Source organism: Alterirhizorhabdus solaris (assembly GCF_007785815.1).
GTDB classification, from domain to species: Bacteria; Pseudomonadota; Alphaproteobacteria; order Sphingomonadales; family Sphingomonadaceae; genus Alterirhizorhabdus; species Alterirhizorhabdus solaris.
The window spans coordinates 1-56,486 of the sequence record NZ_VNIM01000013.1 but is presented as its reverse complement, the minus strand read 5'-3'; the positions used below and the strand labels follow the sequence as shown (position 1 = coordinate 56,486).

Annotated in this window: 55 protein-coding genes, 1 tRNA gene and 1 pseudogene (1 of these 57 running past the window's edge); 39 read left to right on the top strand and 18 right to left on the bottom strand. The window is 69.0% G+C overall.

All coding sequences use genetic code 11. The features are described 5' to 3' along the window. The 5 genes from FOY91_RS05315 to FOY91_RS05295 all read left to right on the top strand — a co-directional run. Nucleotides 1-604: the final stretch of an argininosuccinate synthase gene (locus FOY91_RS05315; RefSeq protein WP_420822857.1), read on the top strand. Its footprint begins 635 nt before the window's first position; only the last 604 of its 1,239 coding nucleotides appear in the window; its start codon lies beyond the left edge, outside the window; the stop codon is at nt 602-604. A 132-nt stretch (nt 605-736) separates the two neighbouring features. Beyond that, complete coding sequence (locus FOY91_RS05310; RefSeq protein WP_145148872.1) at nt 737-1,093, top strand: DUF4440 domain-containing protein; 357 nt, start codon at nt 737-739, stop codon at nt 1,091-1,093. 65 nt (nt 1,094-1,158) lie between these two features. Beyond that, nucleotides 1,159-1,632, top strand: a complete 474-nt coding sequence (locus FOY91_RS05305; RefSeq protein ID WP_145148870.1) for a RidA family protein — start codon at nt 1,159-1,161, stop codon at nt 1,630-1,632. Next, nucleotides 1,604-2,362, top strand: coding sequence for a glycerophosphodiester phosphodiesterase family protein (locus FOY91_RS05300; RefSeq protein ID WP_145148869.1), 759 nt, complete (start codon nt 1,604-1,606; stop codon nt 2,360-2,362). Before FOY91_RS05305 ends, FOY91_RS05300 begins: the two co-directional genes overlap by 29 nt. After that, entirely contained in the window at nt 2,359-3,489 is a 1,131-nt protein-coding gene (locus FOY91_RS05295) for a GNAT family N-acetyltransferase (protein WP_145148867.1), read from the top strand. The genes FOY91_RS05300 and FOY91_RS05295 overlap by 4 nt, the downstream gene beginning before the upstream one ends. A gap of 11 nt (nt 3,490-3,500) precedes the next feature. Here FOY91_RS05295 and FOY91_RS05290 read toward each other — a convergent pair whose 3' ends face one another. Together FOY91_RS05290 and panC are read right to left on the bottom strand one after the other, a co-directional pair. Then, nucleotides 3,501-3,809, bottom strand: coding sequence for an SEL1-like repeat protein (locus FOY91_RS05290; RefSeq protein ID WP_145148865.1), 309 nt, complete (start codon nt 3,807-3,809; stop codon nt 3,501-3,503). A gap of 65 nt (nt 3,810-3,874) precedes the next feature. Next, entirely contained in the window at nt 3,875-4,732 is an 858-nt protein-coding gene (gene panC, locus FOY91_RS05285; RefSeq protein ID WP_145148863.1) for a pantoate--beta-alanine ligase, read from the bottom strand. 84 nt (nt 4,733-4,816) lie between these two features. Between panC and FOY91_RS05280 the strand changes: the two genes are divergently transcribed. The 10 genes from FOY91_RS05280 (at nt 4,817) to FOY91_RS05235 (ending at nt 13,882) form a co-directional block, all read left to right on the top strand. Next, nucleotides 4,817-5,614 (top strand): division plane positioning ATPase MipZ, encoded by a 798-nt coding sequence (locus FOY91_RS05280; protein WP_145148861.1) that lies wholly within the window; start codon nt 4,817-4,819, stop codon nt 5,612-5,614. Then, complete coding sequence (locus FOY91_RS22280; RefSeq protein WP_238995261.1) at nt 5,611-6,051, top strand: J domain-containing protein; 441 nt, start codon at nt 5,611-5,613, stop codon at nt 6,049-6,051. The genes FOY91_RS05280 and FOY91_RS22280 overlap by 4 nt, the downstream gene beginning before the upstream one ends. Before the next feature lie 54 nt (nt 6,052-6,105). Then, a complete protein-coding gene (gene pgmG, locus FOY91_RS05270; protein WP_145148859.1) occupies nt 6,106-7,488 on the top strand; it encodes a phosphoglucomutase/phosphomannomutase PgmG in 1,383 nt (460 codons plus the stop codon). A gap of 128 nt (nt 7,489-7,616) precedes the next feature. Next, nucleotides 7,617-7,955 (top strand): arsenate reductase, encoded by a 339-nt coding sequence (locus FOY91_RS05265; protein ID WP_145148892.1) that lies wholly within the window; start codon nt 7,617-7,619, stop codon nt 7,953-7,955. Next, nucleotides 7,952-8,335, top strand: a complete 384-nt coding sequence (locus tag FOY91_RS05260) for a RidA family protein (RefSeq protein ID WP_145148857.1) — start codon at nt 7,952-7,954, stop codon at nt 8,333-8,335. The genes FOY91_RS05265 and FOY91_RS05260 overlap by 4 nt, the downstream gene beginning before the upstream one ends. 154 nt (nt 8,336-8,489) lie before the next feature. After that, nucleotides 8,490-10,211: a catalase gene (locus FOY91_RS05255; protein ID WP_238995260.1), complete on the top strand. Its 1,722-nt coding sequence runs from the start codon at nt 8,490-8,492 to the stop codon at nt 10,209-10,211. 78 nt (nt 10,212-10,289) lie between these two features. Then, entirely contained in the window at nt 10,290-10,838 is a 549-nt protein-coding gene (locus tag FOY91_RS05250; RefSeq protein WP_145148855.1) for an ankyrin repeat domain-containing protein, read from the top strand. 53 nt (nt 10,839-10,891) lie between these two features. Further along, a complete protein-coding gene (gene panB / locus FOY91_RS05245) occupies nt 10,892-11,764 on the top strand; it encodes a 3-methyl-2-oxobutanoate hydroxymethyltransferase (protein ID WP_145148888.1) in 873 nt (290 codons plus the stop codon). A 78-nt stretch (nt 11,765-11,842) separates the two neighbouring features. Further along, entirely contained in the window at nt 11,843-12,559 is a 717-nt protein-coding gene (locus FOY91_RS05240; RefSeq protein WP_145148853.1) for a tetratricopeptide repeat protein, read from the top strand. 3 nt (nt 12,560-12,562) lie between these two features. Further along, nucleotides 12,563-13,882 (top strand): outer membrane protein assembly factor BamB family protein, encoded by a 1,320-nt coding sequence (locus FOY91_RS05235; protein WP_145148851.1) that lies wholly within the window; start codon nt 12,563-12,565, stop codon nt 13,880-13,882. Between the two features lie 22 nt (nt 13,883-13,904). Here FOY91_RS05235 and FOY91_RS05230 read toward each other — a convergent pair whose 3' ends face one another. Then, complete coding sequence (locus FOY91_RS05230; RefSeq protein WP_145148848.1) at nt 13,905-14,090, bottom strand: helix-turn-helix domain-containing protein; 186 nt, start codon at nt 14,088-14,090, stop codon at nt 13,905-13,907. Between the two features lie 180 nt (nt 14,091-14,270). Between FOY91_RS05230 and der the strand changes: the two genes are divergently transcribed. The 3 genes from der to FOY91_RS05215 all read left to right on the top strand — a co-directional run bounded on the left by der (nt 14,271) and on the right by FOY91_RS05215 (nt 16,394). Then, the gene (der, locus tag FOY91_RS05225) at nt 14,271-15,629 is read left to right on the top strand and encodes a ribosome biogenesis GTPase Der (RefSeq protein ID WP_145148846.1); all 1,359 of its coding nucleotides are present in this window, start codon (nt 14,271-14,273) and stop codon (nt 15,627-15,629) included. Further along, nucleotides 15,626-15,850, top strand: coding sequence for a sulfurtransferase TusA family protein (locus FOY91_RS05220; RefSeq protein ID WP_275265936.1), 225 nt, complete (start codon nt 15,626-15,628; stop codon nt 15,848-15,850). Before der ends, FOY91_RS05220 begins: the two co-directional genes overlap by 4 nt. 112 nt (nt 15,851-15,962) lie before the next feature. Further along, nucleotides 15,963-16,394: an Hpt domain-containing protein gene (locus tag FOY91_RS05215; protein ID WP_145148844.1), complete on the top strand. Its 432-nt coding sequence runs from the start codon at nt 15,963-15,965 to the stop codon at nt 16,392-16,394. Between the two features lie 55 nt (nt 16,395-16,449). Here the strand turns inward: FOY91_RS05215 and bfr are convergent, their stop codons facing one another. The 3 genes from bfr to FOY91_RS05200 all read right to left on the bottom strand — a co-directional run bounded on the left by bfr (nt 16,450) and on the right by FOY91_RS05200 (nt 18,424). After that, complete coding sequence (bfr, locus tag FOY91_RS05210; protein WP_145148842.1) at nt 16,450-16,932, bottom strand: bacterioferritin; 483 nt, start codon at nt 16,930-16,932, stop codon at nt 16,450-16,452. 96 nt (nt 16,933-17,028) lie between these two features. Continuing rightward, on the bottom strand, nt 17,029-17,199 hold the full coding sequence (locus FOY91_RS05205) for a (2Fe-2S)-binding protein (RefSeq protein WP_145148840.1): 171 nt from the start codon (nt 17,197-17,199) through the stop codon (nt 17,029-17,031). Between the two features lie 58 nt (nt 17,200-17,257). After that, entirely contained in the window at nt 17,258-18,424 is a 1,167-nt protein-coding gene (locus tag FOY91_RS05200; RefSeq protein WP_145148838.1) for a DUF418 domain-containing protein, read from the bottom strand. A gap of 178 nt (nt 18,425-18,602) precedes the next feature. On the opposite strand from FOY91_RS05200, the gene mtnP reads away from it, so the two are divergent. Further along, the gene (gene mtnP, locus FOY91_RS05195) at nt 18,603-19,472 is read left to right on the top strand and encodes an S-methyl-5'-thioadenosine phosphorylase (protein WP_145148836.1); all 870 of its coding nucleotides are present in this window, start codon (nt 18,603-18,605) and stop codon (nt 19,470-19,472) included. A gap of 309 nt (nt 19,473-19,781) precedes the next feature. Here mtnP and FOY91_RS05190 read toward each other — a convergent pair whose 3' ends face one another. Beyond that, nucleotides 19,782-20,027, bottom strand: a complete 246-nt coding sequence (locus FOY91_RS05190) for a DUF3072 domain-containing protein (RefSeq protein WP_145148834.1) — start codon at nt 20,025-20,027, stop codon at nt 19,782-19,784. 244 nt (nt 20,028-20,271) lie between these two features. On the opposite strand from FOY91_RS05190, the gene FOY91_RS05185 reads away from it, so the two are divergent. Beyond that, entirely contained in the window at nt 20,272-22,215 is a 1,944-nt protein-coding gene (locus FOY91_RS05185; RefSeq protein WP_145148833.1) for a potassium transporter Kup, read from the top strand. A 164-nt stretch (nt 22,216-22,379) separates the two neighbouring features. On the opposite strand, the gene FOY91_RS05180 is transcribed toward FOY91_RS05185, so the two are convergent. After that, nucleotides 22,380-22,652, bottom strand: a complete 273-nt coding sequence (locus FOY91_RS05180; RefSeq protein WP_145148831.1) for an acyl carrier protein — start codon at nt 22,650-22,652, stop codon at nt 22,380-22,382. 145 nt (nt 22,653-22,797) lie between these two features. Here FOY91_RS05180 and FOY91_RS05175 point away from each other — a divergent pair, with 145 nt between their 5' ends. The 15 genes from FOY91_RS05175 (at nt 22,798) to FOY91_RS05105 (ending at nt 40,744) form a co-directional block, all read left to right on the top strand. Beyond that, nucleotides 22,798-24,342, top strand: coding sequence for an acyl-CoA ligase (AMP-forming), exosortase A system-associated (locus FOY91_RS05175; RefSeq protein WP_275265935.1), 1,545 nt, complete (start codon nt 22,798-22,800; stop codon nt 24,340-24,342). After that, complete coding sequence (locus FOY91_RS05170) at nt 24,339-25,586, top strand: pyridoxal-dependent decarboxylase, exosortase A system-associated (RefSeq protein ID WP_145148827.1); 1,248 nt, start codon at nt 24,339-24,341, stop codon at nt 25,584-25,586. The genes FOY91_RS05175 and FOY91_RS05170 overlap by 4 nt, the downstream gene beginning before the upstream one ends. A gap of 103 nt (nt 25,587-25,689) precedes the next feature. Further along, nucleotides 25,690-26,331, top strand: a complete 642-nt coding sequence (locus tag FOY91_RS05165) for an XrtA/PEP-CTERM system exopolysaccharide export protein (protein WP_145148825.1) — start codon at nt 25,690-25,692, stop codon at nt 26,329-26,331. Nucleotides 26,332-26,361: 30 nt separating this feature from the next. Then, nucleotides 26,362-27,906 (top strand): XrtA system polysaccharide chain length determinant, encoded by a 1,545-nt coding sequence (locus FOY91_RS05160; RefSeq protein WP_145148823.1) that lies wholly within the window; start codon nt 26,362-26,364, stop codon nt 27,904-27,906. A 10-nt stretch (nt 27,907-27,916) separates the two neighbouring features. Continuing rightward, nucleotides 27,917-28,810, top strand: coding sequence for a P-loop NTPase (locus tag FOY91_RS05155; RefSeq protein ID WP_145148821.1), 894 nt, complete (start codon nt 27,917-27,919; stop codon nt 28,808-28,810). Between the two features lie 17 nt (nt 28,811-28,827). After that, a complete protein-coding gene (locus FOY91_RS05150) occupies nt 28,828-30,531 on the top strand; it encodes a hypothetical protein (RefSeq protein ID WP_145148819.1) in 1,704 nt (567 codons plus the stop codon). Between the two features lie 36 nt (nt 30,532-30,567). After that, the gene (locus FOY91_RS05145; protein WP_145148817.1) at nt 30,568-31,566 is read left to right on the top strand and encodes an XrtA/PEP-CTERM system-associated ATPase; all 999 of its coding nucleotides are present in this window, start codon (nt 30,568-30,570) and stop codon (nt 31,564-31,566) included. 14 nt (nt 31,567-31,580) lie between these two features. Continuing rightward, nucleotides 31,581-32,423, top strand: a complete 843-nt coding sequence (locus FOY91_RS05140) for an XrtA system polysaccharide deacetylase (protein WP_145148815.1) — start codon at nt 31,581-31,583, stop codon at nt 32,421-32,423. A gap of 5 nt (nt 32,424-32,428) precedes the next feature. Continuing rightward, complete coding sequence (locus FOY91_RS05135) at nt 32,429-33,505, top strand: FemAB family XrtA/PEP-CTERM system-associated protein (protein ID WP_145148884.1); 1,077 nt, start codon at nt 32,429-32,431, stop codon at nt 33,503-33,505. Further along, the gene (locus FOY91_RS05130) at nt 33,502-34,713 is read left to right on the top strand and encodes a TIGR03087 family PEP-CTERM/XrtA system glycosyltransferase (protein WP_420822858.1); all 1,212 of its coding nucleotides are present in this window, start codon (nt 33,502-33,504) and stop codon (nt 34,711-34,713) included. Before FOY91_RS05135 ends, FOY91_RS05130 begins: the two co-directional genes overlap by 4 nt. Continuing rightward, nucleotides 34,710-36,251, top strand: a complete 1,542-nt coding sequence (xrtA, locus tag FOY91_RS05125) for an exosortase A (protein ID WP_420822856.1) — start codon at nt 34,710-34,712, stop codon at nt 36,249-36,251. The genes FOY91_RS05130 and xrtA overlap by 4 nt, the downstream gene beginning before the upstream one ends. A 3-nt stretch (nt 36,252-36,254) precedes the next feature. Then, nucleotides 36,255-38,168, top strand: coding sequence for an XrtA/PEP-CTERM system amidotransferase (locus FOY91_RS05120; RefSeq protein WP_145148811.1), 1,914 nt, complete (start codon nt 36,255-36,257; stop codon nt 38,166-38,168). An 81-nt stretch (nt 38,169-38,249) separates the two neighbouring features. Then, complete coding sequence (locus FOY91_RS05115; protein WP_145148809.1) at nt 38,250-39,329, top strand: branched-chain amino acid aminotransferase; 1,080 nt, start codon at nt 38,250-38,252, stop codon at nt 39,327-39,329. Nucleotides 39,330-39,389: 60 nt separating this feature from the next. Further along, nucleotides 39,390-40,094: a CoA transferase subunit A gene (locus FOY91_RS05110; protein WP_145148807.1), complete on the top strand. Its 705-nt coding sequence runs from the start codon at nt 39,390-39,392 to the stop codon at nt 40,092-40,094. After that, entirely contained in the window at nt 40,094-40,744 is a 651-nt protein-coding gene (locus FOY91_RS05105) for a 3-oxoacid CoA-transferase subunit B (RefSeq protein WP_145148805.1), read from the top strand. The genes FOY91_RS05110 and FOY91_RS05105 overlap by 1 nt, the downstream gene beginning before the upstream one ends. Before the next feature lie 5 nt (nt 40,745-40,749). Here the strand turns inward: FOY91_RS05105 and FOY91_RS05100 are convergent, their stop codons facing one another. From FOY91_RS05100 to FOY91_RS05060, 9 genes and pseudogenes are all read right to left on the bottom strand, one after another. Then, entirely contained in the window at nt 40,750-41,703 is a 954-nt protein-coding gene (locus FOY91_RS05100) for an alpha/beta hydrolase (RefSeq protein WP_238995258.1), read from the bottom strand. Then, nucleotides 41,682-44,627 carry an adenylate/guanylate cyclase domain-containing protein gene (locus FOY91_RS05095; protein WP_145148803.1) on the bottom strand — a complete coding sequence of 982 codons (2,946 nt, stop codon included), beginning with the start codon at nt 44,625-44,627 and terminating at the stop codon, nt 41,682-41,684. The genes FOY91_RS05100 and FOY91_RS05095 overlap by 22 nt, the downstream gene beginning before the upstream one ends. 95 nt (nt 44,628-44,722) lie before the next feature. Then, nucleotides 44,723-47,248, bottom strand: a complete 2,526-nt coding sequence (locus FOY91_RS05090) for a TonB-dependent receptor (protein WP_145148801.1) — start codon at nt 47,246-47,248, stop codon at nt 44,723-44,725. Between the two features lie 65 nt (nt 47,249-47,313). Next, nucleotides 47,314-48,183 (bottom strand): annotated as a pseudogene (gene rfbA, locus FOY91_RS05085) (glucose-1-phosphate thymidylyltransferase RfbA). Then, complete coding sequence (rfbB, locus tag FOY91_RS05080; RefSeq protein ID WP_145148799.1) at nt 48,180-49,247, bottom strand: dTDP-glucose 4,6-dehydratase; 1,068 nt, start codon at nt 49,245-49,247, stop codon at nt 48,180-48,182. The pseudogene rfbA and the gene rfbB overlap by 4 nt, the downstream one beginning before the upstream one ends. Nucleotides 49,248-49,279: 32 nt before the next feature. Further along, the gene (gene rfbC, locus FOY91_RS05075; protein WP_145148797.1) at nt 49,280-49,843 is read right to left on the bottom strand and encodes a dTDP-4-dehydrorhamnose 3,5-epimerase; all 564 of its coding nucleotides are present in this window, start codon (nt 49,841-49,843) and stop codon (nt 49,280-49,282) included. A gap of 112 nt (nt 49,844-49,955) precedes the next feature. Then, nucleotides 49,956-50,031, bottom strand: a tRNA-Val gene (locus FOY91_RS05070). A 70-nt stretch (nt 50,032-50,101) separates the two neighbouring features. After that, the gene (locus FOY91_RS05065; RefSeq protein ID WP_145148795.1) at nt 50,102-51,031 is read right to left on the bottom strand and encodes a helix-turn-helix domain-containing protein; all 930 of its coding nucleotides are present in this window, start codon (nt 51,029-51,031) and stop codon (nt 50,102-50,104) included. A 66-nt stretch (nt 51,032-51,097) separates the two neighbouring features. Then, nucleotides 51,098-51,289, bottom strand: coding sequence for a hypothetical protein (locus FOY91_RS05060; RefSeq protein WP_145148793.1), 192 nt, complete (start codon nt 51,287-51,289; stop codon nt 51,098-51,100). A gap of 429 nt (nt 51,290-51,718) precedes the next feature. Here FOY91_RS05060 and FOY91_RS05055 point away from each other — a divergent pair, with 429 nt between their 5' ends. Together FOY91_RS05055 and FOY91_RS05050 are read left to right on the top strand one after the other, a co-directional pair. Beyond that, nucleotides 51,719-53,818, top strand: coding sequence for a malate synthase G (locus FOY91_RS05055; RefSeq protein ID WP_145148791.1), 2,100 nt, complete (start codon nt 51,719-51,721; stop codon nt 53,816-53,818). After that, a complete protein-coding gene (locus tag FOY91_RS05050; RefSeq protein WP_145148789.1) occupies nt 53,818-54,348 on the top strand; it encodes a gamma carbonic anhydrase family protein in 531 nt (176 codons plus the stop codon). Before FOY91_RS05055 ends, FOY91_RS05050 begins: the two co-directional genes overlap by 1 nt. Before the next feature lie 50 nt (nt 54,349-54,398). Here the strand turns inward: FOY91_RS05050 and FOY91_RS05045 are convergent, their stop codons facing one another. After that, entirely contained in the window at nt 54,399-54,902 is a 504-nt protein-coding gene (locus FOY91_RS05045; protein ID WP_145148787.1) for an XRE family transcriptional regulator, read from the bottom strand. Between the two features lie 69 nt (nt 54,903-54,971). Between FOY91_RS05045 and FOY91_RS05040 the strand changes: the two genes are divergently transcribed. Both FOY91_RS05040 and FOY91_RS05035 read left to right on the top strand, forming a co-directional pair. Then, a complete protein-coding gene (locus tag FOY91_RS05040; RefSeq protein WP_238995257.1) occupies nt 54,972-55,472 on the top strand; it encodes a DUF2793 domain-containing protein in 501 nt (166 codons plus the stop codon). A 198-nt stretch (nt 55,473-55,670) separates the two neighbouring features. Beyond that, a partial coding sequence (locus FOY91_RS05035) for an outer membrane protein (RefSeq protein WP_145148784.1) occupies nt 55,671-56,486 on the top strand: 816 nt, incomplete at its 3' end.

Below are 56,486 nucleotides of genomic sequence, written 5' to 3'. Positions count from 1 at the left end.
CTACGTCTTCTCGCGCACCAACAGCCCGGAAGATGCGCCCGACGCGCCGGAGATCATCACCATCGACTTCGAGCGCGGCGATGCGGTGGCGGTGAACGGGGAGGGCATGAGCCCCGCCACGCTGCTGGCCAAGCTGAACGATCTCGGCCGCACCCACGGCATCGGCCGGCTCGATCTGGTCGAGAACCGCTACGTCGGGATGAAGTCGCGCGGGATGTACGAGACGCCGGGCGGCACCATCCTGCATCTGGCGCATCGCGGGATCGAGCAGATCACGCTCGATCGCGGCGCGGCGCATTTGAAGGACGAACTGGCGCCCCGCTATGCCGAGCTGATCTACAACGGCTTCTGGTTCAGCCCGGAGCGCGAAATGCTGCAGGCCGCGATCGACCATTCGCAGACCAAGGTTTCCGGCACCGTGCGGCTGAAGCTGTACAAGGGTGCGGCGCACATCATCGGTCGCCGCTCGCCCAACAGCCTGTATTCGGAAAAGGTCGTCACGTTCGAGGACGACGCCGGCGCCTACGACCAGCGCGACGCCGAGGGCTTCATCAAGCTCAACGCGCTGCGGCTGCGGTTGCTCGGGCGGCGCGACGGGCGGTAATCGCGGCGATGACCGGCGCGGCGGGTTGATCGAGATTATCCGGCCTCGATAAACCCCGCCGCGCGGTCGCCCGCCCGGAACGAACCCCTGCCAGCTTCGCTCCTTGGCCTGAAAAGCCGAGAGGAACGAAGCATGGAAGACAATCGCGTCTGGGAATTCGAGTCGAGCCTGTGGACCGCGGATGCCGATCATTACCGCGAGTCGATCGACCCGGCGGTGGTGATGGTCGTGCCGCAGCCGCCCTATGCGCTGACCGGCGAGCAGGCGGTGGAAGCCGTCATCGCGACGCCGCGCTGGACGAAGGTGGACCTGACCGAACGCCGCGTGTCGCGCCCGCAGGAGGGGCTGATCGCGGTCGGCTACCACGTCCGCGCCGAGCGCGACGGGGTGGAGCCGTATGAGGCATGGTGCACCTCCACCTATCGCTGGCTGTCGCACGACAACTGGAAGGTGGTGCAGCATCAGCAGACGCCGGTGGTGAGCGGCTGATCCCCGCTGGGGCAGGGCGCGGAGAGGTCTTGACGCTTCCGCCTTCCGCCCCGCAGAGAGATGGCATGAGCGATCTTCCCACCACCCGCCTCGCCGAACTCGGCATCACGCTGCCCGCACCCGCCGCGCCAGTGGCTTCCTATGTGCCGACCGTCGAGGTGGCGGGGATGCTGTATGTTTCCGGCCAGCTGCCGTTCCGCGAGGACGGGTCGCTGGTGACCGGGCGGCTGGGCGTGGACGTCGACGTCGAGCATGGCCGGCAGGCGGCCGAGCGTTGCGGTGTCATGCTGATCGCGCAGATCAGGGCAGCGCTGGGCGGCGATCTCGGTCGGGTTGAGCGGATCGTGAAGCTGGGGGCGTTCGTCGCCTCCGATCCGCATTTCACCGAGCAGCCCAAGGTGGCGAACGGTGCCTCCGAACTGATGGTGGCGGTGTTCGGTGAGGCCGGGCGCCATGCCCGCAGCGCAGTGGGTGTGCCGGTGCTGCCGTTGGGCGCGGCGGTGGAAGTGGATGCGATCGTCGCCATTCGCCCTGCCTGACCGGCTGATCGCCACGCCCGCCGAGAAGCGGGTGGCCTTCCTGCGCGGGCGGTCCTTCGCGCACCGGGGCCTGCACGGCGCCGGTGTCATTGAAAACAGTCGTGCCGCGTTCCGTGCCGCGATCGCGGTTGGCCATGGCATCGAATGTGACGTGCAGGCGGCACAGGGCGGCGAGGCGTTCGTCTTCCACGACGATACACTCGACCGGCTGACCGGCGAGAGCGGCGCGCTGGCGGATCGGGCGGCCGCGACGCTCGATACCGTCGCGCTGTCCGGAACCGACGAGATGCTGCCGCGTCTGACCGAGATGCTGGCTCTGGTATCCGGGCGTGTGCCCCTGCTGATCGAGGTAAAGGCCGGCCACGGCGGCATCGGCCCGCTGTGCGTGTCGGTGCGGCGCGCGCTGGAGGGGTATCGCGGGCCGGTGGCGGTGATGTCGTTCAACCCGGAGGTCGGGCGCTGGTTCGCCGACCATGCCCCCCGCCTGACGCGTGGGCTGGTGGTGAGCGAACAGGGCAAGCCGCGCCTGCGCGGGACCGCGGAGCGGTGGCTGTCGCTATGGCGCGCACGCCCCGATTTCCTCGCCTACGACGTGCGCGACCTGCCCTCGCGCTTTGCCGCCCGCGCGCGACGGCGGGACATGCCGGTGCTGACGTGGACGGTGCGCGATGCCGCCGCCGAGGCGCGCGCCACCGCTCACGCCGACGCGCCGATCTACGAGCGACCATGAGCGATATCGTCGCACGCATGGCCGACGGGGTCGCCTCGATCGATGCCGCCGCATGGGATGCGTGCGCCGGTACGGGCAATCCGTTCGTCAGCCACGCCTTCCTGTCCGCGCTGGAGGACTCCGGGAGCGCCACCGCCCGACGCGGCTGGCAGCCGGTGCCGATCGCGATCGATGGCGCCGACGGCTGCCTCGCCGCGGTGTTACCGGCCTATGTCAAGTCGCACAGCCAGGGCGAATATGTATTCGACCATGCGTGGGCCGATGCGTGGGAGCGGGCGGGTGGCAGCTACTACCCCAAATTGCAGATCGCGGTGCCGTTCAGCCCGGTGCCCGGGCCGCGCCTGCTCGCCCGCGATCCGGCCTATGCCCCGGCGCTGATCGCGGCGGCCGAGGCGCTGGTGCGCCAGCACGACCTGTCTTCCGCCCACGCCACCTTCGTGGACCACGCGCAGATCCCGCTGTTCGAGGCAGCGGGCTGGCTGATCCGCGAGGACCGCCAGTTCCACTGGGCCAACGACGGCTATGCCAGCTTCGATGATTTTCTCGACGTGCTCGCCAGCCGCAAGCGCAAGGCCATCCGCAAGGAGCGCGCGGCGGCGGTGGAGGGGCTGGAGATCGTCCACCTGACGGGCGACGCGCTGACCGAGGCCGACTGGGACGCCTTCTGGACCTTCTATCAGGATACCGGCCGGCGGAAGTGGGGCCAGCCCTACCTCACCCGCCCCTTCTTCTCGCTGCTGGGCGAGCGGATGGCCGACCGCGTGCTGCTGATGCTGGCGAAGCGCAACGGGCGCCCGATCGCCGGCGCGCTCAATCTGATCGGCGCGGACACGCTGTATGGTCGGTACTGGGGGGCGACCGAGGAGGTGCCGTTCCTTCATTTCGAACTATGTTACTATCAGGCGATCGACGCCGCCATCGCGCGCGGGTTGCAGCGCGTGGAGGCGGGCGCGCAAGGGTCGCACAAGCTGGCGCGCGGCTATGTGCCGGTGCCGACCTGGTCCGCGCATTTCCTGCCCGATCCCGGCTTCCGTCGGGCGGTGGCCGATTACCTCGTCGCCGAGCGGCGGGCGGTGGAGCAGGACATTGCCGTGCTGGCCGAAATGGGGCCGTTCAGGCGCGGCTGAAGGAACGGCGCTCAGGCGTGGGCGTGGACGCCGGCGTTTGCCCCGCCACGAAGCCACGTCCGGGCCTGCCGCTGGGCCTCGGCGATCTGCCGCGTGCTCATCTCATGTGCGATCTCGGCGCGGCAGACCTGCCCGGCGCTGTTGCCGCCGACCGCGGCGAGGTTGAACCACTTGTGCGCCTCGACCAGATCGACATCGACGCCGTCGCTGCCCGAGGAGAAGGCGATGCCGAGATCGTAATAGGCCTCGATATCGCCGCGAACCGCATCGGCCAGCCGACTGGCGATGACCATGCTCGTATTTCGCAGTGCCTGACCCATCGTTCGTCTCCAAATCCACATGCTGTTTCTGCAAGGAATTTGGCGTTGTTAAGCAAAACAACCAGTTAACGCGGGGCAACCTTCAGATTATCAATTAGTCTAACTCCGCCCAGTTTCGCAGCGGCGAGCAGGCGGGCCTCGTGGCCGGTCGCGTCGTCGAGTCGGTCGATCGGCGCGAGCGTGACGGCATCGCACAGCAGCACGTAGTCGATCGGGCCGAACCCCGCCTCGCCGAGCCGGCGATGCGCCAGCGCCAGTGCGGCGGCGACCGGCTCGCCACGCTCGATCGCACTCGCCGCCTCGCCGAGCGCGCGTGGCAAAGCGCGGGCGGCGGTGCGCTGCGCGGGATCGAGATAGGCGTTGCGCGAGGAGAGGGCGAGGCCGTCGTCGTCGCGCTCGGTCGCCACCCCGACGATCTCGACCGGCAGATCCAGATCGGCCACCAGCCGGCGGATCACCGCGAGTTGCTGGAAGTCCTTCTCGCCGAACAGCGCGATATCGGGCGCGACCTGATTGAGCAGCTTGGTGACGACGGTGGCGACCCCGTTGAAGTGGCCGGGGCGGGCGGCGCCGTCCAGCCCCTCGGTCACGCCACCGACCGAGACGGTGGTGGCGAAGCCGGCCGGATACATCGTCGCCACGTCGGGCGCCCACAACAGGTCGCAGCCCGCCTCCTCGAGCATCGCGGCATCGGTCGCCTCGCGGCGCGGGTAGGCGGCAAGATCCTCGTTCGGGCCGAACTGCGTGGGGTTGACGAAGATTGAGGCCACGACGGCCCGCGCGCGCCGCTTCCCCTCGGCGATCAGCGCCATGTGGCCGGCGTGCAGCGCGCCCATCGTGGGCACCAGCGCGACCCGTCCGCCCGCTTCGCGCAGGGCGGCCACCGCGTTGCGCAGGGTGTCGCGGTCACGAATGATTTGCACGGAACTGGCACCTCCGATAGACGCTCGGGGCGTTCTTTGGGGGGCGCCGCACGCGGAATCAAGAGGGCAGGGGGCGCTCGCACGATGGCCGAAGGTCACACGCATTTCATTGTTTTCGCCAACGAAAAGGGCGGGTCGGGCAAGTCGACCAGCGCCGTGCACATCGCCGTGGCGCTCGCGGCCGCCGGCCGCCGGGTGGCCGCGCTGGACATGGACACGCGGCAGCGCACGCTGGCCCGCTATCTGGAAAACCGGCTGGCGACGACGCGCCGGCTGAACGTCGAGCTGCCGATGCCGCTGTTCGACACGTTCGATCCGGCCAAGGGCGTGCCGATCGAGGCGCGGCTGGCCGAACTGGCGGCGGAGGCCGAGATCGTGGTGATCGACACTCCCGGGCGCGACGACCCGGATGCGCGCGCCGCGATCAGCCGCGCCGATACGCTCGTCACCCCGATCAACGACAGCTTCATCGACCTCGACCTGATCGGACAGGTGGATGCCGAAACGTACAAGGTGCGCCGCCCCAGTTTCTATGCCGAACTGGTGTGGGACGCGCGCAAGGCGCGCGGCAAGCGCGACGGCGCCACGGTGGACTGGGTGGTGCTGCGCAACCGCCTCCAGCATATCGAGGCGCGCAACATGAAGCGCGTGGCGCAGGCGATGGGCGAGCTTTCCAAGCGCGTCGGCTTCCGCATCGTGCCCGGCCTGTCCGAGCGCGTGATCTTCCGCGAGCTGTTCCCCAAGGGGCTGACGCTGCTCGATCTGGCGGCGATCGGCGAGCCGGGCATCGCCCACATCGCCGCGCGGCAGGAACTGCGCGAGATGGTATCCAGCCTCGCCCTGCCGGACTGGCCCGCCCGCCGGATCGCCGCCGCCGGATGAGCTGGCTGCTGCCGATCGCCTTCCTGATCGGCACGTGGGCCTGGGCCACCGGCCGCTGGCGGCGCATCCGCTTCGCCGATCTGCTTGCCATCGCGGCCGGGCTCTTGGCGGTGCGGCTGGCGATCCGGGCGGAATGGCTGCCCGCGCTGGTGGGGTTCGGCTGGGCCGGCGGGTGGCTGTGGCATCGGCGCCGGGGGCGGCTGTCGCCGCGCGCCCGGCCCCAGGGGACGCCGCCGGCCATGCCGGTGGCCGAAGCGCTCGGCCTGCTCGGCCTGCCCGCCGCCGCCGATGCCGGCATGGTGCGCGCGGCACACCGACGGCTGATCCGCCGCGTCCACCCCGATGCCGGCGGCTCGGCCGATCTGGCCCGGCGGGTGAATGCGGCGCGCGACACGCTGCTCGCGGAGTTGAACCGAAACGCTCCCCGTGCGTCGTGATGCGCAACCGTAACAATCACGATCACCCGACGAGCCCCAAGGAGTCCGCCCCTCATGACCCATCGTTTCGACCCGACGTCGCTGCGCGAATATGACATCCGGGGCATCGTCGGCAAAACCCTGGGGCCGGCGGACGCCAACGCGATCGGTCGCGGTTTCGCCACGCACGTGCGGCGCGCCGGCGGCACCCGCGTGGCGGTGGGCTATGACGGCCGCATCTCCTCGCCGGTGCTGGAGGCGGCGCTGATCGAGGGACTGACGGCGGGCGGCGTCGATGTCGTGCGGATTGGCCTCGGCCCCACGCCGATGCTGGATTACGCCGAGGCGACGCTGGAGGTGGACGGCGGCATCCAGATTACCGGCAGTCACAACCCGGCAGACTATAACGGCTTCAAGATGGTGCTGCAGCACCGCCCGTTCTTCGGCGAGGATATCCAGTCGCTCGGCAAGCTGGCCGAGACCGGCGACTGGGAGGAAGGCGAGGGCACCGTCTCCTCCGCAGACGTGATCGACCTGTACGTCGACCGGCTGATGCAGGGCTATGCCGGCGGGGAGTTCCGCATCGGCTGGGGTGCGGGCAACGGCGCGGCGGGCGAGGTGATCGAGAAGCTGGTGAAGCTGCTGCCGGGCGAGCATCACACGATCTTCACCGACATCGACGGCACCTTCCCCAACCATCATCCCGACCCGACGGAGGAGAAGAACCTCGAGGATCTGAAACGGCTGGTGGCCGAGAAGAACCTCGACTTCGGCCTCGCCTTCGATGGCGACGGCGACCGGCTGGGCGCCATCGACGGACAGGGCCGGGTGGTGTGGGGCGACCAGCTCCTCTCGATCCTTGCCGAGCCGGTGTTGCGCGCGGAGCCGGGCGCGACCATCATCGCCGACGTGAAGGCCAGCCAGATGCTGTACGACCGCATCGCCGAGCTGGGTGGCACGCCGCTGATGTGGAAGACCGGGCACAGCCTCATCAAGACCAAGATGAAGGAGACCAACTCGCCGCTGGCCGGCGAGATGAGCGGCCACATCTTCTTCGCGCACGATTATTACGGGTTCGACGACGCGCAATATGCCGCCGTCCGCCTGATCCGGGCGGTGCGCGTGCTGGGCGGCTCGCTGACCGCACTGAAGGACGCGATGCCGCACATGGTCAACACGCCGGAGATGCGTTTCCAGTCGTCCGAAGCGCGCAAGTTCGCGGTGGTGCAGGAAGTGCTCGACCGGCTGGAGGCATCGGGCGCCGACGTGAACCGCACCGACGGCGCGCGGGTGAACACCGCAGACGGCTGGTGGCTGCTGCGCGCATCGAACACGCAGGACGTGCTGGTGGCGCGCGCCGAGGCAAAGGATCAGTCCGGGCTGGACCGACTGATGGCGACGATCAACGAGCAGCTGGCGCAGAGCGGGGTCGAGCCGGTGTTGTCCGCCGGGCATTGATGCGGATAGGCGCGGCGGGCCGATGCCTGCCGCGCCGGCCCGGCCACCGGGCGGTTTGACGACGCCGTCGCCGTCGCTATGAAGCGCGCCGGTTCGGCAGACAGGAGCGGTGCGTGGCGGATGTGACGATGTACGGGATCCGCAACTGCGACACCGTGAAGAAGGCGCGCGCGTGGCTCGACGCGGCGGGCGTCGCCTGTGACTTCCACGACTACAAGACGGCCGGGATCGAACGCGATCGCCTTGAGGCGTGGGCCGATGCGCTGGGTTGGGAGACGGTGCTGAACCGCGCCGGCACCACCTTCCGCAAGCTGCCCGAGGCGGACCGGACCGGGCTGGACCGCGATCGCGCGATCACGCTGATGCTCGCCCAGCCCTCGATGATAAAGCGACCGCTGCTCGACAGGGGCGGCATGTTCACCGCCGGTTTCAGGCCGGCCACCTACGAAGGATTGTTCGGTCGATGACACGCAAGCTGATCTCCAGCGGTTCTCCCTTCGAGAAGCAGGCCGGCTATTCGCGCGCCGTGGTGGAGGGGGACTGGTGCTTCGTCGCCGGCACCACCGGCTACGACCCCGAAACTAGGGTGATGCCGGACGCCGCGGCCGATCAGGCGCGCAATGCCCTGAAGGTGATCGGCGCCGCGCTGGCCGAGGCGGGCTTCACCCTCGCGGATGTGGTCCGCGCGACCTATTATTTCACCGATGCCCCCTATTGGGACGAAGTCGGCCCGGTGCTGGGCGCGGCGTTCGAGGGTGTTCGGCCGGCGGCCAGCGCGATCGTGGTGGGGCTGGTGAAGCCCGAGATGAAGGTGGAGATCGAGGTAACCGCGCTTCGCCGCCGCTGAGATACACCCCTCACTGATCGACCCGCTCGCTTTGAGTGAGCCAGTAAGATCGTTTCTCACGTTGAACCGAATGGCTTACCGCTCATTTTATCAGGCGGGTAACGACCCGCCCGCGCCGGGGGCTTCCGTGGCGCGGTTCAACGGAGGGACGACAATGTTCAATCGAATTTCGCACGCGCGCGGCGTTTCCGTCGTCGCGCTCGTCGCCGCGACGGTGGCGGCCGTGCCGGTGCTGGCGCAGTCCGCCGATCCGGCCTCGACGCAGGCTGAGACGCGGATGACCACCGCCGCCGCTCCGGTGAGCGCGGGCAAGCCGCCGCTCGCACAGGCGGGCGTTGCCGGCACGGTGGACGCCAAGGGCGATACCGGCAGTGCCGTCGCGCCGCAGTTCACCCGCGACAACGGCGCGCCGGTGGGTGAGAACCGCAATTCCAAGACGGCGGGCGGCGATCTCGGCCCCGTGTTGCTGGAAGACAACCACCTGATCGAGAAGCTCGCCCGCTTCGATCGTGAGCGGGTGCCCGAGCGCGTCGTCCACGCGCGCGGCACGGGTGCCGGCGGCGTCTTCACCGCCACCGCCGACATCAGTGACATCACCAAGGCCTCGCTGTTCCAATCGGGCAAGCAGACTCCGGTGTTCGTTCGCTTCTCCACCGTGATCCATCCGTCGGGCAGCCCTGAGGGGATGCGCGATCCGCGTGGCTTCGCCACGAAGTTCTACACCGATCAGGGCAATTGGGATCTGGTGGGCAACAACCTGCCGATCTTCTTCATTCGCGACGCGATCCAGTTCCCGGACATGATCCACTCGCTCAAGCCCTCGCCCGTCACGAACAAGCAGGATCCGAACCGCTTCTTCGACTTCTTCTCGGCCACGCCCGAGGCGACGAACATGCTCACGCATGTTTATTCCAATCTCGGCACGCCGGCCTCGTACCGCACGATGGACGGCAACGGCGTCCACGCCTTCAAGCTGGTGAACGCCAAGGGTGAGCCGATCTTCGCCAAGTTCCGCTGGATCAGCCGGCAGGGCGTGAAGAACCTGAATGGCGCGCAGGTGGCGACCGCGACGTGGAACTACCTGACCGACGATCTCTACGGCGAGATCGCCAAGGGCAATTACCCGACGTGGGACCTGATGGTGCAGACCATGCCCGCCAGCGAGTTCGCCAAGCTGGACTACAATCCGTTTGACGATACGAAGGAATGGCTGAACGTGCCGTTCAAGAAGATCGGCGAGATGACGCTTAACAAGGTGCCGGACAACTTCTTCGAGTACACCGAGCAGTCCGCGTTCGCGCCGTCGAACATGGTGCCGGGGATCGAGCCGTCGCCGGACCGGATGCTGCAGGGCCGCTTGTTCTCCTATGCCGATACGCAGCGGTACCGGGTGGGCGCCAACGTGCAGCAACTGCCGGTCAACCGGCCGCGCGTGGCGGTGGTGAACAACAACCAGATGGGCCAGCTCGACCAGTCCGAAACGAAGACCGACGTCAACTATTTCCCGGCGGCGACCGGCGCCAAGACGACGGGCGACCAGTATCGCCAGTCCACCTACGAGGTGGCCGGCATGGCCGACGCCAAGGCGATCGCGAAGACGAACAACTTCGCGCAGGCGGGTGCCTTCTATCGGGCGCTGAAGCCGGCGGACAAGGCGGATCTGGTGAAGAACCTGGCGGGTGACCTCAACGTCGTGACCTCGGCGCGGACCAAGACGATCATGGTCAGCTACTTCACCCAGGCCGACAAGGATTTCGGCACGCGGCTCGCCAAGGCGACGAACGTGCCGATGGCCGACGTGAACCGGGCGGTGGCCCAGTATAACGCCACCAACCCCGATCAGGTGGCGCCGGGCGCGATGGCGCGCGCCAACTGATCCAGACCGATCCCGCAAGGGCCGCACCGGCCCCGGCGCGCTATCGTGCGCCGGGGCCACTTTTTCGGAGGACGAGCGATGTTCGCATCCCTGATCGCAGCCGTCATGGCCGCCACGACCCCGCCGCCCGCCGCCGCCACGCTGCCACCGCCCGTGCGCCGGCAGGAGCTATTGTTCGAGGCGGCCCGGCTCGGCCGCACCGATCTGATCGCGCCGCTGGTGACATCCGGCGTGGACGTGAACGCGCGTGATCCGCGCGGCTTCACCCCACTGAGCCTCGCGGCGTACAACGATCATCTCGATACGGTGAATGCGCTGATCGCGGCGAAGGCCGATGCGTGCCTGCCCGATCGCGATCAGGGCAATACCGCGCAGATGGGCGTGGCGTTCAAGGGTTATGACCCGATCGCGGCACGGCTGCTGAAGGCCGGCTGCGATGTGAACGCGCGCAACAAGGCGGGGCAGACGGCGCTGATGATGGCCGCGCTGTTCGGCCGCACGACGCAGATCGACATGCTGGTGGCAGCCGGTGCGGACCGCGCCGTGCTGGATGCGGCGGGCAATTCCGCCGCCTCGGTGGCGGCGGGGCAGGGCAACGACAAGGTGGTGAAGCAGCTCGGCCGGTAAGCGGCCCCGTGGCGGAGATTGGCGGCGCGCGCCCTCTCCGCTACACCGTTGCCATGTCCACCACCTTCACCATCGACACCGCCACCAGCCGCGCCACCCCCACGCCCGCGCCGATGAAGCGGATGACCGTGCCCGCCATCCGCGCGCGCAAGAAGGAGGGCGTCACGGCAGAGCCGCTGGTGATGCTGACGGCCTACACCGTGCGGATGGCGCAACTGCTCGATCCGCACTGCGACATGCTGCTGGTGGGTGATTCGCTGGGGCAGGTGATCTACGGCCTGCCCTCCACCGTGCCGGTCAGCCTCGACATGATGTGCGCCCACGGCGCCGCCGTCACGCGCGGCAGCTGGCACAGCCTTGTGATCGTCGACATGCCGTTCGGCAGTTACGAAGGATCGCCCGAACAGGCGTTCCACAGCGCCGCGCGTATCCTGAAGGAGACGGGGGCGGCGGCGGTGAAGCTGGAGGGGGGAGAGGCGATGGCGCCGACGATCGCCTTCCTCGCGGCGCGCGGCATCCCGGTGATGGCGCATATCGGCCTTACCCCGCAGGCGGTGAACGTGCTCGGCGGCTATGGCGCGCGCGGCCGCAGCGAGGCGGAGGCGGCCAAGATCATGGCCGATGCCACGGCGGTGGCGGATGCCGGCTGCTTCGCCATGGTGCTGGAAGGCGTGCTCGAGCCGATCGCGATCGCCATCACCGAAGCGGTGGCGGTGCCGATCATCGGCATCGGTGCCTCGGCACGATGCGACGGGCAGGTATTGGTGGTGGACGACATGCTCGGCATGTTCGAGCGGGTGCCGCGTTTCGTGAAAAAATATGACGACCTCGGCACGCGCATCGCCGAGACGGCCGGGCGGTATGCCGCCGACGTCCGCGCACGCACCTTTCCCACGGTGGAGCAGACGTACCAGCCCAAAGCCTGATACCAGCTTTCGTTCAGGTCGCGCCGCGTCTAAGGGGGGCGAGCGCGGTCGCGCGGATATTCCTTGTGGAGAGACTGCGTGGCCCTCACGCCCCAGAATGAAGAGACCTTCTTCCGCGAAGTGGACGAGGAACTGCGGCGCGACCAGCTCGGCAGTTTCTGGCGGCGCTATGGCAAGCTGCTGGTGGCCGGCATCGTGGTGGCGCTGCTGCTGTTCGCCGGTTACCTGTTCTGGCAGCACCGGCGCGAGCAGGCGGCGGGTGTCGCCGGCGAGCAATTGAGCAGCGCGTTGCGCGACGTGAGCGACAACAAGCCGGCGGCGGCTGCGCCGGTGCTGGCGAAGCTCGCCGACAGCGATGTCGCCGGCTATCGCGCCACCGCCCGCCTCACCAGTGCCGCGCTGGCGCTGGACAAAGGTGACGACAAGGCGGCGATCGCCCAATATGGCGCGATCGCGGCGGATGACTCGCTCGCCCAGCCATTCCGCGATCTCGCGCTGATCCGTCAGACGGCGGTGCAGTATGACACGCTGCCGCCCGCGCAGATCATCGCCCGGCTGAAGCCGCTGGCGGTGGCGGGCAACCCGTGGTTCGGCAGCGCCGGCGAACTGGTCGGTCTGGCCTATCGCAAGATGGGCAAGAACGATCTGGCCGGGCCACTGTTCGCGGCGATGGCGAAAGACAAGGACGTGCCCGAGACGATCCGCGCCCGCGCGATGCGGCTGGCGGGTCTGCTCGGCGCGGATACGGCGGGGCAGGCGGCCGGCACGGCCGCCACCGGCCCGGTTGGGGAATAAGCGATGAAGCGTTTCGTGATCGGGCTGGCGCTGCTCGCCACGCTCAGCGGCTGCGGCGTGTTCGGCGGCGGCGAGAAGAAGACCAAGACGGCGCTGCTGGGCGAGCGCATTCCCATCCTCACCGCCGAGAACAGCGCGGAGATCGATCCGGCGCTGGCCGACGCGCCGGTGGTGCTGCCCGAGGCCGTGGTCAACGGCGAATGGACCCAGCCGGGCGGCAATGCCGCGAAATCGATGGGGGCGCTGGCGCTCGGCCAGAATATCGCCCCGGCATGGTCGGTGCGGATCGCCGGCAGCAGCACCAAGGCACGGCTGGCGGCAGCGCCGGTGGTGGCGGACGGCAAGGTCTTCGCGATCGATACCGACGGGGTCGTCCATGCCTTTGCCACGACCGATGGCAAGGTGCTGTGGACCGCCGCCACTGCCACGGGCAAGAAGAGCGAGAGCTCGCGTTTCGGCGGCGGGGTCAGCTACGAGAACGGGCGGCTCTATGCCACCAACGGGCTGGGCGACGTAGTGGCGCTGGATGCGACCAACGGCAGCCAGCTGTGGAAGGTGCACCCCGGCGGCCCGCTGCGCGGATCGCCCACCATCGCCAACGACACGCTGTACGTCGTCAGCCAGGACAACCAGCTGTTCGCGCTGAAGACGACCGATGGCAGCACCGTGTGGAACGAGGCGGGCACGCTGGAGCTGGCCGGCGTATTCGGCGTGGCCGCCCCCGCCGCCGCGCAGGGCACCGTGGTGGCCGGTTTCTCCTCGGGCGAGTTGAACGCCTATCGCTACGAGAACGGGCGCGGCGTGTGGCAGGATGCGCTGTCGCGCACCAGCATCTCCACCGCCGTCGCCAGCCTGTCCGATATCGACGCCGATCCGGTGATCGATGGCGGCCGGGTGTATGCGGTGGGACAGGGCGGTCGCATGGTCGCGCTGGAACTCACCACCGGGCAACGGCTGTGGGAGGTCAACGTCGCCGGCATCTCCACCCCGTGGGTGGTCGGCGACTGGCTGTACGTGGTGACGGACGAGTCCAAGCTGATGTGCATCGCGCGCACCACCGGCAAGGTGAAATGGCTGACGCAGCTGCCGCGCTACCGCGACGACAAGCCCAAGAAAGGCACGATCACCTGGACCGGCCCGGTGCTTGCAGGCGACCGGCTGATCCTCGCCAGCTCCGAGGGGCAACTCGCCAACGTCTCCCCGGCGGACGGGCGGCTGCTTTCCACCGGCAAGGCGGGTGCGCCCGTGTTCCTGCCGCCGGTGGTGGCAAACCAGACCCTGTTCCTGCTCGACAACCAGGGCCACCTAACCGCCTGGCGCTGAGGCGCCGGGCGGGAAGCGGCGGTCAGCGCGCCGTCGCCTCCAGCACTTTCTCGATCGCCGAGGTAACCCGCTGGTTCGGGCGGCCGCGCAGCACGTCGCTGACCGACTTGCGCGGCAACTGGTGCAGCCGCTCGAACTCGAAGACCGAGCCATAGGTCTTGCGCAGCGCCGCCTTCACGTCTTCCCGATGCATCGAACCGATCGTCATCGTCTCTTTCTCCGCCGTTTCCCCGATCGATTAGCGCGTCGCCAGCCGCCGTATCGGACAAGCTGGTCGGGATCGGTGCGAAGTTGGAGGTGCGGCCTCGGCGTGGCCCGCCGGACCTCCACCAAGGTTTCGGCACGGCAGGTGATTACACCCGGAGCCAAACTGCTCTAAGGCGGCGCGATGCATCGTCTTCCCATCGTCGCCATCGTCGGTCGTCCGAACGTCGGCAAATCCACCCTGTTCAACCGCCTCGTCGGCAAGCGCCTGGCGCTGGTCGACGATCGCCCCGGCGTGACGCGCGATCGGCGGGAGGGGGATGCCGAACTGCTCGGCCTCGATTTCCGCATCGTCGATACCGCCGGTTTCGAGGATGAAGACCCCGATACGCTGCCCGGCCGGATGCGCCAGCAGACGCAGGCCGCGGTCAGCGGCGCGGACGTGGCGCTGTTCATGATCGATTCGCGTGCGGGTATCCTGCCGCTGGACGAGGAGATCGCGCGCTGGCTGCGGTCCGGTGACACGCCGGTGATCGTGCTGGCCAACAAGGCCGAGGGCAAGGCGGGCGAGGCCGGGGTCAACGAGGCGTTCGCGCTGGGTTTCGCCGAGCCGGTGCCGTTCAGCGCCGAGCATGGCGAGGGCATCGTCGATCTGTTCGAGGCGCTGCGCCCGCACATCGAGCATGAGGATTTTGAGGCCGCCGAGGAGGAACCCGAGGAGGGCGGCCCGCTGAAGCTGGCGATCGTCGGCCGGCCGAACGCGGGCAAGTCCACGCTGGTCAACCGCATCCTCGGCGAGGAGCGGATGATTACAGGCCCGGAGGCCGGGATCACCCGCGACTCGATCGCGATCGACTGGGAATGGACCGCGCCCGACGGCGAGGTGAAGCCCGTCCGCCTGATCGACACCGCCGGCCTGCGGAAAAAGGCCAAGGTGCAGGACAAGCTCGAGAAGCTGTCCGTCGCCGACGCGCTGCACGCGGTCGATTTCGCCGAGGTGGTGGTGCTGCTGCTCGATGCCACGCTGGGGCTGGAGGCGCAGGACCTGCGGATCGCCGACAAGGTGTTGCAGGAAGGCCGCGCGCTCATCATCGCGCTGAACAAATGGGATGTCGCCGAGCATCCGCCGAGCCTGTTCCAGGGTGTGCGCACCGCGCTGGACGAGGGGCTGGCGCAGGTGAAGGGCGTGCCGCTGCTCACCGTATCCGCCGCCACCGGGCGCGGGATCGACCAGCTGCTCGCCGCCGCATTCGAGACGCGCGACGCATGGTCCAAGCGCGTCTCCACCGGCCAGCTCAACCGCTGGTTCGAGAAGGCGCTGACCGCCAACCCGCCGCCCGCGCCGGGGGGCAAGCGCATCAAGCTGCGTTATCTGACCCAGGCCAAGACGCGGCCGCCCGGTTTCATCCTGTTCGGCACGCGGGTGGATCAGCTGCCCGAAAGCTACCGCCGCTATCTGGTCAACGGCATCCGCAAGGAACTGGGCTTCGGTGCGGTGCCGGTGCGGTTGACGGTGCGCGCGCCGAAGAACCCGTTCGCTTGAGCGGGCCACCGTATGCGGTGGTCGTCGTCGATACGCGCGGGATGCGGTGCCCCTGGCCGGCGTTGCGGCTGGCGAAGGCGATGCGCGCGCTGCCGCCCGGTGCCACGGCGCGACTTCTGGCGGATGATCCCGCCGCCCCGCGCGAGGTGGCAGCCCTGGCGGCCGAACATGGTTGGCAGGTGCATGATGACGGTACCGGGGAATTGCTCGTAAACGGCTGAATTGCGCCGAAACGGCGCGGTTCGCGGGCAGGTGTAAACCCGTTGTTTACGAGAATCCCGGCATAGCCCGATCCGGGGATCCCCGAACGGATCGTGTCAGGGAAGCGGGTCGATGAGCGAAACAGACGGTCGTATCGTCGACAGGCAGACGTTCTCGCGCGCGCGGACGGAACTTGGTGCCGGATTCGTGCGGATCCTCAGCTACTTCCGCGAAGACGGGACGAAATCGGTCGCGGCGATCGAGCAGGCGATGCGGCGGCTGGATGCGGCGGCGCTGATCCTGCCTGCCCACACGCTGAAAGGCGAATCGCTGCAGTTCGGGGCGGAGCCGCTGGGCGCGCTGGCCGAGCAGATCGAGCAGGGTGCGCGGCGCTGTGTGGAGGCGCGGCAGACGCCGGAGGAACTGCTGGGGGCGGTGGTACGGCTGCGGCCGCTGTTCGACCAGACGCTCGCCATCTTCGACCGGGAAACCAACCCGCTGGTCGACCGCCGGCCCACCTTCGGGCGCAAGGCGGCGGTGCAGCCGAGTTTCGACCGGGCCTGACTTCGATCGCGCGCCGGCCGGTCGGCGGCGCCGGTTCGCACCGGCGCCGCTCCGGTTACATCGCTTCGGCCGGTTTCGACTGAAGCTGGACGTAGTTCTGGATGCCCATCCGCTCGATCATGTCGAACTGACGCTCGAGATAATCGACATGCTCTTCCTCGTTGTCGAGGATCTGGAGCAGCAGGTCGCGGCTGACGTAATCGCGCACGGTCTCGCAATGGGCGATGCCGTCGCGCAGCACCGGGATGGCCTCGTTTTCAAGCGCTAGGTCGGCGCGAAGCACCTCCTCCACCGTCTCGCCGATCTTGAGGCGGCCGAGCAGCTGGAAGTTCGGCAGCCCGTCGAGAAACAGGATGCGCGCGGACAGTTTGTCGGCGTGCTTCATCTCGTCGATCGACTCGCCATATTCAAACTTCGCAAGACGCTCGATACCCCAATGGTCGAGCAAGCGATAATGCAGGAAATACTGGTTGATCGCCGTGAGCTCGTTCTTGAGCGCGACGTTCAGATACTCGATGGTTTGGGCGTCGCCCTTCATGATGACCTCCTTGGCTATGTCTCTCCTATAACGCGGAGACGACCTGAAAGGCACCTGAAAACGGCGGAAAACCGCGGAAAAGTCTAGTTGAAAGCGTCAGGCAGTAGCGTGCTCCGCCGCGATGATCTGACGTGCGAACGGGACGCATTGACCGCACCTCGGGCGCATGCCCATCGATGCATAGGCGCTGCAGGGGCTGGCGTGGCCCGCCCGTGCTGCCTGCCGGACATCCTTCTCGCGGATAGCATTGCAAACGCAAACGACCATCGACGACTCTCCTCTCGTAACGCCGATGCTATCTATGATGAGAGTAAGTCGCAATAGCCTACATGCTTCGAAAGCGGGGCCGGACGCCTCGGCTCGTCGCACGCCATACCCATTCCAGCGGCCCGTAAGCGAATCGGGTCAGCCATGCGGGGGACCACAGCAGCATCATCGCCCAGATCGCCGCCACCACGAGATAAAGCTCGGCGCGATCGAGCCGACCGTACAGACCGGCGCCATAGCCATAGAACAATGTCGTCGCGACCAGCGAGGTGGCGATGTAGTTTGACAGCGCCATCCGTCCGGCCGCCGCCAGCCGCGCGATCGCGCCCCTCAGCCTGCCGGCACGCACGACCAGCACGATCGCGGCAACGTAGCCGAGCGCCAGCCACGGCCGCAGCACGAAAGATAGCGCGTCGGCCAGCGGGATCGTCGCCGGATCGAAGCGCGCCGCCACAAGCATCTGTGATACCGGCACCTCCAGCGCCGCCGCCGCCACGCCTGCGCCGACAAGCAGGCGATACACGCCGAGCCGCCACGCCCCGCCAAAGCAGCCGAGCCGGTACAGCGCCATACCGAGCGCGACATAACCCAGCGTTTCGGGAAACGAGAGCGCCAGCAGCCGTGTCTGGAACATCAGGGTGGTGGGTGCGCGCGCCGCCATCACATGGGCGAAGCCGCCGCGATAGAGTGCGATCTCGCGGGCGATCATGCTCGGCTGCGGGGTGGCCGCGGCCAGCACCGACTGCCATGCCTCGACCACGCCGGGCATTGCGCCGGGGGCCAGCGCCGCCGCCCTCAGCGCGGCGAGTTGCTGCCACGCGAGCAGATCGTCGGCCAGCGCGAAGGCGAAGCACAGCGCCGCGACGGACAGCAGCGCCGCCGGCCGCCAGCGCCACCCGATGAAGGCGACTGCCCCGACCAGTGCATATTCGACGAGGATATCACCGAACCACAGCAGCCACGCGTGCGCCATGCCGAACAGGAGCAACACGCCCATGCGCCGGTAGTGCAGCCAGGCCGGGCGCTCGGCGCGATCTGCGATCAGCAGCAGCGAGGCGCCGAACAACATCGTGAACAGCGCGCGCATCTTGCCGTCCGCGAACACGTAGGCAAGCGCCCATGCGGCCAGGTCGGCGCCCGTCGCCCCGCCATAATAGAAGGGGTCGACATAGGCATAGACCGGCATCCCCATCGCCACGATGTTCATCACGAGGATGCCCAGCACGGCGAAGCCCCGGATCGCATCGATGGTGACGAGGCGCGGCGCGCCCTCGGGCGGGGGATCGGCGAAGGTCAGGGCGGTGCTTCCAGGCCAGGGGCCGACAGACTTAATCCGGCCCGCGCGCTTGTCACCGGCAAAAGCGCCGGCCTATTCCGGCGCGGGCGGCAAAGGCGGGCGAACCATGACGGACGGCTGGACGATCGGGATCATCGGGGGATCGGGGCTGTATGCCATCGACTCGCTGGAGGAGGCGACGTGGCGGACGATCGACACGCCGTGGGGTGCGCCCTCCGACGATATCCTGTTCGGGCGGATCGGCGGGGTCGAGGTTCGCTTCCTGCCGCGTCACGCGCGCGGCCACCGCATTCCGCCCTCCGAGGTGAACGCGCGCGCCAATATCGCCGCGCTCAAGCTGGCGGGCTGCACCGATGTGGTGGCGATCTCCTCGATCGGGTCGCTGCGCGAGGAACTGCCGCCCGGCCATTTCGTCGTGGTCGATCAGTTCATCGATCGCACGGTGGCGCGGCCGTCCAGCTTCTTCTCTACCGGGCTGGTGGCGCATGTCTCCATGGCGGAGCCGGTGTGCCCGCGCCTTTCGGCCCTTGCCGAGGCGGCGGTGGCAGTGGCCGGCGGGGCGGTGACGCGGGGGGCGACGTATCTGGCGATGGAGGGTCCGCAATTCTCCACCCGCGCCGAAAGCCTGATGTACCGCCAATGGGGGGCGGACGTGATCGGCATGACGGCGATGCCCGAGGCCAAGCTCGCCCGCGAGGCGGAGCTGCCCTACGCGCTGGTCGGCATGGTGACCGATTACGATTGCTGGCGGCAGGAAGCGGCGTTCGTGGAGGTGGCGGAGGTGATCGCGCAGATGGGGGCGAACGGCGCCGTCGCCCGCCGCTTCGTCGAGTCGTTCGTGAACGCGCTGCCCGGAGCACGCACGTCGTCACCGCTCGACAGGGTGCTGGAACATGCGCTCATCACTGCGCCGACTATGCGCGATCCGGCGATGATAGCCCGGATCGAGATATTGAGCGGGCGGCTGGTAGAGTAGATCGGGTAGTGGCCGTTCGCCGCCTTGTTGTGGCTTATCGGGTGGGCGTTACGCAAAAATGCGGATGCCGGCTGATAGAAAGCTGAACTGCGGTTTTTCCCACGCCGATACGCACTGTCCAGCGGAAGCATTATCCGAACAGGCTAGCGCCAATGCCAATGTACAGCGGTGATCTGCCGGTGTGACGGCTTGCGCCGGTACAGCAATCGCGCAGGCGCCGCACACTATGTCCGCCCAATCTCACCTACACTTACTCAAGCCCGCGTTCCCAACTCGGGGGGGCGGCGGAGCAACCGCCGCCCCTCCGGGTCATTTTCCCCGGCCGGTCTTTTCCTGCAGGGCGTCGATCTGCTTGGAGGCATCGGCCTTCGTCAGCGACGGGTCGAACTCGACGCCCGCCTCCTCGCTCAGGGTCTTGAGGTAGGAAGCCTGCGCGCCAGTCATTTCCTCGTCGCCCGTCGTCCAGTCGTCCGGGTCCTTCTGGGCATTCGACGTGGGATGGGTCTTCGGGTTTTCCGCGTCGTGATCCTCGGCGGCCTGATCCTTGGTGGTCATCGCATTCTCCTTCCCGCGCCGAACGCTTCGTGTTCATGCCTTGTTCCAGCCCGGCGACAGGGTTATATCGCGCCTGCCAGCCCCCGGCGTGCGGGGCGGGACCGGCCCTGTTTTCAGCCCGTTGCAGGTGGCTGGGGGGCATGCTAGGCGCCGCCACAGTCGGCCCGGCTCTCCGGGCGAGGCAGGATCGGCGGGCAAACGATGCGTAGTGCAAGGTCCATCCGTCGATGAACGCCGTTCGTCGATGAGTGATGGTGGAGCAGTCACCGCCGACATGCCGCTCGCACAGGGCGGCCATGACGGCCAGGGGCATGATGGCCACGGCCACGGCAAATCCAGGCTGACGACGCTCGCGCTCGGCGCGGTCGGCGTGGTCTATGGCGATATCGGCACCAGCCCGCTGTATTCGATGAAGGAGATCTTCGTCGGCCATCACCCGCTGGCGGTCGATCCGCTGCATATCTACGGCGTGCTCAGCCTGATCTTCTGGTCGCTGATCGTCATCGTGACGCTGAAGTACGTGCTGCTCATCCTGCGCGCGGACAACAAGGGCGAGGGTGGCAGCCTCGCGCTGCTCGCGCTGATCCAGCGGCGCACCGGCGGCGGGCGCTGGTCCGCCGGGCTGGTCATGCTGGGGGTGCTGGCGACGGCGCTGTTCTTCGGCGACTGCATGATCACGCCGGCCATCTCGGTGCTGTCGGCGATCGAGGGTCTCACGATCGTCGAGCCGAGCTTCACGCCGTTCGTCCTGCCGATCTCGGTGGCGATCCTGATCGGCCTGTTCATCCTGCAATCGCGCGGCACCGCGCTGATCGGGCAGTTCTTCGGCCCGATCATGCTGACCTATTTCATCGCCATCGGCGTGCTGGGGGTGATGAGCATCATCGCCAACCCCGAAGTGCTGATCGCGCTGAATCCGATCTGGGCGGTGCGTTTCTTCGCGCACGATCATGTCCTCGCCTTCCTCGCGCTCGGCTCGGTGGTGCTGGCGGTGACGGGGGCGGAGGCGCTGTACGCCGACATGGGCCATTTCGGCCGGCGGCCGATCCAGGCGGCGTGGCTGTACCTCGTCTTCCCGATGCTGATGCTGAACTACCTCGGGCAGGGCGCGCTGCTGCTGCGCCAGCCGGGTGCGGCGGAAAACCCGTTCTTCCTGATGGCGCCGGATGCGTGGCGGCTGCCGCTGGTGATCCTGGCGACGCTGGCGACGGTGATCGCTAGTCAGGCCGTCATCACCGGCGCCTTCTCGGTGGTGCAGCAGGCGGTGCAGCTGGGGCTGATGCCGCGCGTGCGGATCGAGCATACCAGCGCGTCCGCCGCCGGGCAGATCTACGTACCGAGCGTCAACTGGGCGCTGATGGTGATGGTGATCCTGCTGGTGCTGATGTTCGGCCAGTCGTCCAATCTGGCGGCGGCGTACGGCATCGCGGTGACGGGCACGATGTTCATCAGCACGTGCATGCTGGCGGTACTCGTGTTCCGCGTGTGGAACTGGCCCAAGCTGCTGGGCGGGCTGTTCATCCTGCTGTTCCTGGCCGTGGACGGGGTGTATTTCGCCTCCAACCTCACCAAGGTGCCCGATGGCGGCTGGTTCCCGCTGCTCGTCGGCCTGTTCGCCTTCACCATGCTGACGACGTGGGCACGCGGCCGCCAGCTGATGATCGCGCGGATGAAGGAGGCGGCGATGCCGGTGAAGGTCTTCGTCAAGTCGGCGGTCAATTCGGCCGTGCGCGTCTCCGGCACCGCCGTGTTCATGACGTCCGCGTCTGACGGCGTGCCGCACGCGCTGCTGCACAACCTGAAGCACAACAAGGTGCTGCACGAGCGGGTGCTGCTGCTGACCGTGAAGATCGAGGACGTGCCCTATGTCGACCAGAAGGTGCGGACGTCCTCGCTGGAGGATCTCGGGCAGGGCTTCTACCGGCTGATCCTGCGCTACGGCTTCATGCAGGATCCCGACGTGCCGGCGGCGCTGGCGGCGACGACCGAGTGCGGCCCGCAGTTCAAGATGATGGACACCAGCTTCTTCCTGTCGCGGCAGACGCTGCTGTCGTCGGAGCGGCCGGGCATGGCGATCTGGCGCGAGAAGCTGTTCTCGTGGATGCTGCGCAACGCGGAAAGCGCGATGGAGTTCTTCCGCTTGCCCACCAATCGCGTGGTGGAGCTGGGCAGCCAGGTGGAGATCTAGCGCAGGCTGACGTCGGGCGGATGCACGGCCGCCGATGCCGATGTCGTCAGGCCTGTGGAATTGCCTCCGGGTGGAAGGTGCGGCACCTGCCCTTCGAGACGAGTCCCCGCCGGCTCTTATTTTTCAGAGGGTGCGAATGGATCGGCCCCTGCACCGGCGACGGATCAGCCGCGCGTCTTGCCCTCGGCGAAGGTGACGAGCGCGCCGAAGCTTTCCAGCATCTCGCCATCCACCTCGTCATCCTCGATCACGATGTCGAGGCGGTCTTCCAGTTCGGTCAGCAGACCGGCGACAGCCATTGAATCGAGTTCCGGCAGCGACCCGAACAGCAAGGTATCGGCGGTGATCGCATCGGCGCGCGCCCCCAGGCCCAGCACGTCGCGCAGGACGGATCGTACCGTGGCTTCCACCGTCTTGCCCTCGTCCAGCGTCGCCATGCCGTTTCCCCCTCACTGCGTGGTTTCAGCAATTAGCCGCCGTGCGGGCGATCGACAAGCCGCGGCCCGCTGCGGGCACGGCGTTTACCTTGTGGTTTCACCGCGCGTGGCAAGGGGCTATCGCCGATCGGGCAGGAGCAACCGCGTGAAGACCACCAGACCCCCCAGTGTAGCGGCGGACCCGACGCCCCGGCCGCTCGACCATCTCGCGCTGATGGGCGCGCGCGATGCGCCGGCGCTGGTCGACAAGCTCGGCACGCTGGATCACGCCGGGCTGGACGAGGCGGTCGGCCGGCTGGCGGCGACCCTGCGGGGGCAGGGCGCGCAGCCGGGCGATCGTGTCGCCTCGTGGCTGGCCAAGACGCGGCTGGCGTGCCTTCTGCCGCTCGCCTGCGCGCGGGCGGGGCTGGTGCATGTGCCGGTCAACCCGCTGCTCAGGCGCGCACAGGTGGCGCATATCCTGGCCGACAGCGGCGCGGTGTTGCTGATCGCCGGGGCGGGGCGCGCCGCCACGCTGGAGCCGGGGGACCGGCCGGTGGCGACGCGGCTGCTGATCGAGGAGGAGGCCGGGCTGCTGGAAGGCGGCGCCGCGCCGCTGCCCCCGTCCGCCGCCGCGCCCGACGATCTGGCGGCGATCCTCTACACCTCCGGCTCCACCGGCCGGCCCAAGGGGGTGATGCTGAGCCACGCAAACCTGTGGCTCGGTGCAATCTCGGTGGCGCATTACCTGCGGCTGGAAGCCGACGACCGGACATTGTGCGTGCTGCCGCTGAGTTTCGATTACGGCCAGAACCAGCTGTTCTCCATATGGGCGGCGGGTGGCTGCGCGGTGCCGCTCGACTATCTTACCCCGCGCGACGTGATACGCGCGGTGGAACGGCACGGCATCACCACGCTGGCGGGCGTGCCGCCGCTGTGGCTGCAACTGGCCGAGGCGGCGTGGCCGGGGGAGACGGCGGCAGGCCTGCGGCGGCTGACCAATTCGGGTGGGCGGCTGCCGGTGCCGCTGGTGCGGACCTTGCGGGCGCTGTTCCCGGCGGCGGACCTCTATTCGATGTACGGGCTGACCGAGGCGTTCCGATCGACCTACCTGCCGCCCGACCTGATCGACGCGCACCCCGAATCGATCGGCGACGCGATCCCGTTTGCCGAGATCATGGTGCTTCGGCCCGATGGCAGCGCGGCGGCGGCGGGCGAGCCGGGGGAGCTGGTCCACGCCGGGCCGCTGGTGGCGCGGGGCTACTGGAATGATCCGGAACGGACCACGTATCGCTTCCGCCCCGCGCCTGCGTCTGCGCGATCGGGCGGGCAGGCGGTATGGTCGGGCGATACGGTGGTGCGCGGGAACGACGGATTGTTGCGGTTCGTGGGGCGGGACGACGAGATGATAAAGACTGCCGGCAACCGCGTTTCCCCCAGCGACGTCGAGGAAGCGGCGGTGGCGAGCGGCGCGACCGGCGAGGCGGTGGCGCTGGGCGTGGCCGACGCGCGGCTCGGCCAGGCGATCCTGCTGGTGGCGCGCGGCGACGGGTCTGCCGAGGCGGCGCTGGCGGCGCATCTCAAGGCCGATCTGCCCGGCTTCATGCAGCCGCGCCGGATCGTGTGGCGGGTTGATCTGCCGCGCAACGCCAACGGCAAGCTGGATCGCGCCGCGCTGCGCGACGCCTTCGCGCAAGGAGAGACGGCATGAAGCCGATGGGTTCGATCCCGCCCGCCTACGCCGATGGGCAGGCGTTGACGATCGGCGGTCGCACGGTGGCCTCGCTGATCGGCGAGGCGGGCGATACGCCGATGTTCGCCTATGACCTGGCCGCGATCGAGCGCCGCATCGCCACCTTCCGCGCCGCCTTTCCGGGCGTGGGGCTGCATTATGCCATCAAGGCCAACCCTTTCGCGCCGCTTGCCGCTGCGATGGCGTCGCGGGTGGACGGGATCGACGTGGCCTCGGCGGGCGAGATGGTCCGTGCGATCGGGGCGGGCATGGCGGCGGCGGACATCTCGTTCGCCGGGCCGGGCAAGCGCGACCGCGAGATCGAGGAAGCGATCCTGCTCGGCGTGACGCTGAATCTCGAGTCGGAGGCGGAGGGCGACCGTGCCATTGCCATCGGCGACCGCATCGGCGTCCGCCCGCGGCTGGCGGTGCGGGTAAACCCCGATTTCGAGATCCGCGGATCAGGAATGCGGATGGGCGGCGGGGCCAAGCCGTTCGGCGTGGACGCGGCGCGCGCGGCGGCGCTGGTGCGGACGATCCGGCAGGCGGGGGCGGAGTGGCGCGGCTTCCACATCTTCGCCGGATCGCAGGCGCTGGATGCCGCCGCGATCGCCGAGACGCAGGCCGCCACGGTGGCGCTGGCCGCCGAACTGGCGGGGGGGGCGGCCGGTGCGCCGCCGCCGCTGGTGAACCTGGGTGGCGGCTTCGGCATTCCTTATTTTCCCGGCGATAGCGCGCTGGACGTGGGCGCGGTGGGCGCGGCGCTGGTCGCCACGCTGGCCGCGCGGCCCCGTGTACTGGGCGACACGAACTTCGCGATCGAGCTGGGGCGCTGGCTGGTGGGGGAGGCGGGCGTCTATCTCACCCGCGTGGTGGACCGGAAGGTGAGCCACGGCGAGGTCTTCCTCGTGACGGACGGGGGAATGCACCATCAGCTTGCCGCCAGCGGCAATTTCGGCACGGTGGTGAAGCGCAACTATCCGGTCGCCGTCGCGCATCGGCTGAACGACCCGGCGGAGGAGACCGCCAGCGTCGTCGGCTGCCTGTGCACCCCGCTCGACCGGCTGGCCGACCGGGTGTCGCTGCCGCGCGCGGGGGTGGGGGATGTGATCGCGGTGTTCATGGCCGGGGCCTATGGCGCCACCGCCAGCCCGCAGGCCTTTCTCGGCCATCCGCCGCCGCGCGAACTGCTTGTCGGCGGGCCACTCGTCGGCGAACGCTGATTGGGGTATTCTAACTTGATTTTTACCTCTCCTGTCCACTGCGGAGCCTGAACGGCGCCGTCGGCACGACAGGGGCGGGCAGGCACGTTCAGGGGGTTTTGCGATGACGAAGACGGGGAACAGGGCAAGGCTGATGCTGGTGTTGGCGGGCGTCGCCCCGCTGGCCGGATGCGCCACGGGCAACGCCACGCAACTGCCGCCGGCGCCGTTCGTGGAAAGCGCGGAGGCGCCGGGCGAGGATTACCTGATCGGCCCGCTCGATCAATTGACCGTGTTCGTGTGGCGCAATCCGGAGTTGGGCGCCAAGGTGCAGGTGCGCCCGGACGGTCGCATCACCACGCCGCTGATCTCCGAGATGCCGGCGGTGGGCAAGACGCCGGCGCAGCTTTCCAACGACATCAAGGCGGCGCTTTCCACCTACATCAAGGATCCGCTCGTCTCGGTGATCGTCGAGAATTTTTCCGGCACGTACTCGCAGCAGGTCCGCATCGTGGGGGCGACGGAGAAGCCGGCCTCGGTGCCGTACCGCGCGAACATGACGCTGCTCGACGCGATGATCGCGGTGGGCGGGCTGAACGACTATGCCGCCGGCAATCGCGCGCGGCTGGTGCGGTTCGACAAGGCGAGCGGCAAGCAGCAGGAATACGGCCTGCGGATCGACAGGCTGCTCAAGCGCGGCGACGCCTCGGCCAACGTGAAGTTGCAGCCGGGCGACGTCATCATCATCCCCGAGAGCCTGTTCTAGGGGTCGGACGGGCAAGCGGCGGGAACCGGGATGAACGGCATCTACGACGAGATCAGGATCGCGGTCCACCAGGTGTGGCATCGCCGCTGGCTGGCGCTGGCGGTGATGTGGGGCATCTGCCTGGCCGGCTGGCTGGTGATCGCGCTCATCCCGAACAGCTACGAGAGCGGGGCGCGGCTGTTCGTCCAGATGCAGTCGATCCTGCCGGAGAAGATGGGGATCAGCACCGGCGAGCGGATGGCCGACATCGACCGCGTCCGCCAGACGCTGACCTCGGCCGAAAATCTCGAGCGGGTGGTGCGGTCGACCGATCTGGTGGTGCAGGCGGGCAACGCTGGCGATGTCGACGAGATGGTCGCCCGGCTCCAGCGCAACATCACGGTGAAGTCCCCGCAGGACAACATGTTCGAGATCGGCGTGCGGACCAGCGGCGGCGGGCTGACCGATGCGCAGAACGCCCGGCTGGCCAAGACCGTGACGGAGAAGCTGCTCGACCTGTTCGTCGCCGAGAACCTGGCCGGCGACCGGGCCGAGACCGGCGACACGATCCGCTTCCTCGACGGCGAGCTGGCGCGGCGCGAGAAGGCGTTGCAGGTGGCCGAACAGGCGCGCGCCGCGTTCGAGCAGAAATATGTCGGGCTGTTGCCGGGCGTCGGCTCGATCGCGCAACGTATGGAGGCGGCGCGGTCCGAATCGCAGGATGTCGAGGCGAACCTGATGGCGGCGCAGAGCGCGCTGTCGGCGTTGAACGGTCAGCTCGGCAGTACCCCGGCGACGGTGGCGGCGCCCAGCTTCGGCGGCGGCAGCGTGGGCGGCGCGCGCGGGCGGATCGCCGCGCTGGAGGCGCAGATCTCCGACGATCAGGCCAAGGGCTGGACCGAGGCGCATCCGGACGTGATCGCCGCGCGCCAGCAGATCAACCGCCTGCGCGGGGCCGCCGCCAGCGAGGGGCGCGGCGGCAGCACCGTGGGCACCACGCCCAACCCGATGTACATGACGCTGCGATCGATGCAGGCCGAGAAGCAGGCGACGGTGGCGGCACTGACCGCGCGCCGCGCGCAGATCGGTTCGGACATGTCGCAGTTCGCCGCCAAGCAGGCAGCCGAGCCGGGCGTCGTCGCCGAACAGTCACGCCTCAACCGCGACTATGACGTGCTGAAGGCGCAATATGACAAGCTGCTGAGCGATCGCGAGGACGTGCGCCTGCGCAGCGACGTGGCGACGAAGACCGATTCGATCAGTTTCCGCGTGATCGACCCGCCCTATCTGCCGCGCGTGCCCGTCTCCCCCAACCGCCCGCTGCTGCTGGCGCTCGTGCTGGTGCTGGGGATCGCGGGCGGGGTCGGCGCCGCCTTCGCCAAGGCGCAGCTGCAGACGACCTACGCCACCGCCGAGCGGCTGGCGCGGGCGAGCGGGCTGCCGGTGCTGGGTGCGGTCGGCGAGGTGCTGACGCCGGCCAACATCGTCGATCGCCGCAAGCGGCTGGTGTGGTTCGCCGGCGGGGCGGGGGCGCTGGGTGCCTGTTTCGCGCTGCTGCTGCTGGTCGAGTTCGTCCAGCGCGGGATGATGGCCTGAGGATGACCCGATGAACAATCCGAAACGCGCATCGCTGCTGGAACGCGCCGCCAGGGTCTACGACTTCAACGCGGCGCTGCGGGCGCGGCCGGGGGGCGAGCCGGGGCCGTCGCCGGACGACGCGCCCATCGCCGAGCCGCTGCGTGCCGAACTCGCGCGGTTCGAGATGCCGCCGGCCATGCCGGGCCGCTTCGGCACGATCGACCGTGAGGAGCTGCGCGAGGCCGGTTTCATCCTGCCCGACGCGCCGGTGAGCGCGCTCGCCGAGGAGTTCCGGATCGTCAAGCGGCAGCTGCTGCTGGCGGCGATGGAGGGCGGCGATCCGCGCAGCCGGCGCATCCTCGTCGCCTCTGCGCTGCCGGGCGAGGGCAAGAGCTTCTGCGCGGTCAATCTGGCGCTCTCGATCGCCAACGAGCGCGATCTGGAGGTGCTGCTGGTCGATGCCGACGTCGCCAAGCCGTCGATCCTCTCGATGCTGGGGCTGGAGGCCGGGCCGGGGCTGATGGACGCGATCGCCGACCCCGCGGTCGACCCCGAGGCATGCGTGATCCGCACCGATCTGGGCCATTTGTCGGTGCTGCCCGCGGGCCGGCAGAGCAACGAGGCGACCGAACTGATCGCTTCGGATCGGACGCGCGTGGTGGTGGAGGCGCTGGGCCGGGTGCCGAACCGCATCACCATCTTCGATTCGCCCCCGGCACTGGCCGCCTCGCCCGCCTCCGTCCTGGCGCTGCATGTGGGCCAGACAATGATGGTGGTGCGGGCCGACCGCACCGGCGAGGGCGACCTGAAGGATGCGCTGAAACTGCTGGCGGGGTGCGACGACATCCGCCTGCTGCTCAACGCCACCTCGGCGGGCCTCGGCCGGCGGCGGTTCGGCACCTATTACGGCTACGGCGCGTGAGGGGGATGCGCCCGCTTATGGTGAACACGGCGTTCACCGCGATTGTTCTGGCCATGCCGGCGTCACCTGCGGCGGCACAGGCGGTGCCGGTCTCGTCCGGCTCGTCCACGTCGTCCGACACCGCACGGTCCGATTCGACGGCGGCCGACGACAGGCCGGCCAAAAGCGGGACGACCAGACCGCGACGCTCGATCACGCCGTATCTCGAAGTGCAGCAGGTGATCGATTTCGATCTGGCGGGCAACGATCCGCGCGGCACCAACACCTATACCGCGGTGGCGGCAGGCGTGCAGGCGTCGGTGGATACGCGCAACCTCTCCGGCACGATCGACTATCGTTACGAGCACCGCTTCGGCTGGGGCGACGGGCTGGCCGATCAGGATATCCACACCGGGCTGGCGCGCGGCCGGGTCGGGCTGGTGCCCGATCTCGTCTCGCTGGAGGGTGGGCTGCTCGCCACCCGCGCGCGCACCGACATCCGGGGGGATGCGCCGACGCTGCTGATCGGCGACCAGTCCAACCTGTCGCAGGTGTACGGCCTGTACGCCGGCCCCGCGCTCGCCACGCGGGTGGGCGATCTGGATGTCGCCGCCAGCTACCGCTTCGGCTATGTGAAGGTGAAGACGAGCACCGATTTCGCGCTCGCCGCCGGGCAGCCCCGGCTCGATGGTTATGACAGCTCGACCAATCATGCCGCCGCCGCCAGCGTAGGCATGCGGCCGGGGGTGCTCGGGGTCGGCTGGAAGCTTTCGGCCGGCTACGAGCGGGAGGATACCGCGCAGCTCGACCAGCGGTACGACGGCAAGTTCGTCCGCGCCGAGGTGACGGTGCCGGTGTCCCGCACGCTCGCGCTGGTGGGCAGCGTGGGGTACGAGAAGATCGAGGCGAGCCAGCGCGCGCCGCTGATCGATGCCGCCGGCCAGCCGGTGGTGAACAGCAACGGCCGCTACGTCACCGATCCGGCCAGCCCGCGCTTGCTGGCCTACGATACCGACGGGCTCATCTACGACGGCGGCGTGATCTGGCGACCGAACCGGCGGACCACGCTGGAGGCGCGGCTGGGGCACCGCTATGGCGGCACCATCTTCAATGGCTCGTTTGACTGGCAGATCGACAGCCGTTCCGGCCTGCGGATCGGCGTGTACGACCAGATCGACAGCTTCGGGCGCGGGCTGACGCGGGGCATCTCCTCGCTGCCCACGCAGTTCACGCTGGCGCGCAATCCGTTCGGCAACGCCTTCACCGGCTGCGTGTTCGGCGCCACGCCCGGCACCGGCGGCTGCCTGAACAACGTGTTCCAGTCGATCAGCACCGCCAACTTCCGCAGCCGTGGCGTGTATGCGCTGTATTCCGGGCGCAACGGGCGGTGGACCTACGGGCTGGGCGGCGGCTATTCGCAGCGCCGCTTCCTCGCGCCGGAAATCCCCGGCCTGTTCACGCTGAACGGGGTGGAGGACGAAAGCTGGTCGGTGCAGGGCAACCTGGGGCGCCGCATCACCACGGACTCGGGCGTCGATTTCGCGGTGTACGGCGATCTCTACCGCAGCGGCATCGCCGGCGCGGGCGACGTGAAGAGCGGCGCTGCGACGGCGAATTATTACCGCACGCTGGGCGATCACCTCACTGCCAATGCGGCGGTGGGGCTGTTCGCCTTCGATACGGAAGGGTTTGAAACGGACGTTTCAGGAACGCTACTTCTCGGCATGCGCTACGCTTTCTAAACGGATGTCGCGCATTACCGGCGGCGGAGACGCTTGATGTACACAGATCATTACGGGCTGACCGGCCGCCCCTTCCAGCTGACGCCGGACCCGGTGTTCTACTTCGACAGCGGCACGCACAAGAAGGCGATGGCGTATCTCGGCTACGGGCTGGCGCAGGGCGAGGGCTTCATCGTCATCACCGGCGATATCGGCGCGGGCAAGACGACGCTGGTCGGCCACCTGATGGCGACGATCGACCGCGCGCGCCTCACCGTGGTGCGCCTCGTCTCCACGCAGGTGGACGGGGACGATATCCTGCGGCTGACGGCGCAGGGGCTGGGCGTGGCGACCGAGGGTATGGCCAAGGCGCAACTGCTCGATCGGGTGGAGCGCACCCTGCACGCACAGACGCGCGAGGGGCGGCGGACACTGCTGATCGTCGACGAGGCGCAGAACCTGCCCGTCGCCGCGCTGGAGGAGCTGCGGATGCTCTCCAATTTCCAGGCGGGCGGGCAATCGCTGTTGCAGATCGTGCTGCTCGGCCAGCCCGAGTTCCGCGACAAGCTGCAGAAGGACGACAATCTCGAACAGCTGCGCCAGCGGGTGATCGCCACGCATCACCTCGACCCGATGGAGCCGGAGGAAGTCGGCCCGTATCTGGTGCATCGCCTGACGATGGTCGGCTGGAGCGGAACGCCGACCTTTACCGAGGATGCCTGCATCGCGCTGCACACGCTGTCGCGCGGGGTGCCGCGCACGCTCAACACGCTGGCGACGCGGCTGCTGCTGCACGGCGCGATCGAGAACCTGTCGGTTATCGACGCCGATGCGGTGGCGGTGGTGGCCGAGGACATGGGGCAGGACAGCGAGAGAGCGGACGCGCCCGCCGACCTGTCGGGGCATCCTTTGCTCGATCGGGTCGCGGCGCTCGAGGCGCAGGTGGAGGAACAGGATATCGTGCTGCGGCAGGTGCTGACGCTGCTGATCGACTGGGCCAAGGATGACGGCAAGCCGCAGCGGCCCGGCTCGCCTCGCCGCGCCGCCAGACGCTGAAACGTCGCCCGCCGATGCGCAACGCGCTTTCCGTCGATGTCGAGGACTGGTTTCAGGTCGGCGCGTTCGAGACGGTGATCGACCGGGCCGACTGGGACGGGCTGACCGGCCGGGTGGAACGCAACAGTGACGTGGTGCTGCGGCTGTTCGCCGAGGAGGGGGTGAAGGCGACCTTCTTCACGCTCGGCTGGGTGGCGCATCGACATCCCGCGCTGATCCGCCGGATCGTGGACGCCGGGCACGAGATCGCCAGCCACGGCTGGGATCATGCGCGCGTATTCAGCCTGACGCCCGACCAGTTCCGCGCCGACCTTGCCCGCGCGAAGGCCGCGATCGAGGATGCGGGCGGCGTGGGCGTGACGGGCTATCGCGCGCCGAGCTTCTCGATCGACACGCGCACGCCCTGGGCACACGAAATACTGGCGGACGAGGGCTATGCCTATTCGTCCAGCGTGGCGCCGGTGAAGCACGATCATTACGGCTGGCCGGAGGCGCCGCGTTTCGCCTTTCGCCCGGTGGCGGGGTCCGCACTGGTGGAGCTGCCGGTGACGACGGTGCGCGTGGCCGGACGTACGCTGGCGGCGGGCGGCGGCGGCTTCTTCCGGATGCTGCCCTATGGCTTTTCGCGCTGGGCGATCGACCGGGTGAACCGTGCCGAGCAGCGCCCGGCGATCTTCTACTTCCATCCGTGGGAAATCGACCCGGGCCAGCCGCGCGTGGCGAACGCGCCGCTCCGTTCGCGGGTGCGGCACTACAGCCGGCTGGCGGCGATGGAGGGCAAGCTACGCCGGCTGATCCGCCGCTTCGAATGGGGGCGGGTGGATCATGTGGTCGCGGGGCAGGCATCCCGGCTGTGACCGCTATGGCGCCGATGCGGGCGGGGGTGCGGGCCGATGGCGTGACGATCGCGGCGGTCGACCCGGTGCGGGACGGCGGTGCGGTCGAGGCGTGGGTACGCGCACGGGCGGATGCCACGCCGTTCCACCTGCCGGCGTGGAGCGCGGCGGTGGCGCGCGGGTGCGGCCAGCCGGCGCATTATCTGGTGGCGCGATCGGGCGGAGCGATCGCCGGCGTGCTGCCGCTGAGTGCGATCCACTCGCCGTTGTTCGGCCGCGCGCTGGTCTCGAGCGGGTTCGCGGTGGGCGGCGGCATCCTCGCCGGGGACGACGGCGTGGCGGCGGCGCTGGCGGAGGCGGCGTGGGCGCTGGCGGGGCGGCTGAGCACGCCCTCGCTGGAACTGCGCGGCGGCTGGCTGCCCGAGGGCGACGGCTGGCACATCTCGCGCGAGTCCTATGCCGGCTTCACCCGCCCGCTGGCGGCGGACGACGACGCCGAACTGCTGGCCATCCCGCGCAAGCAGCGTGCCGAGGTGCGCCGCGCGCTGGGTTTTCCGCTGACGGTGGAGATCGGCCGGGGCGAGCGCGACCGGGCGGCGCATTACGCGGTCTATGCCGCCAGCGTGCGAAACCTCGGCACGCCGGTGTTTCCGCGCGCGCTGTTCGAGGCGATGCTCGATGCACTGGGCGACGAGGCGGATATCCTCACGATCCGGCACGAGGGGCGGCCGGTCGCGAGCGTGCTGAGCCTGTATTTCGGCGGGTGCGTGATGCCTTACTGGGGCGGCGGCACGACGGAGGCCCGGACGTGGCGGGCCAACGACCTGATGTATTTCGCGCTGATGCGCCATGCCCGTGCGCGCGGCTGCACGACGTTCGATTTCGGCCGGTCGAAACCCGGCACCGGCGCGTTCGCGTTCAAGCGAAACTGGGGCTTCGTGCCCGCACCGCTGGCCTACGCCACACGTACTGCCGATGGCGTGGCGCCGCGCGTGGTGAACCCGCTCGACCCGAAGTACAGCTTGCAGGTGGCGGCGTGGCGCAGGCTGCCGCTGTGGCTGGCGAACCGTCTGGGGCCGATGATCGCGCGTGGTCTGGGGTGATGGGTGACATCCTGTTCCTCGCCCACCGCGTGCCCTATCCGCCCGACCGCGGCGACAAGATCCGGTCGTTCCATCTGCTCAAGGCGCTGGCAAAGCTGGGCCGCGTCCATCTCGCCGCCTTCGCCGACGATGCAGCGGACGAGGGACATGCCGCCGCGCTCGATCCGTATGTCGCCACGCGCCATGTCGAGCGGCGGACGCGATCGCAGGTCGCGGCGGGGCTGGCGGCGTTGCGGACCGGGCGGCCGGTGTCGCTGGCGTTGTTCGAGAGCGCGGGGATCGCCGGTTTCGTGGCGCAGACGCTGCGGGAGCGGCCGATCGAGACGATCTTCGTCTTTTCCGGCCAGATGGCGCAGTTCGTCCCCGCCGATCGCGGCGCCGCGCGCTTCGTCATGGATTTCGTCGACGTGGACTCGGCCAAGTTCGCCGCCTATGCCGACACTGCGAGGCAGCCCATGCGCCGGATCCACGCGCGCGAGGCGCGGTTGTTGGGGGCGTATGAGATCGCCACCGCCGCCCGCGCCGATGCCAGCCTGTTCGTCAGCGAGGCGGAGGTGGCGCTGTTCCGAAGGCATAGCGGGCTGGGGGCGGAAAAGGTGCAGGCGCTGGGCAACGGCGTCGATCTGGCATTCTTCGATCCGGCGGTTGCGGTGGAGCGCCCGAATGTGCCGACGCCGCTGATCGTGTTCACCGGCCAGATGGACTATCCGCCGAACATGGCCGCCGTGATCCGCTTCGCCCGAGAGAGCCTGCCCGCGATCCGCGCGACCGTGCCCGGTGCCACCTTCGCCATCGTCGGCCGCAATCCCGCCCCGGCCGTGCGCGCGCTGGCCGCGCTGCCGGGGGTGATCGTGACGGGGGCGGTGGCGGACGTGCGCGGCTGGCTGGCGGCGGCGGCCGTGGTGGTCGCGCCGCTCGATCTGGCGCGCGGCATCCAGAACAAGGTGCTGGAAGCGATGGCGATGGGCCGCCCGGTCGTCGCCTCGCCGGCCGCGTTCGAGGGGATCGAGGCGGTGGCGGGCGCCGAATTGATCGTGGCCGATGCAGCGGGCGAAGCGGTGGCGGTGATCGGCCTGCTCACCCGGCCCGATGCCGCCGCGCGGCTGGGCCTGGCGGCGCGCGCGCGGCTGGTGGCGGATTATTCGTGGGAGAGCCGGCTCGCGCCGCTGGCCGGGCTGGTCACCGCACCCCGCGCCGTGGCGGTGTGAGCGTGGCGACGATCGGTGCACGCGTGGCCCGTGTGCAGGCGACGCCGTGGCGGCTGGCGCTCGGCTGGCTGGGCGGCGTGACGGCGGCGGTCGTGGCGCTGTTCCACCGCGACGCGCTGGCGATGGCCGACATCTGGTGGAACAGCTCCACCTACGGGCATTGCCTGTTCATTCTCCCGATCGTCGGCTGGCTGGTGTGGCAGCGCGCGCCCGAACTGGCCCGGCTGGTGCCGCAGGCGTGGTGGCCGGGGCTGGTGATCGTGGCGGCGGGCGCGGGCGGATGGTTGCTCGGCCAGGCTGCCGGCGTGGGGTTCGCGCGGCATCTGGGGCTGGTGCTGATGCTGCAGGGGGCGGTCGTCGCCTGCCTCGGCCCGGCGGTGGCGCGCGGGCTGCTGTTTCCGCTGGCCTACCTGCTGCTCCTGGTGCCGGTGGGCGATATGCTGGTGCCGCCGTTGCAGACGATCACGGCGAAGATGTGCATGGTGCTGCTCGGCGTTGTCGGCGTGCCGGCGCGGATCGAGGGCGTGTTCATCACCATCCCCAACGGCTATTATGAAGTGGCCGAGGCGTGTTCCGGCGTGAAGTTCCTCGTCGCGATGATCGCCTATGGCGCGTTGGTCGCCAACGTATGCTTTCGCAGCCGGGCCAAGCGCGCGGGGTTCATGGCGGTGGCGATCGCGGTGCCGGTGCTGGCCAACGGGCTGCGTGCGTTCGGCACGATCTATGTGGGCCACCTGACCGACGGCACGGTGGCGGGCGAGTTCGATCATGTCGTCTATGGCTGGGTCTTCTTCGCCGCCGTGATGGTGGCGGTGATGGCGGTGAGCTGGCGCTTCTTCGATCGCGGGCCGAACGACCGCTGGCTCGATGCCGCGGCACTCCAGCCGGTGAGGCCGGTGGCGGACCGGCCGGGGCGGATCGCCGGTTTGGCGGGGGCGGTGCTGCTGCTGGCGATGGCGCCGCTCGCGTGGGGCAGTGCCATCGCGGCGGGGGGCGGGGCGCAACTGCCGGCCCATATCGCCCCGCCCGATGTGCCGGGGTGGACGCGCGCGGCGGAGGTGTCGCACTATCCGTGGCGGCCGCGCTTCGACGGGGCGGATCATCGCGTGATCGGCCATTATCGCGATGCCGCCGGGCGCGCGGTGGATCTTGCGATCGTCGTCTATGGCCATCAGGCGGAGGGCCGCGAGATCGTCGGTTACGGGCAGGGCGCGGTCGATCCGACGAGCGACTGGGCGTGGACCGACGATACGCGCGCCCCGCCGCAGGGCCGCGCGTTCCGCATCTCCGCGCCGGGGCCGGTGGTGCGCGAGGTGGTGACATTCTACCGCGTCGGCCGCACGACCACCGGCAGCGACACGCGGGTGAAGCTGGAGACGCTGCGTGCGCGCCTGCTCGGCGGGCCGCAGCGGGCGGTGGCGATCCTCGTGTCGGCCGAGCAACCGGGAGCAGCGGGCAGCGCACGGCCGGCGATCGACGCCTTCCTGACTGCGCTGGGCGATCCCGGCGCGCTGGCCGACCGCATGGCGGGGCTGTAGGCCATGTGCGGCATCGCCGGTATCTTCCACCTGAGCATGGCCAAGCCGGTCGATCCGCAGCGCGTGCGCGCGATGACGCAGGTGCAGGCGCATCGCGGGCCGGACGGCGAGGGGGTGTGGACCGCACCGGGCGTCGGCCTGGGCCATCGCCGGCTCGCGATCATCGACGTGGCCGGCAGCCCGCAGCCGATGGTGACGGAGGATGGGCGCTACGCCCTCACCTTCAACGGCGAGGTGTATAATTTCACCGAGGTGCGGGCCGAGCTTGAGGCGCTGGGCCACGTCTTCACCACGCATGGCGATACCGAGGTGATCCTGCGTGGCTGGCGGCAGTGGGGGCCGGACGTGCTGCCCCGGCTGAACGGCATGTTCGCCTTCGCCATCCACGACGCGGTGGACGGCACGCTGTTCTTGGCGCGCGACCGGCTGGGGGTGAAGCCGCTGCATTATGCCGAACTGGCGGACGGCGCGCTGATCTTCGCGTCCGAACTCAAGGGGCTGCTCGCCCACCCGATGCTGCGCCGCACGCCTGATTTCACCGCCGTCGATGATTACCTCGGGCTGGGCTACGTGCCGGACGATGCGTGCATCGTGGCGGGCGTGAAGAAGCTCGCGGCCGGGCACTGGCTGGCGGCGCGCCGGGGGATGCCGCTGGGGCGGCCGGTGCAGTGGTGGGACGTGAGCTTCGCCGATCGCGCACGCGGATCAGTGGCGGCGCGCGAGGCGAAACTGCTCCACCACCTGCGCGAGGGCGTGCGATCGCGCATGGTGGCAGACGTGCCGCTGGGGGCGTTCCTGTCCGGCGGGGTCGATTCCTCGGCGGTGGTGGCGATGATGGCCGAGGTTTCGGATCACGCGGTCGAGACCTGCTCGATCGGCTTCGACGAGGCGAGCCACGACGAGACGCGGTTCGCCAGGATCGTGGCGGATCGCTTCGCCACGCGCCATCGCACCCGGATGGTGGCGGCGGGCGATTTCGGGCTGATCGACACGCTGGCCGCCGCCTTCGACGAGCCGTTCGCCGATGCCTCCGCGCTGCCCACCTACCGGGTGTGCGAACTGGCGCGCGAGCGGGTGACGGTGGCGCTTTCGGGTGACGGCGCGGACGAGGCGTTCGCCGGCTACCGCCGCCACGCCTTTCACTTGGCCGAGGAGCGCGCGCGGGCGCTGCTGCCGGGGCGTGCGCGATCGGCGATCGGGGCGCTTGGCGATCGCTTCCCCAAGCTGGACTGGGCGCCGCAGCGGCTGCGCGCCAAGACGACGCTGCAGGCGCTGGGGCGATCGGGCGAGGAGGCCTATGCGCGTTCGGTGGGCGTCACCCCGCCCGAACTGCGCGCGCGCCTGTATGCGCCGGAGGCCGCACGCCTGCTGGGCGGGCACCGCGCCGAGGATCGCTACGTCGCGGCGATGCGTGCCGCCCCCGCGCGTGATGCGCTGGATCGCGCGCAATATGCCGACATCAAGATCTGGCTGCCCGGCGACATCCTGACCAAGGTGGACCGCACGAGCATGGCGGTGGGGCTGGAGGCGCGCGAGCCGTTGCTCGACCACCGGCTGGTGGAATACGCTGCAACGCTGCCCGTCTCGATGCGGGTGCGCGGCGGATCGGGCAAGTGGCTGATGAAGCGCGCGCTGGCCGGCCATCTGCCCGACGAGATCCTGCATCGGCGCAAGATGGGCTTCGTCACCCCGATCGGCGCATGGTTCCGCGGGCCGCTGGCGGGGGCGGCGGAGGCGATCGCGCACGGATCGGCGCTGGCCGAAACCGGCTGGTTCGATGCCGCCACGATCGCCTCGCTCACGGCCGACCACCGCGCCGGGCGCAGCGACCATGGCCGGCTGCTGTGGCAGTTGCTGATGCTCGACAAGTCGCTGGGCCGCCTGTTCGGGCTGGGGCGAGCCGCCGTCGCGGAATAGCCCGGCACCGATTTTTCTGGCATCGGCGGCGGCATCTGTCCAAGGCGGAAGGCCGCCTGATGAGCCGTCGAGAGAGAGACGATGTCCGAGTTCCAGATCAGCCCCAACGCCAAGCCGATCGCCGCCGATTTGCGCGCCGCGATGTTGCAGGATCCGGGCTTCGGACGGGTATTCACCGATCACATGGTGGTGATCGAGTGGAACGAGGCGAAGGGCTGGCACGATGCCCGCGTGGAGGCGCGCGGCCCGTTGTCGATCGACCCGGCCTGCGCGGTGCTGCATTATGCGCAGGAGATTTTCGAGGGGCTGAAGGCCTATCGCGTGCCGAGCGGTGACGTGGTGCTGTTTCGCCCCGATGCCAACGCCCGCCGCTTCAACGAATCCGCCGAGCGTATGGCGATGCCGTCGCTGCCGGAAGACACCTTTGTCGAAGCGCTGGAACAGTTGATCCGCATCGACCGCGACTGGATCCCGGAAGGGGAGGGCAGCCTTTACCTGCGGCCCTTCATGTTCGGCAGTGAGACGTTCCTCGGGGTGAAGCCCTCGGCGGAATACAAGTTCATCGTGATCGCCTCGTCGGTCGGCGCCTATTTCAAGGGCGGCAAGCCCGGCATCAGCGTGTGGTTGTCCGAGCATTACACCCGCGCCGCGCGGGGCGGCACCGGGGCGGCCAAGTGCGGCGGCAACTATGCCAGCAGCCTGATCGCGCAGAAGGAGGCGATCGGCCACGGCTGCGATCAGGTGGTGTTCCTCGACGCGGTGGAGCAGCGCTGGGTGGAGGAGCTCGGCGGCATGAACACCTTCTTCGTGATGGATGACGGTTCGCTCGTCACGCCGCCGCTGGGCGGCACCATCCTGCCCGGCATCACCCGCGATTCGCTGCTCACGCTGGCGCGCGCCGGGGGGATCACGGTGCGTGAGGAACGCTATGCGATCGACCAGTGGCTGGAGGATGCCCGCTCGGGTCGACTGCGCGAGGCGTTCGCCTGCGGCACGGCGGCGGTCATCACCCCGATCGTGGAGGTGCGTGGACAGACGCATAATTTCACCATCGGCAACGGCGGCCCGGGGATCGAGACGATGCGGCTGCGCGATGCGCTGACCGCGATCCAGCGCGGCACGGCGCCGGATCCGCACGGCTGGGTCCGCCCGGTCCGCTGATCGGGCGGCGACACGACGCGGCGCCTTGACGTGCCGCAGTGCAGCGGAGACAAAGACGCCATGAACAAAGTCCACGCCGATGCCGACGCCGCCCTCGATGGCCTGCTGTTCGATGGCATGACCATCGCCGCCGGTGGTTTCGGCATCTGCGGTATCCCCGAGAACCTCATCAACGCGATCCGCGACAGCGGGGTGCGCGACCTGACCATCGTATCGAACAATTGCGGGATCGACGGCTTCGGGCTGGGCGTGCTGCTGGACACGCGCCAGATCCGCAAGATGATCTCCTCCTACGTGGGCGAGAACAAGGAGTTCGCCCGGCAATATCTGGCCGGCGAGTTGGAGATCGAGTTCAACCCGCAGGGCACGCTGGCCGAACGGCTGCGCGCGGGCGGCGCGGGGATCGCCGGTTTCTACACTCGCACCGGCGTGGGCACGCTGGTGGCCGAGGGCAAGCCACATGCCGAGTTCGACGGCGAAACCTATATCCTGGAGCGCGGGATCGTGGCCGATCTGGCGATCGTGAAGGCGTGGAAGGGTGATCGCAGCGGCAACCTGATCTACCGAAAGACGAGCCGCAACTTCAATCCGAACGTCGCCACCGCCGGCCGCGTGACCGTGGCCGAGGTGGAGGAGATCGTTGAGGAAGGCGCATTCGACGGCGATGCGGTGCACACCCCCGGCGTCTACGTGCAGCGGCTGGTGACCGGCACGTTCGAGAGGCGGATCGAGCAACGCACCGTCCGTGCCGAGGGAGCGAACTGATGCCGATGGACCGCAACCAGATGGCCGCCCGCGCCGCACGCGAGCTGGGCGACGGCTATTATGTGAACCTCGGCATCGGCATCCCGACCTTGGTGGCCAACCACATCGCGCCGGGCATCGACGTGACGTTGCAGAGCGAGAACGGGATGCTGGGCGTCGGCCCGTTCCCGACCGAGGCGGAGGTGGACGCCGACCTCATCAACGCCGGCAAGCAGACCGTGACGGAAGTGGCGCGCACCGCTTATTTTTCCTCCGCGGACAGCTTCGCGATGATCCGTGGCGGGCACATGGACCTTTCCGTGCTGGGCGCGATGGAAGTGGCCGAGAATGGCGACATCGCCAACTGGATGATCCCGGGCAAGATGGTGAAGGGCATGGGCGGGGCGATGGACCTCGTCGCCGGGTGCCGCCGCATCATCGTCATCATGGATCACGTCTCCAAGGACGGCTCGGCCAAGTTCCGCAAGGCCTGCACGCTGCCGCTGACCGGCGCGGGGGTGGTGGACCTCATCATCACCGACCTCGCCGTGTTCGAGCGGACCGACCGCACCGGCCCGTTCCGCCTGATCGAACTGGCCGACGGCGTGACGGCGGACGAGGTGCGCGCCAAGACCGAGGCGGACTACGTCGAGGCGCTGCCCGCCGCCTGACCGCCCTATCGAACGGGGGCGGTGTTCGCCCGGAGAAAGGCGGCGCTGTCGTCCAGCACGGGGGCCAGCCGGCGGAACGGGCGGGACAGCGCCATCACGATGCCGGGATGGCCGAGACCCGGATAGACGCGCAGCACCGTCGTGCGACTGCCCAGCGCCTGCTGGCGGGCGGCGAGCGCACGGCTGTTGCGCGGCCTCACCTCATCGTCCGCATCCCCGGTGGCGAGCCACAACGGCGGCGCATCGCGGCGGGCGAAACGGATCGGCTGGGTGTCGCGCGGGTTGGCTGCGTTGCCGAGTGCGTCGCGCGCCGCCTGCCAGCGGAACGGGGAGAAATCATATGGCCCCGCCAGCCCGACGACCGCGCGGACAACGTCGGGGCGCACCCCGGCGGCGGCGAGCCAGCGGCGATCGAGCGCCAGCATCGTGGCGATCCACGCGCCCGCCGAATGACCGGCGAGCGCGAGACGCCGGGGATCGCCGCCGAAGCGGGCGGCGTTGCGTTCCGCCCAGCCGACCGCCGCCGCACCGTCCCGAAGAAAGGCGGGGAAGCGCGCGGCCGGCACCTTGCGATAATCGGGCACCACCACGACGAAGCCGCGTTCGGCATAGGCCCGGGCGGCGAAGCCGTAATCCTGCCGCCGACCGTTCACCCACGAGCCGCCGTAGAAGAACACCAGCACTGGATGCGGCCCGGCCACTTCGCGCGGCGGCACCCACACATCGAGTGCGAGACCGGGCGCGAACGGCACGCCCTCGGCCACGCGGATGGCCGGTGCGTCGCCGCCCAGCAGCCTATCGGCGGTGTCGAGCGCCTGCACCGGCGAATGAAGATAGAGGCCGCCCAGCACGACGCCCAGCCCCGCGACCGGCACGAGAATGGCCACCGCCAGACCCCACGCCAGCCGCCTGAGCATCGTCGGCCGGGCGCGCGGGGTTATTTGGCGGCGGCGTGCCATACGCCGTTCCAGTCGGCCGCCGGCGGATCGGTGGCGAGCGCCTCGGCGCGGGCGAGCATCAGTTGTGCGGGGCGATCGGCGGGATCGCGCACCAGCGCGGCGCGGAAGGCGGTGGCGGCCCCCGTCCAGTCGCGCGCGGCCAGCCGGTCGCGGCCACGCTGGTAGTGATCGAGCAACGCCTCGTCCGCCGGCTCGATCAGCACCTGGAAGATCTTGGCCGGGCGCTGGCGGCCGCGCACGAGGATGAGATCGAGTTCGCGTAAAGGGTGGCGGCCGGCGACGGCGGCTGCGGTCGTCTCGCATACCAGCACCTCCACGCCGTAGCCCTTGGTCAGATCCTGGAGGCGGGAGGACAGGTTCACGCTGTCGCCGATCACGGTGTAATCCATGCGCTTGGGGCTGCCGATCGTGCCCGCCACCACCTCGCCGGTAGCGATGCCCACGCCCAGCCGCAGCGGTGGCAGCGCCCGGCCGCCGCGCCGTTCGTTCAGCAGATGGAGCGCGCGCAGCATCTGCACCGCGCTCTCCACCGCATTCTCGGGATCGCGGCCGGTGGGCAGCGGCGCGCCGTACACCGCCATGATCGCATCGCCGATGAACTTGTCGAGCACGCCGTCGTTGGCCGCCACCGCCTCGAAGAATTCGGTGAACGCCTCGTTGAGCATGTCCACCGTCTCGCGCGGGGTGAGCGCCTCGGCCATCGTCGTGAAGTTGCGGATATCGGCAAACAGGACGCTGGCGTTGCAGGCGGTGCCGAACAGCAGTTCGTCGCCGCGCTGGAGCACCTGATCGACCACCTTCTGCGTCATGAAGCGGCGCATCGCGCTCTGCATCCGCTTGCCCTCGCTGATGTCCTCGATCAGCAGCAGCAGGCCGGCGGGGCCGTTCTCCCCGATCAGCGGCACGATGGTGATGTTGGTGGCGATCACCCGCTCGCCCACCGTGACGAGATCGACGTCGATCAGCAGCTTGCGCTCGCCGGTGGCGGCGACGGCTTCGATCTCGGTGAGCAGCCACGGGTTCGTGCTGGCGAGCAGGGCGCGTGCATCGACGCCTTCGAGCTGGTCTGCGGGCACGCCCAGGATGGCGCTGGCGGCGGCGTTCAGCTTGGCGATGCCGGCATCGCGATCGAGCGTGACGACGCCCGACGACATCGAGCGCAGGATGCTCTCGTTATAATTGCGCGAGGTGACGACCTCGGCGAACAGCGTGGCGTTGTCGATCGCGATCGCGGCCTGTGCTGCGAAGGCGACCATGCGGGTCACGTCGTCCTCGCCGAACGGACGCCCGTCGCGGCGGTTGAGCGTCTGCATCACGCCCAGCCGGCGGCCGTCGCGCGCGGTGACGGGCATCGTGAGGATGCTGCCGGTGCGGTAATCGGTGGCGATGTCGATCGCGCGGTTGAAGCGCGGGTCGGCATAGGCGTCGGCGATGTTCAGCACCTCGCCGTGGGTGAAGGCGTGGCCGGCCAGCCCCTCGCTTGCGTCCATACGGATCTCGCGCGTGGTGAGGCCTTCCGCCACGAGTGACCAGAGTTCGCCGGTGCGCTCGTCGTGGAGCAGCAGCGTGCTGCGGTCGGCGTTGAGGATGCGGCTCGTCACCTCCACGATGCGCGCGAGCAACGTGTCGAGCTGCATTTCCGACGTGATGGCGGAGGTGACCTCGATCAGCTCGCGCAGATCGGCGTTGATCCGTTCGGCGGCGACGATGGCGAGCGTCCACCGTTCCGCCACGACGACGAAGTGCGAGAACAGCAGCATCAGCATGCCCAGCGGCAGCGAGGCGGTGCCGAGCAGATAGCGGTCCGGCACGATATCCGACCAGACAAGCGCCGCGTTGACCGAGAAGATCGTAAAGATCGCGATGCCGAGCAGGAACACCAGCGCGCCATCCCGCCCGCGCAGCACCGCGCGCAGCACGATGCCGATCACGCCGAGCAGGGTGAAGCCCAGCACCGCCGGCCACGCAACCGCGATGTGCGAGGCGAGCAATGTATCACCGCGCGAAAAGGCGAGGCACTGCGCGAGGAAGAAGGCGCCGACGAGCGCGAGCAGGACGCGGAACAACCACCGCGGCGTCTCGCGCGGGAACAGCGCGCGCGAGTATGCGAGGAAGAAGCCGATCGAGGCGGCCGTGGGGATATATTGCAGCGCCAGCACGGCGGTGAAATTGAGGAACGGCAGCGCCAGCAGCAGGATGTTGTCGTAGCTGAGGATCGCCGTGCCCGGGATCGCGCATAGCGCCGCCAGCGCCAGATACAGCGAGGCGCGATCCTGCCGCCGGAAAAGGTAGGCGACCAGCGCGTTGAGCGCGAGCAGCAGCAGCGCGCTGTGGAACAGCAGGTCCTTCATCCATTCCAGCGCGATCCAGCGACGCATCGGCTGCGCCTCGCCGAAGATCAGCGCGTCGACGAAGCCGTTGTCGCGGTGGAGGAAGGCGGCGAGATCGATCCGCAGCGCGACCGGTGCGCCGTTCGTCTCGAACGATATTTCGTGGCTGCGCAGGTCGTATCGCGTGCCGGCGGCGTTGGTGGCGATCCGTCCCGCGCCGGCGACGGGCCGCCCGTCGATATAGATGCGCTCGGCGGCGAAGGTGATCGGGATGTGGAGGGTGTAATGGCCGGCCGCCAGATCGCGCAGGATCAGGCGGTAGCTGACCAGCCCGGATGGTGGCAGGCGCTGCCCGTCGGGCATGGCGAGGCCACTCCACTGGCCCGGGACTAGCGCAGGCGTGGTGGCGCCAGGCGGGATGGCCGAACCGTCGTGGCCGAGCCACACCAGCCGCCATTGCCCGCTAAGTTCGACCGGGGCGGTGAGCCGTCCCCAGCCGCGATAGGAGATCACGCCCGCTTCGGCGCGCGGGGCATCGTGGCAGACGAGATCGACGAACATCGGCGCGCAGAGCAGCAGCATCAGCCCGAGCACGAGGATGCCGAACAGGCTGCGTCGCCGCGCTGATATTTCGCGGAGGCGCGTGGCGCGGGGCCGGGCGGCGGGCGGCGGGATCGCGGCGGCGTCGGTCAGCGCACGTCGCCGAAGCGGATGGTCGCGCTCAGGCCGTAGAAGCGGGGATCGCCCGCGACGAAGGTGGCGAGGCCGATCGCATCGCCGGTGTTGCCGGCGTCGCGGATGTAATGGCGATCGAACAGGTTCTCGACGTAGCCCTCGATCTTCCACCGCCCGCCGTCCGGTTCGTAGCCGAGGCGCGCGTTGGCGAGCGCGTAGCCGCCCTGCGTCTCATCGCGGAGCAGATCGGCGACGAGGCTGGCGGGCGGGCGCTGGAGATCGGCGCGGTCGTTGTCGTCGTCGAAATAGATCCGGCTCTGATAGGTCAGGTTCGGCGAGAAGGAGACGCGGCCTGCCGCAACCGGCGCGGAGAGGGTAGCGCCGACCGAGCCCATGTGATCGGGCGAGAGGCGAAAGCGGTTACCGTCGCGAAGGCCCGAGCGGAAGCGGCTGTGGTTGTACGCATAGCTGGCGAACAGCGAGACGGCGCGGCTCGGCACGAAGCGGGCCTGCCCCTCGAACCCGTAGCTGCGCGCACGCCCGGCGTTGGTGGTGACGAGCTGGATGCCCTGCTGCACGATCGTCTGGAAATTGGCGTAATCGTAGAGGAACACCGCGCCGTCGAGGAACAGGGTGCGGTTCGCCAGTGCCGTCTTGATGCCGGCCTCGTAGCTGTCCACCCGCTCGTTGGGCAACACGGCGAAGGTGGCGCGGCCGAACGGCTCTGCCGGGCTGGTGCCGGACAGCACCCGTGGCCGGCGCCCGCGCGCGTAGGTGAGGTACAGGCTGGCGGCGCGGCTTGCCTCATAGCGCGCGGTGAGCCTCCACGAGAAGCCGCCGTTGGTGAGCCGCGCCTCGTCCACGGTGCCGTTGCCGGCGGTGGGCTGGGTGCTGAGGCCGAACAGCGGCACGGGGTAGGCGGCGGACGGCGGGATGGTGGCGGCGCCCGGCACGGCCAGCGCCCCGAGCAGCGCATCGCGCACCGCCGGTGGCTGTGCGAATGCGGCGATCAGCCCGCCGGCGATCGACCGGCCGTTGAGCACGCTGGCGCTGTAGCGGGTACGCTTCGAGTCGTGGCTGTAGCGCAGGCCGCCGCCCAGCTCGATGCGGTCGGTCAGCGCGTAGGTGACGTCGCCGAACACGTCGTACGCATTGGTACGGGCGAAGTTGGTGCTTTGCTCCGAATGATCCGCCTTCAGGTTCGCGCCGATCGCCATGGCCTGTGCCGGCGACAGCGCGACGCCCGAGGCGGCGGCGATGCCCTGCACCAGCGCGCCGGTGAAGGCCGGGTTGGCGAACAGGCCGAGCGGCGCGGGATCGGTGGCGGGGCGGCCGGGCAGCCCGCCGTTCAGCGCGCCCGCCAGCCGGGCGACCAGCGCGCGCTCGTCGAAGGTGGCGGGCGTTCGCTGCGATCCGTTTTCGTGGAAGTAGCTGGCGCCGACGAAGGCGGTGAGGCGATCGGCGGTGTAGGTGAGGCGCAGGTCCTGGCTGGCCTGTTTGCCCGTCACATCGTCGGCGGCGGTGAGGATCGGCAGCGAGAGGCCGTCCGCATCGAAAATGCCGAACGCGTCGAACCGGCGATAGGCCGTGACCGAATCGAGTTTCAGCGAATCGGAGAGTTCATAGCTGGCCAGCGCGCTGACGCCCCACACCTCGCGCCGGGTGCCGAGCGGGCGGCCCCCCTCGAACCCGGCGGCGGGCGCGAGCGCGGCGCCGCTGTTGCGCCCCGCATCACCGATCACCGCGCCGGTGGCGGGGTCTGTCGGGCGGAAGGTGGTGGACTTGAACGGTGTGCCGGCCTGCCGGTCCAGTTCGTAATTGCCGATCAGGTCTACCGTCAGTCCGCCGGTTTGCGCGTGGAGCGAGCCACGCCCGGCGCGGGTATCGACCGAGTTGAAGTCACGCCCACCGAGCAGCGACGGGATATAGCCGTCGCGCTTGCGGATGCGGCCAGCGAAGCGGACGGCGACATCGGCGGCGAGCGGCAGGTTGACCATGGCCTCGGCCAGCTTGCTGTCTTGATTGCCGTAATCGGCCCGCGCCAGCGCGCCGAACCCGCGTGGATCGGCCTTCTTCTGAATCAGGTTGACCGCGCCGATCAGCGCGCCGCGCCCGTAGAGTGTCGATTGCGGCCCCTTGGCGACTTCGACCCGGTCGATGTCGAACAACTCGACATAGGAGCCGCGCGACTTGGAGATAGAGACGCCATCCTGAAAGATCGAGACGCGCGGCTCGTTGAACGACGCGCCGCTGTCCGAGGTGATACCGCGCAGGACGAAGCCGGGGTTGTTGGGCGATTCGTTCTGGACGAGGAAGCCCGGCACGAAGCGCGAGAACGCCTCCAGATCCTCGATCCCCAGCCGCGCCAGATCCGCACCGGTGACGACGCTGAGCGCGATCGGCACGTCGATGGGGTTCTGCGCGCGCAACTGCGCGGTGACGACGATCTCGGGCTCGTCGCCGGTCGTTTGCGCCGATAGCGGCGCGGCGGCCAGCGCGGCGAACGCGAAACCGGCGAAAGTAAAACGGACGATCGGCATGAGGCCCCCCTCGAACGCCGCACTATGCTTGCGGCGCCGGGGGGAAGTCGAGCGTAATCGAGTCTTCAGCCGTCGGCAGCGAGATCCAGCAGATAACGGCCATAGGCGGTCTTGGCGAACATCTCGCCACGCCGGCGCAACTGATCGCGGTCGATGAAGCCGTTGAGATAGGCGATCTCTTCGAGGCAGGCGACCTGCGTATTCTGCCGTTTCTGGATCACCCGGACGAATTCGGACGCCTCGACCAGACTGTCGTGCGTGCCGGTATCGAGCCAGGCATAGCCGCGCCCCATCTTCTCGACGTAGAGTGCGTCGCGTTCCATGTAGAGGCGGTTGAGATCGGTGATCTCATATTACCCGCGCGCCGACGGGCGGACCTGGGCTGCGAGTTCGGTGACGTGGCGGTCGTAGAAATAAAGGCCGGTGACGGCGTAGTTCGATTTGGGCTGCGCGGGCTTCTCCTCAATGCTGATCGCGCGGCCTTCGCCGTTCAGCTCCACCACGCCGTAGGCCTCCGGGTGATCGACGTGATAGGCGAACACGGTCGCGCCCTCGGTGCGGTCGCGCGCGCTTTGCAGCAGTTCGCGCATCCCGGCGCCGAAGAAGATGTTGTCGCCCAGCACCAGCGATGCCGCCTCGCCGGCAAGAAACTCCGCACCGATGACGAAGGCCTGCGCCAGCCCGTCGGGCTTGGGCTGTTCGGCATAGGAGATGGCGAGGCCGAACTCCTCGCCGGTGCCGAACAGGCGACGGTAGTTGTCGATATACTCGGGCGACGAGATGATGAGGATCTCGCGGATGCCGGCCAGCATCAGGATCGAGATCGGGTAATAGATCATCGGCTTGTCGTAGATCGGCAGCAGCTGCTTGTTGATCGCCAGCGTCGCCGGATGCAGCCGCGTGCCGGAGCCGCCGGCCAGAACGATGCCCTTCATGCCGATACCCCCAGTCGCTCGCCGGCATAGGCGCCGGAAAGGATGTCCTGCCACCAGCCCTCGTTGTCGAGATACCAGCGGATCGTCTTCTCGATGCCGCTCTCGAACGTCTCGCGCGGGGTCCAGCCGAGTTCGTTCTTCAGCTTGGAGGCATCGATCGCATAGCGGAAATCATGCCCCGGCCGATCGGTGACGTAGCTGATCTGGCTGGCGTAGGAGGCGCCGTCCGCGCGGGGGCGGATGCGGTCCAGCGTCTCGCAGATGGTGTTGACGACGGTGAGGTTGGTCCGTTCCGAATTGCCGCCGACCATGTAGCTTTCGCCCGGCCGCCCGCCCTCGAAAACCGCGCGCAGGGCACGCACGTGATCGTCCACATACAGCCAGTCGCGCACGTTGGCGCCGGCGCCGTATACCGGCAGCGGCTCGCCTGCGAGGCACTTGATGATCATCAGCGGGATCAGCTTCTCGGGGAAGTGATACGGCCCGTAGTTGTTCGAGCAGTTGGTGGTGACGACCGGCAGCCCGTAGGTGTGGTGCCACGCACTGACCAGATGATCGGATCCGGCCTTCGACGCCGAATAGGGCGAGCGCGGATCGTAGGCCGTCTGCTCGGTGAAGAAGCCTTCGTCGCCCAGCGCGCCGAACACCTCGTCGGTGGAGATGTGGTGGAAGCGGAAGGCGGCCTGTTCGTCCGGCGCCAGCCCGCGCCAGTAGTCGAGCGTGGCGGCGAGCAGGGTGAAGGTGCCGACGACGTTCGTCTCGATGAAGGCGGCGGGGCCGTCGATCGAGCGGTCGACGTGGCTTTCGGCTGCCAGATGGGTGACGACGTGCGGGCGGAAATCGGCCAGCAGCCGGGCCATCGCGACGGCATCGCGGATATCGGCCCGCTCGAAGCGGTAGCGCGGATCGGCGGCGACGGGGGCGAGCGAACTTTCGTTGCCGGCGTAGGTCAGCGCATCGACGTTGAGCACCTCGTAATCGGTCTCCGCGATCAGGAGACGGACGAGCGCCGAGCCGATGAAGCCGGCGCCGCCGGTGACGAGGATGCGTTTAGGTTCGGTCATGGTCGCTCCGGGGAAGGCGGGGGCGGCGGCGGTCAGGCCGGGAGCGGCGCGAGCGGCACGCCGTCGTAGGCGAACGGGCTGGTCCACTCGGCGAGGCGGGGCAGCTTGCGATCCTTGTCGGACAGCACCGGGCCACCGGCCGACAGCGGCCACGGGAGCGCGATATCGGGATCGTCCCACGCGATACCGCCGTCGCAATCCGGCGCGTAATAGTCGTCCACCTTGTAGATGACCTCGCTATCGGGTTCGAGCGTGACGAAGCCGTGGGCGAAGCCGGCGGGGATGAACAGCTGATCGCCATTTTCCGCCGACAGCGTGGCGCCGACCCACTGGCCGTAGGTGGGCGACCCTGCGCGGACATCGACCGCGACATCCCAGATGCTGCCGCGCACGCAGCGCACCAGCTTGGACTGGGCGTGCGGGGGCGCCTGGAAATGCAGGCCACGGAGCGTGCCGACCGGGCGCGACAGCGAGTGGTTGTCCTGACAGAAAGGAACGGTGATGCCCTGATCGACAAGGCGCTGCTGGTGCCAGGTTTCGGAGAACCAGCCGCGATCATCCGAGAAGCGCTTGGGACGTATCAGTTGGACGGGCAAGGCATCGATCCGTTCTGGTTACGTGGTCTGCACGCCAGCCCGAACACCACAGCCGGCAGAAACCGTAAAAGACGCCACGACGACGTCCGGCGACGGGGCCGGGCGACGATCATGGTAGTGGCTGACGGGCTCGAACCGCCGACCCTCTCGGTGTAAACGAGATGCTCTACCAACTGAGCTAAGCCACCATGCCCCGCCCGTAGCAGCGGGGCGGGGCATGGATCAACCATGATCGCGCCGGGGCCGGCCGCGCGCATGTCAGGGGGTGATCGTGGCGAGCCGCTGGGCGGCGGCGAGATAGCTCATCATGCCCTCGGCCGCCGCATCCGACAGTTCGATGAAGACGCGGCGGCCGTCCGTCGGATCGGCGATGCGGATCAGGATGCCCTGTTCGGTGAGCAGCTTGATCCAGCGCAGCGCGGTGGTCGGCGGCACGGCGGCGGCGATGCACAGGCTGGAGACGGCGACCTGCCGCCGTTCCAGCCGGGCGGCCATCAGGTCGAGCAGCATGTCCCATGCCGGATCGGCGAACAGATCGGAGGCGAAGAACAGCTCGCGCAGCCGGCGGGCGCGGATCATCGCGCGGACCTGGATCGCATCGACGATGGTTTCCCCGCGCCGGGATGCCGGCACCGGATCGGGCCGGGGCGGGACGACGACGCCGGCATGCTCCTCTCCGCTCATCGTGGCGAGTACGCGGGCGATCCGCCCGATCTCCTCGCTGAGCTGGCGCAGGCGGGGGGTGGCGTTATCGGAATTCACGTCGTGCAGGCGGATGCGGGGTTCGGCGATCGCCTCCGCCACGGCGGCGGTGCGCTCGAACTCGCTGGGCGCGCACAGGAGGGCGACCCCCGGGTGCGGGGCGAAAGCGGCGGCGTGATCGATCAGATCGGGGGGAATGACGATGACGCTGCGATAGCTGCCGGCTGCGGCGGCATGATCCAGCCGGGCGGCCAGCGCTTCGAAATCGGCGGATGTCTCGTCGGCATCGACGATCACCGCATCGAGCGAGATACGCGCATCGAGCCGGGCCAGCGACCCCGCGATGGGCGCCACCTCGACCACGCGGCCGCCGAGCGATTCGATGACGGTCCGCATCTCCAGGCGGCGCGAGGGCCGGTCGGCGAACAGCAGCACACTCCGCGAGTCGTCATAAAGTGCCGGATTCGGCCGGACAGTCGACTCCATATTCGTCTCCATCATCGTCCGCCAAAACGGACCGAGTCGCTGCAATGCCGACGAAACGCGTTCAGGTCAGCCAATCATTGCTCCGATCCGGGGGCAATCGTTCGCATCGACCATGCCGGCATCGGTGGAAAGGTTGCGCAGGAACGCGATCACGGCGGTGACGGGCGGCAGGATATGCGGCGCGCGGGGGTGGGCAGCATTGATGCCGACATCGGTCGAACCCTCGAAATCGGACGGGATGCGGACGAGCCGGCCCACGGCGAGATCCCGGCCGACATCCCGCGGCGAACGCGGCGCGACGCTCTCCCCGATCGATGCCAGTTCCCGCACCGCCTTGCGGGGGGGGGGGGTGCGGATCGAGCTTATCTCCCGTGTGCTTCCGCCCCGGTCGCGGCGGGCAGGGCAACGACATCGGCGTAACGGCGCGCGCCCGATGCGGTGGGATCGAGCCGGCAGGTGGCGCCATGGACAAGGCCGCGCCGAGCCGCTGCGTCATCCGGGAGAGCCGCTTGGACGTCATCGGGCTTGAGGATAGCGCCGCGCGCCCGGCGGCGGCCGATAGCGCATGGCTGCCGCCACCGATCGTTCGCTCGCGTGGCGAAACCGTCGCAGCTGCCGATTCGCTACCGTGTCCCAGCCGGGCTGGTCTATGATCGCCGGCGACGACGGGCAGAACAGGCGAACGGCATGACGATGATCGCGAAGAACGGGCTGGAGGTCGCGGCATCGCTGGTGCGCTTCATCGAGGAGGAGGCGCTGCCCTGCAGCGGCATCGCCGCCGACGCCTTCTGGGCCGGGCTGGCCGACATCTACGCCCGATTCGCGCCGGACAATGCCGCGCTGCTGGAAACCCGCGACGTGATGCAGGCGAAGATCGACGGCTGGCACACGGCGCATGTTGGCGGCCCGATCGACGGGGCGGCGTATCAGGCGTTCCTGCACGAGATCGGCTACCTGGTGGCGGAGCCGGCGCCGTTCATGATCGGCTCGGAAAACGTGGATGCCGAGGTGGCGACGATGGCCGGGCCGCAGCTGGTGGTGCCGATCCTGAACGCGCGCTTCGTGCTGAACGCCGCCAACGCCCGCTGGGGCAGCCTGTACGATGCGCTGTACGGCACCGATGCGCTGCCGGGGTCGCCCGCTGGCAAGGGCTATGATCCGGCACGGGGCGCGCAGGTGATCGCTTGGGCGAAGGGCTTTCTCGATCGGACGGTGCCGCTGTTGTCGGCTTCGTGGGCGGATTTTGCGGGCGGCCTGCCGGTGCTGGCGGACCCGACGCAACTGGTGGCGCGCAAGGGCGACAACCTGCTGTTCCGTCACAACGGCCTGCACATCGAAGTGGTGATCGATGCCGCGCATCCGATCGGGCGGGGCGACCCCGCAGGTATCGCCGACGTGCTGCTCGAATCTGCGCTGACGACGATCGTGGACCTCGAGGATTCGGTCGCGGCGGTGGATGCCGAGGACAAGGTGGCGGCCTATGCCAACTGGCTGGGGCTGATGAAGGGCGACCTGACCGCCCGCTTCGCCAAGGGCGACCAAACGCTGACGCGCGCGCTGGAGGAGGATCGCACCTATGACAGCGCCGATGGCGGCACGCTGACCCTGCCGGCGCGCAGCCTGCTGTTCGTGCGCAACGTGGGCCACCTGATGACGACGCCGGCGGTGTTGCTGGCCGATGGCAACAAGGCGCCGGAGGGCATCCTCGACGGCATCGTGACCACGCTGATCGCGCTGCACGACCTGAACGGCAGCGGGCGCTTCCGCAACAGCCGGGCCGGCTCCGTCTATATCGTGAAGCCCAAGATGCACGGGCCGGACGAGGCAGCCTTTACCGACCGATTGTTCGATGCGATCGAGGACGTACTGGGCCTGGCGCGACACACGATCAAGGTGGGCGTGATGGACGAGGAACGGCGGACCTCCGCCAACCTGGCCGCCTGCATCGCGGCGGTGAAGGACCGGATCGTGTTCATCAACACCGGCTTCCTCGACCGGACCGGCGACGAGATGCACACCTCGATGCGGGCAGGGCCGATGGTGCGCAAGGCCGAGATGAAGACGAGCGACTGGATCGCCGCCTATGAGGATCGCAACGTGCAGATCGGGCTGGCCTGCGGCTTCTCCGGTCGGGCACAGATCGGCAAGGGGATGTGGGCGGCGCCCGACCGGATGGCCGACATGCTGGCGCAGAAGATCGGCCATCCCATGACCGGCGCCAATACCGCCTGGGTGCCCTCGCCCACCGCCGCCACGCTGCACGCGACGCATTACCACGCGGTCGACGTGTTCGACCGTCAGGCGGAGCGCGCGGCCGAGCCGGTCGCCTCGCTCGACCGGCTGCTGACGCCGCCGCTGGCGGACGGCCGCAACTGGTCGCCGCAGGAGGTGACGGACGAATTGGAGAACAACGCGCAGGGCATCCTCGGCTATGTCGTGCGCTGGGTGGATCAGGGGGTCGGCTGTTCGAAGGTGCCCGATATCCACGACGTGGGGCTGATGGAGGATCGCGCGACGCTGCGCATCTCCTCGCAGCATATGGCCAACTGGCTGCTGCACGGCGTGGCGACGGCGGAGGAGGCGGAGGGCGCGCTGCGGCGGATGGCGGCCAAGGTGGATGCGCAAAACGCGGGCGACCCGCTGTACCGGCCGATGGCGGGGCGCGAGGACGAGAGCCTCGCCTTTCAGGCGGCGCGGGCGCTGGTGTTCGAGGGGGTAGCGCAGCCCAACGGCTATACCGAGCCGCTGCTCCACGCCTATCGCGAGCGCGCGAAGGCGGCCGTCTGATGCCGCTGTACGAGATCGAGGGCCGGCGGCCGACGCTGCCGGACGACGGATCGGCGTGGGTGGCGCCATCGGCCGACCTGATCGGCGACGTGCGGCTGGGGGCAGAGGCGAGCGTGTGGTTCGGCGCGGCGATCCGCGCGGACAATACGCCGATCACGGTGGGCGCGCGCAGCAACGTGCAGGAGGGGGCGGTGCTCCATTCCGATCCGGGCGTGCCGCTGGCGATCGGCGAGGATTGCACGATCGGCCACCGCGCGGTGCTGCACGGCTGCACGCTGGGCAACCGGGTGCTGGTGGGCATGGGCGCGACGGTGCTGAACGGCGCGGTGATCGGCGACGACTGCCTGATCGGCGCGGGCGCGCTGGTAACGGAGGGCAAGAGCTTTCCGCCCGGCAGCCTGATCGTGGGCGCGCCGGCGCGCGCGGTGCGGATGCTGGATGCGGACGCGGTCGCGCGGCTGAAGGAGTCCGCCGGGGGCTATGCCGCGCGGCGGGCCGTGTATGCCGCCGGGCTACGGCGGGTGGACTGAGGGTGCGGGGCGTGTCTCGACGTCGCGCGACCTAAGGGGCGAACGGCGCACTACAATCGGCGGATGAGCCGGATGGCGACGGCGGCCCACGGCGGGGCGTCGATCGTCTGCGTGCGTGTGCCGGGGCCGGGCGGGAGCAGGTGGAGGCGACCGGCCTCATGCGCGATCAGGCGGCCGAACAGCAGCCGGCCGGCGGGAAGCGGCACGAGCATGTCGCGATTGAGCGCGTCGGCGAACCCTTCGGGCGCGATGCGGTCGCACCAGATTTCATCGCCCGCGCGATAATCGCCGATGCTGCCGTTGATGCGGATCGCGACCTGCCCCGGCGCGGGCTGCGGGGCAACGAGAGTGGCGAGGCGGCGGGGCGGGGCGGCGCCATCGGGTGACAGGGTGGCGACCAGCGGCAGATCGGCGCGCGCCGGCAGGGTGACGAGATCGGCGGCGGTGGGGATGGTGCGTACTGTCGAGACAGATACCCCGGCCTTTACGTACACTCCGGCGATGATGACGGCGGACGGCGCCGGGGCAGCGTCATGGTTCGAACTGGCGGTCACCCAACTGGGCGCTGCGGGCGCATCGCCCACGCCCGCCACAGCGCGGTTTACCACGGAAGGAGAGAGGTTGTGACCGAGCTTAGTGCACGCTTCGCGTTGCCGCTGTTGCAGGCAGGGCAGGCACAGAAGGAACTCCATCATAATGAAGCGCTGACGCGCATTGATGCCGCGCTGCACCCGGCCGTCGCGGAGCATGCGACCGCTACGCCGCCCGCCGTGCCCGCAGCCGGCGATAGCTGGATCGTGGGAGACGGGGCCAGCGGCGCATGGGCGGGGCGAGCGGGTAATATCGCGACGTGGACCGGCGGTGGCTGGCGCTTCGTCGCGCCCGTCGATGGAATGCGGGCGTGGCTCAAGGACCGGCAACGCTGGGTCTGGCACGATGGCGCGGCATGGCAGGACGCCCCTTTGCCGGTAGCCGGACTGGCGGTGGACGGTCTCCGTGTGGTGGGTCCGCGCCGTCCTGCGATCACCGGCCCGGCAGGGGGCGCGACCTTGGATATGGAAGCTCGGAGTACGCTGAACGCGATCCTGGGGGCCCTGCGCGAGCATGGTCTGATCGACACATAGGCAGTTTTTTTTGCAGCGCGAGAAACCGAACGCCAAAGCGTGAGTTAAGTGCGCATCTGAGCAGGGGGTCGCTCCTTTTCTTCGTCTGAAGCTGCGACAAATCCGCAACAGATGTGGGACATGCACGCTTGCGTGGTTGTGCCGCTTTGGTTACGTAAACCGGGGTTCCGGAAGGACCTTGATTGAAAGGGGACTAATATGCGTAAGCTCGCCATTATGGCAGCGCTCGCCACTACGGCTCTGGCAGCGCCTGCCATGGCGCGTGACGGCGCCTGGTACGTCGGTGCAGAAGGCGGCGGCATGATCGTCGAAGATCTGAAGTATGATCTGACGAATGCTGCCGGTGCGACCGTCAACAACGCCTACAACGTTGATTCCAAGTATGGTTTCGATGTCGATGGCATCGTCGGCTACGACTTCGGCGCGTTCCGCCTCGAAGGTGAAGTCGGCTACAAGCGTGCAGAAGTCGACGAGATCAACGGCCGTCGTGCTGGTGGCAACACCACCGCGCTCAGCTTCATGGTCAACGGCCTGCTCGACTTCGGTAGCGACGACGGCATCAGCGGTTACGTCGGCGGCGGCGCCGGTGTGGCTCGTGTGAAGGGCGCGATCAATCGCTTCCGCACCGCGCCTCAGGCTGAGGTCATCCTGCTCGACGACAGCGACACCCGCTTTGCCTATCAGGCGATTGCCGGTGTGCGTGCACCGATCACCACCAACATCGACATCGGCCTGAAGTATCGCTTCTTCAACGTCGATAACGTGAAGACGGTGGCCGTGACCCCGGCGAACTCGCGCGCGGAAACGCGTTTCCGTTCGCACAGCTTGCTGGCGACGATCGCGTACAACTTCGGCGAGCCGGCAGCGCCCCCGCCCCCCCCGGCGGCCCCCGCCCCCCCCCCCCCCCCCCCCGCCGGGCCGCCTCCCGCCCCGGTGCCGACCGGCCCCGGGCCCGTCACCGTCTTTTTTCCCCGGCACCACGCGCACATCACGTACCGAGAAGCGTGGGTTCTT

Bases quoted from the DNA above. Each gene is read 5' to 3' on its own strand.
- FOY91_RS05310 (WP_145148872.1), top strand. From the start codon at position 737: ATGGAAGACAATCGCGTCTGGGAATTCGAGTCGAGCCTGTGGACCGCG.
- FOY91_RS05305 (WP_145148870.1), top strand. From the start codon at position 1,159: ATGAGCGATCTTCCCACCACCCGCCTCGCCGAACTCGGCATCACGCTG.
- FOY91_RS05300 (WP_145148869.1), top strand. From the start codon at position 1,604: ATGCGATCGTCGCCATTCGCCCTGCCTGACCGGCTGATCGCCACGCCC.
- FOY91_RS05295 (WP_145148867.1), top strand. From the start codon at position 2,359: ATGAGCGATATCGTCGCACGCATGGCCGACGGGGTCGCCTCGATCGAT.
- FOY91_RS05290 (WP_145148865.1), bottom strand. From the start codon at position 3,809: ATGGGTCAGGCACTGCGAAATACGAGCATGGTCATCGCCAGTCGGCTG.
- FOY91_RS05280 (WP_145148861.1), top strand. From the start codon at position 4,817: ATGGCCGAAGGTCACACGCATTTCATTGTTTTCGCCAACGAAAAGGGC.
- FOY91_RS22280 (WP_238995261.1), top strand. From the start codon at position 5,611: ATGAGCTGGCTGCTGCCGATCGCCTTCCTGATCGGCACGTGGGCCTGG.
- pgmG (WP_145148859.1), top strand. From the start codon at position 6,106: ATGACCCATCGTTTCGACCCGACGTCGCTGCGCGAATATGACATCCGG.
- FOY91_RS05265 (WP_145148892.1), top strand. From the start codon at position 7,617: ATGTACGGGATCCGCAACTGCGACACCGTGAAGAAGGCGCGCGCGTGG.
- FOY91_RS05260 (WP_145148857.1), top strand. From the start codon at position 7,952: ATGACACGCAAGCTGATCTCCAGCGGTTCTCCCTTCGAGAAGCAGGCC.
- FOY91_RS05255 (WP_238995260.1), top strand. From the start codon at position 8,490: ATGTTCAATCGAATTTCGCACGCGCGCGGCGTTTCCGTCGTCGCGCTC.
- FOY91_RS05250 (WP_145148855.1), top strand. From the start codon at position 10,290: ATGTTCGCATCCCTGATCGCAGCCGTCATGGCCGCCACGACCCCGCCG.
- panB (WP_145148888.1), top strand. From the start codon at position 10,892: ATGTCCACCACCTTCACCATCGACACCGCCACCAGCCGCGCCACCCCC.
- FOY91_RS05235 (WP_145148851.1), top strand. From the start codon at position 12,563: ATGAAGCGTTTCGTGATCGGGCTGGCGCTGCTCGCCACGCTCAGCGGC.
- FOY91_RS05230 (WP_145148848.1), bottom strand. From the start codon at position 14,090: ATGACGATCGGTTCGATGCATCGGGAAGACGTGAAGGCGGCGCTGCGC.
- der (WP_145148846.1), top strand. From the start codon at position 14,271: ATGCATCGTCTTCCCATCGTCGCCATCGTCGGTCGTCCGAACGTCGGC.
- FOY91_RS05215 (WP_145148844.1), top strand. From the start codon at position 15,963: ATGAGCGAAACAGACGGTCGTATCGTCGACAGGCAGACGTTCTCGCGC.
- bfr (WP_145148842.1), bottom strand. From the start codon at position 16,932: ATGAAGGGCGACGCCCAAACCATCGAGTATCTGAACGTCGCGCTCAAG.
- FOY91_RS05205 (WP_145148840.1), bottom strand. From the start codon at position 17,199: ATGGTCGTTTGCGTTTGCAATGCTATCCGCGAGAAGGATGTCCGGCAG.
- mtnP (WP_145148836.1), top strand. From the start codon at position 18,603: ATGACGGACGGCTGGACGATCGGGATCATCGGGGGATCGGGGCTGTAT.
- FOY91_RS05190 (WP_145148834.1), bottom strand. From the start codon at position 20,027: ATGACCACCAAGGATCAGGCCGCCGAGGATCACGACGCGGAAAACCCG.
- FOY91_RS05185 (WP_145148833.1), top strand. From the start codon at position 20,272: ATGAGTGATGGTGGAGCAGTCACCGCCGACATGCCGCTCGCACAGGGC.
- FOY91_RS05180 (WP_145148831.1), bottom strand. From the start codon at position 22,652: ATGGCGACGCTGGACGAGGGCAAGACGGTGGAAGCCACGGTACGATCC.
- FOY91_RS05170 (WP_145148827.1), top strand. From the start codon at position 24,339: ATGAAGCCGATGGGTTCGATCCCGCCCGCCTACGCCGATGGGCAGGCG.
- FOY91_RS05165 (WP_145148825.1), top strand. From the start codon at position 25,690: ATGACGAAGACGGGGAACAGGGCAAGGCTGATGCTGGTGTTGGCGGGC.
- FOY91_RS05160 (WP_145148823.1), top strand. From the start codon at position 26,362: ATGAACGGCATCTACGACGAGATCAGGATCGCGGTCCACCAGGTGTGG.
- FOY91_RS05155 (WP_145148821.1), top strand. From the start codon at position 27,917: ATGAACAATCCGAAACGCGCATCGCTGCTGGAACGCGCCGCCAGGGTC.
- FOY91_RS05150 (WP_145148819.1), top strand. From the start codon at position 28,828: ATGGTGAACACGGCGTTCACCGCGATTGTTCTGGCCATGCCGGCGTCA.
- FOY91_RS05145 (WP_145148817.1), top strand. From the start codon at position 30,568: ATGTACACAGATCATTACGGGCTGACCGGCCGCCCCTTCCAGCTGACG.
- FOY91_RS05140 (WP_145148815.1), top strand. From the start codon at position 31,581: ATGCGCAACGCGCTTTCCGTCGATGTCGAGGACTGGTTTCAGGTCGGC.
- FOY91_RS05135 (WP_145148884.1), top strand. From the start codon at position 32,429: ATGGCGCCGATGCGGGCGGGGGTGCGGGCCGATGGCGTGACGATCGCG.
- FOY91_RS05120 (WP_145148811.1), top strand. From the start codon at position 36,255: ATGTGCGGCATCGCCGGTATCTTCCACCTGAGCATGGCCAAGCCGGTC.
- FOY91_RS05115 (WP_145148809.1), top strand. From the start codon at position 38,250: ATGTCCGAGTTCCAGATCAGCCCCAACGCCAAGCCGATCGCCGCCGAT.
- FOY91_RS05110 (WP_145148807.1), top strand. From the start codon at position 39,390: ATGAACAAAGTCCACGCCGATGCCGACGCCGCCCTCGATGGCCTGCTG.
- FOY91_RS05105 (WP_145148805.1), top strand. From the start codon at position 40,094: ATGCCGATGGACCGCAACCAGATGGCCGCCCGCGCCGCACGCGAGCTG.
- FOY91_RS05100 (WP_238995258.1), bottom strand. From the start codon at position 41,703: ATGGCACGCCGCCGCCAAATAACCCCGCGCGCCCGGCCGACGATGCTC.
- FOY91_RS05090 (WP_145148801.1), bottom strand. From the start codon at position 47,248: ATGCCGATCGTCCGTTTTACTTTCGCCGGTTTCGCGTTCGCCGCGCTG.
- rfbB (WP_145148799.1), bottom strand. From the start codon at position 49,247: ATGACCGAACCTAAACGCATCCTCGTCACCGGCGGCGCCGGCTTCATC.
- FOY91_RS05065 (WP_145148795.1), bottom strand. From the start codon at position 51,031: ATGGAGTCGACTGTCCGGCCGAATCCGGCACTTTATGACGACTCGCGG.
- FOY91_RS05055 (WP_145148791.1), top strand. From the start codon at position 51,719: ATGACGATGATCGCGAAGAACGGGCTGGAGGTCGCGGCATCGCTGGTG.
- FOY91_RS05050 (WP_145148789.1), top strand. From the start codon at position 53,818: ATGCCGCTGTACGAGATCGAGGGCCGGCGGCCGACGCTGCCGGACGAC.